The organism is Nocardioides albidus (assembly GCF_006335005.1).
Lineage (GTDB): Bacteria > Actinomycetota > Actinomycetes > Propionibacteriales > Nocardioidaceae > Nocardioides > Nocardioides albidus.
The window spans coordinates 85,957-140,824 of the sequence record NZ_VDMP01000022.1 but is presented as its reverse complement, the minus strand read 5'-3'; the positions used below and the strand labels follow the sequence as shown (position 1 = coordinate 140,824).

General features: G+C 71.7%; 50 protein-coding genes and 1 tRNA gene. 10 read left to right on the top strand and 41 right to left on the bottom strand.

All coding sequences use genetic code 11. The annotated features are described in order from the left end of the window. The 9 genes from FHP29_RS09370 to leuS all read right to left on the bottom strand — a co-directional run. The coding region (locus FHP29_RS09370; protein WP_139622683.1) for a thiamine pyrophosphate-binding protein at positions 1-1,420 on the bottom strand (1,420 nt) is incomplete at its 3' end. A gap of 5 nt (positions 1,421-1,425) precedes the next feature. After that, a complete protein-coding gene (locus tag FHP29_RS09365) occupies positions 1,426-2,226 on the bottom strand; it encodes an SDR family oxidoreductase (RefSeq protein ID WP_139622594.1) in 801 nt (266 codons plus the stop codon). Next, a complete protein-coding gene (locus FHP29_RS09360) occupies positions 2,223-4,304 on the bottom strand; it encodes an acetate--CoA ligase family protein (RefSeq protein ID WP_139622593.1) in 2,082 nt (693 codons plus the stop codon). The genes FHP29_RS09365 and FHP29_RS09360 overlap by 4 nt, the downstream gene beginning before the upstream one ends. Then, a complete protein-coding gene (locus FHP29_RS09355; protein ID WP_139622592.1) occupies positions 4,301-5,467 on the bottom strand; it encodes an acyl-CoA dehydrogenase family protein in 1,167 nt (388 codons plus the stop codon). Before FHP29_RS09355 ends, FHP29_RS09360 begins: the two co-directional genes overlap by 4 nt. Before the next feature lie 93 nt (positions 5,468-5,560). Continuing rightward, positions 5,561-6,304: an amino acid ABC transporter ATP-binding protein gene (locus FHP29_RS09350; RefSeq protein WP_139622591.1), complete on the bottom strand. Its 744-nt coding sequence runs from the start codon at positions 6,302-6,304 to the stop codon at positions 5,561-5,563. 1 nt (position 6,305) lies between these two features. Next, complete coding sequence (locus FHP29_RS09345; protein ID WP_240044420.1) at positions 6,306-7,406, bottom strand: amino acid ABC transporter permease; 1,101 nt, start codon at positions 7,404-7,406, stop codon at positions 6,306-6,308. 2 nt (positions 7,407-7,408) lie between these two features. After that, on the bottom strand, positions 7,409-8,275 hold the full coding sequence (locus tag FHP29_RS09340) for an ABC transporter substrate-binding protein (RefSeq protein ID WP_139622590.1): 867 nt from the start codon (positions 8,273-8,275) through the stop codon (positions 7,409-7,411). Between the two features lie 171 nt (positions 8,276-8,446). Further along, positions 8,447-9,052: a TetR/AcrR family transcriptional regulator gene (locus FHP29_RS09335; protein ID WP_139622589.1), complete on the bottom strand. Its 606-nt coding sequence runs from the start codon at positions 9,050-9,052 to the stop codon at positions 8,447-8,449. A gap of 81 nt (positions 9,053-9,133) precedes the next feature. Continuing rightward, positions 9,134-11,566 carry a leucine--tRNA ligase gene (gene leuS, locus FHP29_RS09330; RefSeq protein WP_139622588.1) on the bottom strand — a complete coding sequence of 811 codons (2,433 nt, stop codon included), beginning with the start codon at positions 11,564-11,566 and terminating at the stop codon, positions 9,134-9,136. Between the two features lie 192 nt (positions 11,567-11,758). Here leuS and FHP29_RS09325 point away from each other — a divergent pair, with 192 nt between their 5' ends. Next, a complete protein-coding gene (locus tag FHP29_RS09325) occupies positions 11,759-12,520 on the top strand; it encodes an SDR family NAD(P)-dependent oxidoreductase (RefSeq protein ID WP_139622587.1) in 762 nt (253 codons plus the stop codon). Between the two features lie 151 nt (positions 12,521-12,671). Here the strand turns inward: FHP29_RS09325 and FHP29_RS09320 are convergent, their stop codons facing one another. The 5 genes from FHP29_RS09320 to FHP29_RS09300 form a co-directional block, all read right to left on the bottom strand. Beyond that, positions 12,672-14,762: a PhoX family protein gene (locus FHP29_RS09320; protein ID WP_139622586.1), complete on the bottom strand. Its 2,091-nt coding sequence runs from the start codon at positions 14,760-14,762 to the stop codon at positions 12,672-12,674. A 72-nt stretch (positions 14,763-14,834) separates the two neighbouring features. Further along, positions 14,835-15,299, bottom strand: a complete 465-nt coding sequence (locus FHP29_RS09315; protein WP_139622585.1) for a carboxymuconolactone decarboxylase family protein — start codon at positions 15,297-15,299, stop codon at positions 14,835-14,837. Continuing rightward, entirely contained in the window at positions 15,296-15,607 is a 312-nt protein-coding gene (locus tag FHP29_RS09310; protein ID WP_139622584.1) for a GNAT family N-acetyltransferase, read from the bottom strand. The genes FHP29_RS09315 and FHP29_RS09310 overlap by 4 nt, the downstream gene beginning before the upstream one ends. Before the next feature lie 86 nt (positions 15,608-15,693). Beyond that, positions 15,694-17,901, bottom strand: a complete 2,208-nt coding sequence (katG, locus tag FHP29_RS09305; RefSeq protein WP_139622583.1) for a catalase/peroxidase HPI — start codon at positions 17,899-17,901, stop codon at positions 15,694-15,696. Positions 17,902-17,926: 25 nt separating this feature from the next. After that, positions 17,927-18,340, bottom strand: a complete 414-nt coding sequence (locus tag FHP29_RS09300) for a Fur family transcriptional regulator (RefSeq protein WP_139622582.1) — start codon at positions 18,338-18,340, stop codon at positions 17,927-17,929. A gap of 104 nt (positions 18,341-18,444) precedes the next feature. Here FHP29_RS09300 and FHP29_RS09295 point away from each other — a divergent pair, with 104 nt between their 5' ends. Further along, positions 18,445-18,711 (top strand): hypothetical protein, encoded by a 267-nt coding sequence (locus FHP29_RS09295; RefSeq protein ID WP_139622581.1) that lies wholly within the window; start codon positions 18,445-18,447, stop codon positions 18,709-18,711. An 81-nt stretch (positions 18,712-18,792) separates the two neighbouring features. On the opposite strand, the gene FHP29_RS09290 is transcribed toward FHP29_RS09295, so the two are convergent. The 8 genes from FHP29_RS09290 to FHP29_RS09255 form a co-directional block, all read right to left on the bottom strand. Continuing rightward, a complete protein-coding gene (locus FHP29_RS09290; RefSeq protein WP_139622580.1) occupies positions 18,793-19,116 on the bottom strand; it encodes a DUF202 domain-containing protein in 324 nt (107 codons plus the stop codon). A gap of 2 nt (positions 19,117-19,118) precedes the next feature. Next, positions 19,119-19,487, bottom strand: a complete 369-nt coding sequence (locus tag FHP29_RS09285) for a YidH family protein (RefSeq protein WP_139622579.1) — start codon at positions 19,485-19,487, stop codon at positions 19,119-19,121. After that, positions 19,484-20,455, bottom strand: coding sequence for a formylglycine-generating enzyme family protein (locus FHP29_RS09280; protein ID WP_139622578.1), 972 nt, complete (start codon positions 20,453-20,455; stop codon positions 19,484-19,486). The genes FHP29_RS09285 and FHP29_RS09280 overlap by 4 nt, the downstream gene beginning before the upstream one ends. After that, a complete protein-coding gene (locus FHP29_RS09275; RefSeq protein ID WP_139622577.1) occupies positions 20,452-22,800 on the bottom strand; it encodes an arylsulfatase in 2,349 nt (782 codons plus the stop codon). Before FHP29_RS09275 ends, FHP29_RS09280 begins: the two co-directional genes overlap by 4 nt. Beyond that, a complete protein-coding gene (locus FHP29_RS09270) occupies positions 22,797-25,205 on the bottom strand; it encodes an arylsulfatase (protein ID WP_139622576.1) in 2,409 nt (802 codons plus the stop codon). The genes FHP29_RS09275 and FHP29_RS09270 overlap by 4 nt, the downstream gene beginning before the upstream one ends. A 25-nt stretch (positions 25,206-25,230) precedes the next feature. Beyond that, positions 25,231-26,214 (bottom strand): ABC transporter substrate-binding protein, encoded by a 984-nt coding sequence (locus FHP29_RS09265; protein WP_139622575.1) that lies wholly within the window; start codon positions 26,212-26,214, stop codon positions 25,231-25,233. Positions 26,215-26,322: 108 nt separating this feature from the next. Next, the gene (locus FHP29_RS09260) at positions 26,323-27,111 is read right to left on the bottom strand and encodes an ABC transporter ATP-binding protein (protein WP_139622574.1); all 789 of its coding nucleotides are present in this window, start codon (positions 27,109-27,111) and stop codon (positions 26,323-26,325) included. A gap of 43 nt (positions 27,112-27,154) precedes the next feature. Continuing rightward, on the bottom strand, positions 27,155-28,027 hold the full coding sequence (locus tag FHP29_RS09255) for an ABC transporter permease (RefSeq protein WP_139622573.1): 873 nt from the start codon (positions 28,025-28,027) through the stop codon (positions 27,155-27,157). Positions 28,028-28,139: 112 nt separating this feature from the next. Between FHP29_RS09255 and FHP29_RS09250 the strand changes: the two genes are divergently transcribed. Then, entirely contained in the window at positions 28,140-29,390 is a 1,251-nt protein-coding gene (locus tag FHP29_RS09250) for a PucR family transcriptional regulator (RefSeq protein ID WP_139622572.1), read from the top strand. Here FHP29_RS09250 and FHP29_RS09245 read toward each other — a convergent pair. Then, positions 29,377-30,762, bottom strand: a complete 1,386-nt coding sequence (locus FHP29_RS09245; protein WP_139622571.1) for an NAD(P)/FAD-dependent oxidoreductase — start codon at positions 30,760-30,762, stop codon at positions 29,377-29,379. The genes FHP29_RS09250 and FHP29_RS09245 overlap by 14 nt on opposite strands. Before the next feature lie 12 nt (positions 30,763-30,774). After that, positions 30,775-31,797, bottom strand: a complete 1,023-nt coding sequence (locus FHP29_RS09240) for a LacI family DNA-binding transcriptional regulator (RefSeq protein WP_139622570.1) — start codon at positions 31,795-31,797, stop codon at positions 30,775-30,777. Positions 31,798-31,924: 127 nt separating this feature from the next. Here FHP29_RS09240 and FHP29_RS09235 point away from each other — a divergent pair, with 127 nt between their 5' ends. The 5 genes from FHP29_RS09235 to FHP29_RS09215 are packed head-to-tail and all read left to right on the top strand — an operon-like array spanning position 31,925 to position 37,046. Further along, positions 31,925-33,223, top strand: a complete 1,299-nt coding sequence (locus FHP29_RS09235) for an extracellular solute-binding protein (protein WP_139622569.1) — start codon at positions 31,925-31,927, stop codon at positions 33,221-33,223. Then, positions 33,220-34,227: a carbohydrate ABC transporter permease gene (locus FHP29_RS09230; RefSeq protein WP_205013985.1), complete on the top strand. Its 1,008-nt coding sequence runs from the start codon at positions 33,220-33,222 to the stop codon at positions 34,225-34,227. The genes FHP29_RS09235 and FHP29_RS09230 overlap by 4 nt, the downstream gene beginning before the upstream one ends. Continuing rightward, positions 34,224-35,075 (top strand): sugar ABC transporter permease, encoded by an 852-nt coding sequence (locus tag FHP29_RS09225; RefSeq protein WP_240044418.1) that lies wholly within the window; start codon positions 34,224-34,226, stop codon positions 35,073-35,075. Before FHP29_RS09230 ends, FHP29_RS09225 begins: the two co-directional genes overlap by 4 nt. An 8-nt stretch (positions 35,076-35,083) precedes the next feature. Then, entirely contained in the window at positions 35,084-36,181 is a 1,098-nt protein-coding gene (locus FHP29_RS09220; RefSeq protein ID WP_139622568.1) for an ABC transporter ATP-binding protein, read from the top strand. A 4-nt stretch (positions 36,182-36,185) separates the two neighbouring features. After that, on the top strand, positions 36,186-37,046 hold the full coding sequence (locus tag FHP29_RS09215; RefSeq protein WP_139622567.1) for a carbohydrate kinase family protein: 861 nt from the start codon (positions 36,186-36,188) through the stop codon (positions 37,044-37,046). 1 nt (position 37,047) lies between these two features. On the opposite strand, the gene FHP29_RS09210 is transcribed toward FHP29_RS09215, so the two are convergent. Together FHP29_RS09210 and FHP29_RS09205 are read right to left on the bottom strand one after the other, a co-directional pair. Continuing rightward, entirely contained in the window at positions 37,048-38,055 is a 1,008-nt protein-coding gene (locus FHP29_RS09210) for a LacI family DNA-binding transcriptional regulator (RefSeq protein ID WP_139622566.1), read from the bottom strand. Positions 38,056-38,060: 5 nt separating this feature from the next. Then, positions 38,061-39,737 carry a glycoside hydrolase family 13 protein gene (locus tag FHP29_RS09205; RefSeq protein ID WP_139622565.1) on the bottom strand — a complete coding sequence of 559 codons (1,677 nt, stop codon included), beginning with the start codon at positions 39,735-39,737 and terminating at the stop codon, positions 38,061-38,063. 81 nt (positions 39,738-39,818) lie between these two features. On the opposite strand from FHP29_RS09205, the gene ppgK reads away from it, so the two are divergent. Then, positions 39,819-40,607 carry a polyphosphate--glucose phosphotransferase gene (gene ppgK / locus FHP29_RS09200; RefSeq protein WP_139622564.1) on the top strand — a complete coding sequence of 263 codons (789 nt, stop codon included), beginning with the start codon at positions 39,819-39,821 and terminating at the stop codon, positions 40,605-40,607. Here ppgK and FHP29_RS09195 read toward each other — a convergent pair. The 15 genes from FHP29_RS09195 to FHP29_RS09130 all read right to left on the bottom strand — a co-directional run bounded on the left by FHP29_RS09195 (position 40,599) and on the right by FHP29_RS09130 (position 52,607). Further along, positions 40,599-41,594 (bottom strand): diacylglycerol/lipid kinase family protein, encoded by a 996-nt coding sequence (locus tag FHP29_RS09195; RefSeq protein WP_139622563.1) that lies wholly within the window; start codon positions 41,592-41,594, stop codon positions 40,599-40,601. The two genes, ppgK and FHP29_RS09195, sit on opposite strands and share 9 nt — an antisense overlap. A gap of 135 nt (positions 41,595-41,729) precedes the next feature. Continuing rightward, on the bottom strand, positions 41,730-43,184 hold the full coding sequence (locus tag FHP29_RS09190) for a protein adenylyltransferase SelO (RefSeq protein WP_139622562.1): 1,455 nt from the start codon (positions 43,182-43,184) through the stop codon (positions 41,730-41,732). A gap of 164 nt (positions 43,185-43,348) precedes the next feature. Continuing rightward, positions 43,349-43,421 (bottom strand) — tRNA-Ala (locus FHP29_RS09185). A 78-nt stretch (positions 43,422-43,499) separates the two neighbouring features. Next, positions 43,500-44,081, bottom strand: coding sequence for a histidine phosphatase family protein (locus FHP29_RS09180; protein ID WP_158296529.1), 582 nt, complete (start codon positions 44,079-44,081; stop codon positions 43,500-43,502). 14 nt (positions 44,082-44,095) lie between these two features. Then, positions 44,096-44,488, bottom strand: a complete 393-nt coding sequence (gene rsfS, locus FHP29_RS09175; RefSeq protein ID WP_139622561.1) for a ribosome silencing factor — start codon at positions 44,486-44,488, stop codon at positions 44,096-44,098. Continuing rightward, positions 44,485-45,168, bottom strand: coding sequence for a nicotinate-nucleotide adenylyltransferase (nadD, locus tag FHP29_RS09170; protein WP_275669438.1), 684 nt, complete (start codon positions 45,166-45,168; stop codon positions 44,485-44,487). The genes rsfS and nadD overlap by 4 nt, the downstream gene beginning before the upstream one ends. Before the next feature lie 19 nt (positions 45,169-45,187). Beyond that, on the bottom strand, positions 45,188-45,352 hold the full coding sequence (locus FHP29_RS22015; protein ID WP_192903993.1) for a hypothetical protein: 165 nt from the start codon (positions 45,350-45,352) through the stop codon (positions 45,188-45,190). A gap of 255 nt (positions 45,353-45,607) precedes the next feature. Continuing rightward, complete coding sequence (locus FHP29_RS09165) at positions 45,608-46,069, bottom strand: SNARE-associated domain-containing protein (RefSeq protein ID WP_139622559.1); 462 nt, start codon at positions 46,067-46,069, stop codon at positions 45,608-45,610. Next, a complete protein-coding gene (locus FHP29_RS09160; protein ID WP_139622558.1) occupies positions 46,066-46,722 on the bottom strand; it encodes a CDP-alcohol phosphatidyltransferase family protein in 657 nt (218 codons plus the stop codon). Before FHP29_RS09160 ends, FHP29_RS09165 begins: the two co-directional genes overlap by 4 nt. Before the next feature lie 79 nt (positions 46,723-46,801). Beyond that, positions 46,802-48,052 (bottom strand): glutamate-5-semialdehyde dehydrogenase, encoded by a 1,251-nt coding sequence (locus tag FHP29_RS09155; protein WP_139622557.1) that lies wholly within the window; start codon positions 48,050-48,052, stop codon positions 46,802-46,804. Between the two features lie 28 nt (positions 48,053-48,080). Then, complete coding sequence (locus FHP29_RS09150) at positions 48,081-49,304, bottom strand: phospholipase D-like domain-containing protein (protein ID WP_139622556.1); 1,224 nt, start codon at positions 49,302-49,304, stop codon at positions 48,081-48,083. A 190-nt stretch (positions 49,305-49,494) separates the two neighbouring features. Continuing rightward, on the bottom strand, positions 49,495-50,457 hold the full coding sequence (locus tag FHP29_RS09145) for an electron transfer flavoprotein subunit alpha/FixB family protein (RefSeq protein ID WP_139622555.1): 963 nt from the start codon (positions 50,455-50,457) through the stop codon (positions 49,495-49,497). 24 nt (positions 50,458-50,481) lie between these two features. Next, entirely contained in the window at positions 50,482-51,291 is an 810-nt protein-coding gene (locus FHP29_RS09140) for an electron transfer flavoprotein subunit beta/FixA family protein (protein WP_139622554.1), read from the bottom strand. 144 nt (positions 51,292-51,435) lie between these two features. Then, complete coding sequence (locus tag FHP29_RS09135; RefSeq protein ID WP_240044417.1) at positions 51,436-51,816, bottom strand: hypothetical protein; 381 nt, start codon at positions 51,814-51,816, stop codon at positions 51,436-51,438. A gap of 5 nt (positions 51,817-51,821) precedes the next feature. Then, a complete protein-coding gene (locus FHP29_RS09130) occupies positions 51,822-52,607 on the bottom strand; it encodes an enoyl-CoA hydratase/isomerase family protein (protein WP_139622553.1) in 786 nt (261 codons plus the stop codon). 152 nt (positions 52,608-52,759) lie between these two features. On the opposite strand from FHP29_RS09130, the gene glgX reads away from it, so the two are divergent. Continuing rightward, a complete protein-coding gene (gene glgX / locus FHP29_RS09125; RefSeq protein WP_139622552.1) occupies positions 52,760-54,865 on the top strand; it encodes a glycogen debranching protein GlgX in 2,106 nt (701 codons plus the stop codon). Positions 54,866-54,868 lie beyond the last annotated feature (3 nt).

The following is a 54,868-nucleotide window of genomic DNA, read 5'->3' as shown; positions in this document are numbered from 1 at the left end:
CGCCGCGCTCGGCCATCTCGTTGCGGATCTCGCCGTAGCCGGAGTTGTCGACGACCACCACGGGCAGGGCGATGCCGAGCTCCGCGGCGGTGGCCAGCTCGGCGACGGTGAACATGACACCACCGTCCCCCAGCATCGCGACGACGGGCCGGTCGGGGTCGCCGACCTTGGCGCCGATGCCGGCCGGCAGGCCGAACCCGAGGGTGCCGAAGCCGGTCGGGAAGAGGTACGACGCCGGGGTGTGCGTCGGGAGGCCGGCGAGCGTGCCGAGATAGCAGGCCATGGCGTTGTCGGTCGCCATCACGACGTCACGGGGTACGGCGGCCGCCAGGGCCGCGACGACGTCGAGCCACTCGGCGCCCTCGGCCTGGGCGTCCTTGGCCTTGCGCTCCCGCCAGCCGGCGGCGTCCGGACGGGCCGGCTCGCCCGGGCGGAGCCCCGACAGCGCAGCCAGCAGGGCGTCGATCGCGAGCGCGGCGTCGCCGAGGACGGCGACCGACGGGGTGGCGTTGGTGAGCATGGCGACGGGGTCGACGTCGATGCGGACCAGCTTGCCGTCGACCGGCAGGGGGCCGTACCAGAGGTCGGCGGGGGCGAGCTCGGTGCCGATCGCCACGACGACGTCGGCCTCCTCGACCAGCGCCTTCACGGCCGGCAGGTGGATGCCGGCGCCGAGCGCGAGCGGGTGGTCCTCGGGCAGAACGCCCTTGCCGTTGGTGGTGGAGACGACGAGCGCGCCGAGCCGCTCGGCGAGTGCCTGCACCTGCGGGGCCGCACCCCGGGCACCGCCGCCGACGAGCAGCACCGGCGCGGCGGCGTCCGCCAGCAGGGCTGCCGCGGCGGTCACGGAGCCGTCCGGCGCGCGGAGCGGTGCGGCCGCGACCGGCGCGACCGTCACGACCTCGGCGGTCTCCTCGAGCACGTCGAGAGGGACCTCGAGGTGCACCGGACGCGGCCGGCCCGAGGTCATGATCGAGAACGCCTGGGCGACCGTCGTGGGGATCTCGGCGACGCTGGTCGGGCGCAGGCTCGCTGCCGCGACCGCGGCCATCGCCGCCTGCTGGTCCCGGGTCTCGTGGAGCAGCCCGTTGCCGGTGGCGGGGTGCCGCAGCGGCAGGCCGGGCGAGACGACGAGGACCGGGATCGAGTCGGAGTAGGCCTGTCCCACCGCGGTCGCGGCGTTGAGCAGCGCCGGGCCGCTGGTGACGATCGCGACGCCGACCCGTCCGGTCGTGCGGGCGTAGCCGTCGGCGGCGTACCCGGCGCCCTGCTCGTGCCGCGTGCTCACGTGACGCACGCCGTGGCCGGGCAGGTGCTTGTAGATCTCGAGGTTGTGGGTGCCGGGGATGCCGAAGGCGACGTCGACACCGTGCGCGGCCAGCGCGGCGACGAGGGCCTCTCCCCCGGTCATGAGCGTCATGGCGGTCAGGATCCCTTCGACGAGTCGGCGTAGACGACCTTGCCGAGCCACTGCCCGCCGTCGACGCTCAACACGTCACCGGTGATGTAGCCCGCGCGCCGCGGGTCGAGCAGGAAGGCGGCCGACTCGGCGACCTCCTCCGGCGTGGTGAACCGCGCGGCGGGCACCGAGCCGAGCACCCGCGCGCGGTCCTGCTCGGTCGGCCAGAGCGCGGCGCCGGCGCCCTCGGTCTCGGTCGGGCCGGGCGAGATGCAGTTGACGCGCACGCCGCGCGCCCCCCACTCGGACGCGAGGGTGCGGGTCATGGCGAGGATGCCGCCCTTGGCCGCGGCGCTGTGGACCGTGCCGGGGTGCCCGTGCCAGGCGTAGGAGGCGATCACGTTGAGGATCGAGCCCCCGCCCTGCGCGAGCATGTGCTGCGCGGCCGCGCGGGTCGCGTAGAACGTGCCGTTGAGGACGATGTCGACCACGGCGCGCCAGCCGCCCGGCGAGAGGTCCTCGGCCGGGCAGACGAAGTTGCCGGCCGCGTTGTTGACGAGGGCGTCGATCCGGCCGAAGTCGGCGGCCACGCCGTCCACGGCCGCGGTGACCGCGTCGGCGTCGCGGACGTCGCAGCTCGCGAAGCCCGCGCGGACGCCGTGCTTCTCGGCGAGGCGGACGGTCTCCTCGAGCGGCTCGGTGCGACGACCGAGCACGACGACGTCGCCGCCGCCCTCGGCGTACCGCACGGCGATGGCGCGGCCGATGCCCGATCCGCCGCCTGTGACCAGCGCGACCTTGCCGGCGAACTCGGTGGACTCACTCATGACTCGTCTCCTGGGATGTCGGCGTCGGTGGGGTGGGCGGCCAGAACGAGAGCGTCGACGGCGACGGCTCCCTCCGGCCCGACCCGGAGCGGGTTGATCTCGCACTCGACGAGATCGGGATCCTCGGCGAGGAGCCGCGAGACGGCGGAGACCACGGCGGCGGCCGCGTCGACGTCGACCACGGGCCGACCGCGCCAGCCGTCGAGGAGCGGGTAGGCCCGCAGCGACTCGATCATGGTCCGCGCCTCGTCCTCGCCCACCGGGGCGAGCGCGATCCGCACGTCGCGGTAGAGCTCGGCCTGGACCCCGCCCAGGCCGACCAGCGCCACGGGGCCGAAGGACTCGTCGCGGCGAGCGCCGACGATCAGCTCCACCGTGTCGCGCTGACGGTCGAGCTCCTCGAGGACGTACTCACCCTCGCCGAGGCGCTCGCGCATCGTGACGAGGGCGGCCTCCGCGGCGGCCGCGTCGGGCAGGCCGACGGCGACGCCGCCGACCTCGGTCTTGTGCTCGATCCAGCCGGCCTTGAGGACGTACGGCGCGCGCAGGGTCGCCGTCGCGGCGCGCAGGTCCTCGACCGTCCGGACCGGGGCGGCCGGCGGGTAGGTGACGCCCGCGGCGCAGACCCGGTCCCGTCCGGCCAGGTAGTCGAGCGCCTTGCCGGAGTCGGCGCTCGCCGGCGCGACGGGCCCGGGCAGGGGGCGCGCGGCGTCCTCGGCCATGGTGGTCGCGAGCTCGAGGGAGCGCGCGACCGCATCGATGGTGTGGAGGGTCGGCACCGCCTGCTGCCGCATCGAGCGCACGGCGACGGAGTCGTGGCTCATGCTGTGCACGACGACCGGCCGGCCGTGGGCGCCGACGACCCCGGCGAGCGCGCCCACGACCTCGAGCTCGCGCTCGACCAGGGCGGGCGTGTCGGCGCCGTAGCAACCGAAGTAGCCGGAGAGGACGACCGACTCGACCTCCCCGCTGCGGGCGAGGACGTCGACCACGCGGGCGTAGGTCGACAGGTCCTGCTCGCCCGCCCCGGCCAGGTCGACCGGGTTGGCGACGGCCGCGGTCGCGGGCAGGAGGTCGGCCAGGGTCCGGCGGGTGGCCTCCGAGAGGCGCGGCACCTGCAGGGCGTGGCGCGCGAAGGTGTCGGCCGCGATGGCGCCCTGGCCGCCGCTGTCGCTGACGATCGCGACCCGGCGACCGGTCGGGAGCGGTCCACCGAGCAGCAGGTGCGCGAGCTCGACCGCCTGGGCCGGGGTGTCGACGAGCGCCGCCCCGGCCGCGCGGCACGCGGCCCGCACGACGTCGGTCGCCGCGGTCAGCGCGCCGGTGTGGGACTGTGCCGCCGCCCTGCTGGCCTCGCTCGCGCCCACCGTGAGCACGACGACCGGCTTCCCGGCCTCGCGCAGCCGGGCCATGGTCGCGACGAGGCCGCGAGCGTCGGTGAAGCTCTCGAGGTAGAGCACGACCGCGCGGGTCTGCTCGTGACCGACGAGGTCCTCGAGCAGCTCGGCCGCCATCACGTCGACCTGGTTGCCGACCGACACGAACCGGGAGATGCCGAGACCCTCGTGGGCCGCGAGCCCGGCCAGCTCGAGGCCGAGCTGTCCGGACTGGGAGATCACCGCGAGCTGGCCGGGCGCGAAGGTGCCCCACGCGAGGTCGAGATCGGTCGCGGCGTCGTACAGGCCCAGACAGTTGGGCCCGACGATCCGGGCGCCGGCGGCGCGGATCCGCTCCGCGAGCCGGCGCTCCAGGCCCGGCTCGCCGTGGGCGGCGTCGATGCCGGCGGTGATGCCGAGGAAGCCCTTCGTGCCCATCGCGAGGGCGCGGTCGATCACGTCGGGGACCGTCGCCGCGGGAGCGCTGAGCACCACCAGCTCGGGGGCCTCGGTGAGCTCGTCGAGCGAGCGGACCGAGGGGGCGCCGTCGATGGTCGCGCCCTTCGCGTTGACCAGGTGGACCCGGCGTCGGCCCGCGCCACGGAGGGCGCCGCGGGCCAGCCAGTAGCCCCACTTGGCGGGGTCGGCCGAGGCTCCGACGACCGCCACCGAGCGCGGGTCGGAGAAGGAGGAGAGGCTCATCGGGCTGCGACCGCCCGGGAGATGATCAGCCGCTGGATGTCGCTGGTGCCCTCTTCGAGCTCCTCGAGCTTCGCGTCGCGGACCCACTTCTCCAGGAGGAACTCCCGGCTGTAGCCCCAGCCGCCGTGGACCGACAGGGCGGCGTTGGTGACCCAGGTGGTGTTCTCCGAGGCGGTGAGCTTGGCGACGGCCGACTCCATGGCGGTCATCTCGCCCTGGTCGTAGAGCCGCGCGGCGCGCATCGTCACCAGGTGCGAGACGTCCGTCTTGGCGGCCATGTCGGCCAGGCGGAAGGCGACGGCCTGGTGCTCGATGATCGGCTTGCCGAACTGGGTGCGCTCCTTGGCGTACGCCGTGGCCTGGTCGAGCGCGGCCCGGGAGAGGCCGGTGGCGCCGGCGCCGATGAGGATGCGCGAGGCGTCGAAGGTGCGCATCAGGCCGTAGAAGCCCTGGCCCTCCTCGCCGAGGCGGGACTCGAGCGGGACCCGCACGTCCTCGAGGAACACCTCGGCGTTGCAGATGCCACGCTGGCCCATCTTCTTCATCGGCTGGCCGATGGTGACGCCGGGCAGGTCGCGGTCGACGACGAAGGCGGTGACACCGCGCGAGCGCAGCGAGGCGTCGACGGTGGCGAACACGATGATCCACTTCGCGTAGGGCGCGTTGGAGATCCACGTCTTCTGGCCGTTGAGGACGTACTCGTCGCCCTCGCGCACGGCGCGGGTCTGCAGCGCGGCCGAGTCCGAGCCGACGCCCGGCTCGGTGACGGCGAGCGCCGTGACCGGCGGGTTGTCGCCGGTCAGCGGGGTGAGCCAGCGCTTCTTCTGCTCCTCGTTGCCCAGCGCCTCGACCGGTCCGGCGAAGAAGGCGCTGGAGGTGAGGAAGTTGCCGATGCCCACGTCGCCGTAGCAGAGCTCCTGCTGGACCAGGCACTGCGTGACGAGGTCGGTGATCCCGCCGCCGCCGTACTCGGCCGGGAGCATGTACGACGCCAGCCCGATCTGCGCGGCCTTGGCCCACAGGTCCAGGGGCGACTCGGTGTCGGCCTCGTCGACCTCGCGGGCGCGGGGGCGGATCTCGCGCTCGGCGAAGTCGCGCGCCAGCGCGACGAACTCCCGCTGCTCCTCGGTCAGTGCGATGCCGTCGCGGATGGTGTGGCTCATCGGGTTCTCCTGCTCAGAATTCTTGATTGATGCATCAGTCAAATATGGGGACAGGGGTTCGCACCCGCTCGGAGCGGGCACGGCACCCGTGGATCAGAGGCGGCCGGAGGCCAGCACGCGGCCCAGGAACTGGCGCGTGCGCTCCTCCTGCGGGTCCTCGAAGATCTGCTCGGCGCTGCCCCGCTCCAGGATCGAGCCCTGGTGCAGGAAGCAGACCTGGGAGGCGACCTCACGCGCGAAGCCCATCTCGTGGGTGGCCAGCAGCATGGTCAGCCCGTCGGCGGCGAGCTCGCGCACGATGCCCAGCACGTCCCCGACCAGCTCGGGGTCGAGAGCCGCGGTGATCTCGTCGAGGAGCAGCACCTGCGGGCTGGTGGCGAGGGCGCGCACGATGGCGACCCGCTGCTGCTGCCCGCCGGACAGGGCGTCCGGGTAGCTGCCGGCCTTGTCGCGCATGCCGACGCGCTCAAGCAGCTCGAGAGCGCGCTCCTCGGCCTCGGCGCGTCCCACTCCCCCGACCTTGGTCGGCGCGAGCGTGACGTTCTGCAGCACGCTCATGTGCGGGAACAGGTTGTAGGACTGGAACACCATCCCCACGTTGCGGCGCAGCCGGTTGACGTCGACGCCGGGTCCGGTCACGACGTCGCCGTCGACCTTGATCCGGCCGGCGCTGATCGGCTCGAGGGCGTTGATCGTGCGCAGCAGCGTCGACTTGCCGGACCCGGACGCGCCGATCAGGCAGACGACCTCGTGCTTGTTGACCTCCAGGCTGACCCCGCGCAGCACCTGGAAGGAGCCGTAGGACTTGTGGACGTCGTCGATCTCCAGGAATGCCATGTCAGGCCCTTCCGCTCTTGCGCTGCTCGCGGGCGATCATCCGGTCGACGAAGCGCGCCTGCGGGATCGTGATGATCACGAAGAGCACGGCGACGACGATGACGGGGGTGAGGTTGAAGACGTCGGAGGACTCCAGCTGCGCGCGGGTGAACGCGTCGGCCACGCCCATCACGCCGATCAGCGCGGTGTCCTTCTGCAGGCCCACGAAGTCGTTGAGCAGCGGGGGCACGATCCGGCGCACCGCCTGCGGGACGATCACCGTGCGCAGGGTCATCCCGTAGGACAGGCCGAGCGAGCGGGCCGCGGCCCACTGACTGGGGTGCAGCGACTCGATGCCCGCGCGGTAGACCTCGGCGACGTACGCCGAGTAGGTCAGCGTCAGCGCCACGATCGCCAGCCACAGCGGGGTGAGATCCTTGATGACCGGCACCTCGGCGAGCGCCAGGCCGAAGCCGACGAGGTAGAGCACGATGATGCTGGGGATCGCGCGGAAGATGTCGACGTACGCCGTCGAGAGCCACCGCAGCGGTCGGCCGGCCGGACCTCCGACGAGGCGCATGATCGCCACGACGAGACCCAGGACCAGCACCAGCACCTCGGCGCCGACGGAGACCTGGATGTTGATCCAGAATCCCTCCGCCACCGGCCGCCAGGTGGACTGGATGAACTCCCACTTCAAGAAGGTGTGGGCCACCGCGCCGTCGTTGGCGGCGACGAAGCCCAGCAGGGCGGCCATGAGGAGGACGGCGAGCGCCCAGCCCAGCGCGATGCTCGCGCGCTCCCGGCCGGCTGCGGCCTCGCTGCGGGCGGCCACCAGGTCGCCCGCGGCCAGGTGGCGGCCGCGGCTGCGCGCGCGCAGAGCGGCGGCGACCACGGGGACGACCGGCACCAGGGCGACCAGGGTGACGACCCACTCGATCGCGACCAGGGGCGCCGTGCGGTCCTCGGCGAGGCCGACCACGGCCACGATCGCGCGGTGCGCGGCGAGCGCGGCGAGCAGGGCGGCCGCGCCCGCGACGACCATGAGGCCGGTGACCCGGCCGGGCGGCGTCGGCGGGGGGCCGACCCGCAGCTCGCTGGCCTCGGCGGTCTGCACGCCCATGCTCAGTTCTCGTCCCAGCGCGCCACGGCGTTGGGGTCGCCGCCGAGCTCCGGACCGAGCCAGGTGCCGGACAGCTTGTCCAGCGTGCCGTCCTCGCGCATGTCGGCCAGGGCGCTGTCGATGGCCGCGGCGTTCTTCGAGCCGTGCGGGTAGATCGCCGCGTAGTGCTCGCCGGAGGAGTACTGGCCCTTCACCTCGAGGTCGCCGTTCGAGCCGCCCGCGAAGGCCAGCACGATCGAGGTGTCCTGGATCGCGGCGTCGATGGCGCCACTGCGGACCGCGGTGATCATCGCGTTCTGGTCGCGGAAGGTCTTCACGTCGCCGGAGGGCTTGATGGTGTCCTTGACGTACGCGACGGCCGTCGTGCCGACCAGGACGCCGAGGGTCTTCGACTGGATGTTGTCGGCGCTGATGTCGGAGTCGGCCTTGGCGAGAACGCCGATGTCGGAGTCGAAGTAGGGCTCGGAGAACTGCACGACCTCCTGGCGCTCGGGCGTGACCGAGATCTGCGCCATCGCCATGTCGTAGTCCTTGGTCTGACCGGCGACGAGGGCGTCGAAGGAGACGTTCTCGACCCGGACCTTGTCGATGCCGGCACGGTGGGCGACGTTGACCGCGAGGCAGTACTCGAAGCCACCGGCGATGGACTCGGGCGTGGTGCCCTTCCACCAGCCCGGCGAGGGCAGGTTCGTCTGCACCGTGAGCTCGCCCTTCGCGGCCGGCGCGATGTCGATGGAGCCCTTCTCGCCGTAGACCTCGCAGTCCGAGGACTCGGCACCGCTGGCCTCGGGCGCGCCGCTGCTGCAGGCGCTGAGGGCGAGCAGCGCGGGCAGCGCCGCGGCCAGGGCCAGGGAACGGGTTGAGCGCATCGAGAACTCCTAAGTTGATTGGCGCGTCAGATAAGTCTGGGGATGAGTGTGATCGCGCTCACGCGCCATGTCAAGGCGCCGGGCGCGCCGTCCCCACCGGACGCGGCCGCAACGACGAAGCGCGCCCCCGTCGATGACGAGGGCGCGCCGGGACGCGGGAGGGAGGAGTGCTCAGCCGGCCGCGGCCGGCAGGGTCAGCAGGTCGACCACGCCGTCGCAGGTGGCCCGCATCCGGTCCAGGGTCATCGACCGGGACGACATCAGGACCTGGATCGCCAGCCCGTCCACCATGCTGATGAGGGCGTTGGTCAACAGCACCGGATCGCCGTCGACGAAGCGCCCGCGCAGCTGCCCGTCGCGGATGATCGCCGCCATGCCACGGCGCCACTCGCCGTACACCTTCTCGTTGAGTTCCTGCAGGTCAGGCTCATGAATGGCCTCCACCCACAGGGAGCACCAGAGGTGCCAGGACTCGATCAGGAGGTCGTCGGCCGGCAGATAGGACGCCAGCAGCATCCGCAGCCGTTCCGAGGGGTCGTCGATGTCCTCGAGGAGGGCTGCACGGCGCGCCTCGGAGTTCTCGAAGTTCCACTCGAAGGCGGCGTGCATGAGATCGCGCTTGGTGTCGAAGTAGTAGTGGATCGTGCCGCTGCTGATCCCACTGCGCGCGGCGACGTCCGCGACGCGCATCGCCTTGAACCCCTTCTCCGCCACCACCGACCGGGTGGCGGAGAGGATCTGCTCGCGACGCTCGGCCTCGACACTCGGTCTCGCCACCACTGCCTCCTGGTCAGATCTGACGCGTCAGTCAAACATGGTGGTCGGCGGCGCACAAGCCGACAGGCTCGGGCGAGCCGCTCAGACGACGATGTTGACGAGCTTCGGCGCGCGCACGATGACCTTGCGGACCGCGCGCCCGTCGATCGCCTTGACGACCGCGGGATCGGCCAGCGCGGCGGCCTCCAGGTCGGCCTCGCTGATGTCGGGCGAGACCTCCAGGCGGCCGCGGACCTTGCCCTGGATCTGGACCACGGCGGTGACCGAGTCCTCGACCAGCAGCTCCGGGTCCACCTGCGGCCATGAGGCCCGGGCGACCGACGGCTCGTGGCCCAGCCGCTCCCACATCTCCTCGGCGGTGTACGGCGCCACCAGGGACAGCAGGATCGCCACCGTCTCGGCGGCCTCGCGGACCGCGGGGTCCTCCGGGCCGCAGCCGCTGTCGATCGCCTTGCGGGTCGCGTTGACCAGCTCCATGGTGCGCGCCACGACCACGTTGAAGCGGTACGAGTCGAGCAGATGGGCCGCCTCGTCGATCGTCTTGTGGGTGACCTTGCGCAACGCGGTGTCGCCGGTGCTCGGGTCGGTGCCCGCGGCCGAGGTCACGTCGCCGGACAGCCGCCAGGCGCGCTGCAGGAACTTCGCCGAGCCGGCCGGCGAGACGTCGGCCCAGTCGATGTTGTCCTCGGGCGGGCTGGCGAAGACCAGGGTCAACCGGACGGCGTCGACGCCGAACTCGTCGAGCTGGGCACCGAGCGCGACGCCGTTGCCGAGCGACTTGCTCATCTTGTGGCCGTTGTTGATGACCGTGCCCTGCGACAGGTACGCCGAGAAGGGCTCGTCCCAGTCGATCAGGCCCATGTCGCGCATCGCCTTGGTGAAGAAGCGTGCGTAGAGCAGGTGGAGCACGGCATGCTCGGAGCCGCCGAGGTAGAAGTCGACCGGGCCCCAGGCCTTGGCCAGCGCGGGGTCGAACGCCTGCGTGCTGTCGTGGGGCGAGAGGTAGCGGAAGAAGTACCAGGACGAGTCGACGAAGGTGTCCATGGTGTCGGTGTCGCGGGTCGCGGGACCGCCGCAGGTCGGGCAGCTGACGTTGACCCACTCGGCCGCCGCGCCCAGCGGCGAGGTGCCCTTGGGCTTGAGGTCGGCGCCGCGCAGCTCCGGCAGCTCGACGGGCAGCTGGTCCTCGGGGACCGGCACTTCGCCGTCGACCGGGCAGTGGATGATCGGGATCGGGGCGCCCCAGTAGCGCTGGCGGGACAGCAGCCAGTCGCGCAGCCGGAAGTTGACGGTGCCCTCGCCGTGGCCGTTGGCCTCGACCGCGGCGATCGCCTTCGACACCTCGGCGGCCTTGTCGTAGGGCTGCGAGCCCTCCTCGTCGGACTCCGCGTACACGGGCACGATCGGGAGGCCGAACTTCTCGGCGAACTCACGGTCGCGGTCGTCGTGGGCCGGGACCGCCATGATCGCGCCGGTGCCGTAGTCGGCCAGCACGTAGTCGGCCGCCCAGACCGGGATCTCCTCGCCGGTCAGCGGGTTGGTCGCCGTCACGCCCAGGTCGACGCCGGTCTTGGGGCGGTCCGTCGCGAGCCGGTCGATGTCGGACGACTTGCGGACCTCGGCGAGGTAGTCCTCCAGCGCCTGCGCGCGCTCGGGCGCCACCAGCTCCTGGGCCAGCTTGGCGTCGGCCGCCACGACCATGAAGGTCGCGCCGACCAGCGTGTCGGGACGCGTGGTGAAGACCGTGATCGGGTCGTGGCCCTCGACGTCGAACGACACGTGGGCGCCCTCGGAGCGGCCGATCCAGTTGCGCTGCGCGTTGACGACCTTCGGGATCCAGCTGTCCTGCAGGTCATCGAGCGAGTCGTAGAGCTCCTGCGCGTACGCCGTGGTCCTGAAGTACCACTGCGTCAGCTCCTTCTTGGTGACCTCGGCCCCGCAGCGCTCGCAGGTGCCGTCGGCCAGCACCTGCTCGTTGGCCAGCACGGTCTGGTCGTTGGGGCACCAGTTGACCGGCGAGTTCTTGCGGTAGGCCAGCCCGTGCTCGCGCAGCTTGAGGAAGAGCCACTGGGTCCACTTGTAGTACTCGGGGTCCGAGGTGTGCAGGCGGCGCGACCAGTCGAAGCTCAGGCCGTACTTCTTGAACGAGGTGAACTGGGTCTCGATGTTGGCGTAGGTGTACGTCGCCGGGTGCTCGTCGTTCTTGATCGCCGCGTTCTCCGCCGGCAGGCCGAAGGAGTCCCAGCCCATCGGGTTGAGCACCTCGAACCCGCGGAACCTCTTGTAGCGGCACAGGACGTCGTGCAGCGCCATCACCTCGGCGTGGCCCATGTGCAGGTCACCGCTGGGGTAGGGGAACATCGTCAGGCCGTAGAACTTCGGCCTGTCCCCCGCCAGCACGGCCGCGTCGTCGGCCCGGAACGGGTCCAGCGACTCCCAGATCGGCAGCCACTTCTCCTCGACCGCATGGACGTCGTAGTGGCCCCCCTGAGGGACGTCGTTCTCGCTGCTCATCTCAACTCTCTCGTCTCTGCCCTGCTCACGATGCGCGCCCCCGACCTGGCCCGGACATGAAAAAGCCCCTCGACAGGGAGGGGCCGCCGCGTCGACCGGTCAGGTCGTCGACGCGGCTAGGTAAGAAGCAGGTTCGTCCGCACGCGGTCATCCTACTCCCCCGAGCGCTCCGATGACCGCTAGCGTGCGGGCATGACTGTCACCGATCTCTTCCGAATCGACGGCAAGGTCGCCGTCGTCACCGGCGCCAGCTCCGGACTCGGCGTCGACTTCGCCAAGGCTCTGGCCGAGGCGGGCGCGGACGTCGCGCTCGGCGCGCGGCGCGCCGACCGGCTCGCCGACACGGCCGCGCTCGTCGAGGCCGCGGGCCGCCGAGCGGTCAGCGTCGCCACCGATGTCGCCGACGCCGCGTCCTGCCAGGCGCTCGTCGACGCGGCGATGGCGGAGTTCGGGCGGGTCGACATCCTGATCAACAACGCGGGCGTCGGCACCGCCGTACCCGCGACGCGGGAGACGGTCGAGCAGTTCACCCAGGTCATCGACATCAACCTCAACGGCAGCTACTGGATGGCACAGGCCTGCGGCCGGGTGATGAAGCCCGGCTCGAGCATCGTCAACATCTCCTCGATGCTCGGCATCACCACGGCAGGGCTCCCCCAGGCCGCGTACGCCGCCTCCAAGGCCGGGATCATCGGCCTGACCCGCGACCTCGCCCAGCAGTGGACGGGCCGCAAGGGCATCCGCGTCAACGCCCTGGCGCCGGGCTTCTTCGCCTCGGAGATGACCGACAACTACCCCGAGGGCTACATCGAGCAGCAGATGGGTCGAGTCCCCGCCGGCCGCAAGGGCGACCCTCGCGAGCTCGCCGCGACCGCGGTCTTCCTCGCCTCCGACGCCGCGGGCTACATCACCGGCCAGACCCTCGCCGTCGACGGCGGGATGACCATCACCTGACCCCGTCGCCCCGACCCGGCCGGAACTGACCCGCGAAACGCGTCGACCCGGCCGAATCTGACCTTCTTCAGGTCAGGTTCGGCCGGGTCGATGCGATCTTCAGGTCAGGTTCAGCCGGGTCGATGCGATCTTCAGGTCAGTTCGGGCCGGGTCAGCGGGACTTGAAGGCGACCACGACCGACGGGCGCGGGAAGGCGTCGGTGTGCGGCCAGGTGCTGGCGGGCTGCTCGAAGCTGGCCCCGTCGATCTCGCCGGGGTGCTGGACGGCGACGAAGAGCGAGCGGTCGTCGTCGGTGACGAGCGGGCCGCAGGCCTCGGCCCCCTTGGGCACGGTGCAGAACTGCTGGACCTGGCCGCGGTTCGGACCGGCGACCGGAACCCGGAAGACGCCGTCGTTGCTGCCGAGGACGTTGCCGTCGGTGGAGATCCACAGGTTGCCGGCGCTGTCGAAGCTGACGTTGTCGGGGCAGCTGATCGGGCTGACCTTGGACTTGTCGAAGCCGCCGAACCAGGTCTCCGGGGCGGACGGGTCGCCACACACGAGGAACAGGTCCCAGGTGAACGTGGTCGCGGCGTGGTCGCCGCCGCCGGGGGTCATCTCGAGGACGTAGCCGTTGCGGTTGCCGCTCGCCTTGGTCAGCGGGGCCGCGATGCTGGCGCGGACCTGCGAGCTGGCCAGCGGGTTGGCCTCGTCGACCGGCATGGCCGCGTTGCCGCGGTTGGAGTTGTTGGTGAGCGCGGCGTACACCTTGCCGTTGACCGGGTTGGGCTCGACGTCCTCGGGCCGGTCCATCTTGGTCGGAGCGACCTTGTCGGCAGCGAGGCGGGTGAACAGCAGCACGTCCTGGACGGACATGCCGTCGACGAACGACTGGGTGTCGCTCGCCAGCGGCAGCCAGGTGCCGGTGCCGTCGAAGAGGCCGTCCTCGGTGCCGTCGCCGACCAGCTTGGCGACGTACAGCGTGCCCTTGGTGAGCAGGGTCAGGTTGTGGGCGCGTGCCGCCTTGGTGCCCGAGCCGTCGTACTTCGCGGCGGAGACGAACCTGTAGAGGTAGTCGCCGCGCTCGTCGTCGCCCATGTACGCCACGGCGTGCCCGTCGGTGGAGAGGGCGATGTTGGCGCCCTCGTGCTTGAAGCGGCCGAGCATCGTGTGCTTGCGCGGCGTCGACGTCGGGTCGTAGGGGTCGACCTCCACGATCCAGCCGAAGCGGTGCGGCTCGTGGGGCTCCTTCGACAGGTCGAAGCGCGGGTCGACGGTGCCCCAGCCGCGGCCGGAGCCGGTGATGCCGTAGCGCGCGTACTGGGCGGCGTACCGCGGATCGAGGCCGGCGCCCTTGTCGAAGTACTGGTTGAAGTTCTCCTCGCCGGACAGCACCGTGCCCCACGGGGTGGTGCCGCCGGCGCAGTTGTTGAGCGTGCCGAGGACGTTCCTGCCGGCGGGGTCGGCCGTCGTCCTCACGCGCGTGTCGCCGGCGACCGGACCGGTCAGCTCGAAGACGGTGGCGTCGTGGAGGCGGCGGTTGTGCGGGGAGCGCCCCGGTCCGGTGCGCTTCCAGGAGCCGGCCGGCTTGTGCCGGCGGACCGTGACCACGGACATCCCGTGGCTCGCGATCGAGATCCGCTTGACGTCGTCGGCGGAGTACGCGCCGGTCGGGAACATCAGGTTCTCGTCGGTGTACTCGTGGTTGACCACGAGCAGGGCCTCGTCGTCGTCGAGCGGCAGCAGGCCGACGTAGTCGCAGTTGTAGCCGAACTGCTGGCGCGCGGACTCGACCGTCTGGGCGTGGGCGTCGAACTCCGGCGCCCCCTGGACGACCGGGTCGCCCCAACGGACGACCACGTCGTGGTCGAAGCCCTGCGCGGTCACGAACGCGTCGCGCCGGTTGGGCTCGACCGGCGTGAAGGCCGCCTGGCCGAGGGAGCCGTGCCCGCTCGGGGCACCGGGACGGCGCGGCGCCTGGGTCGCGGCGGCCGCGAGGCCACCCGAGTGCACGACGCCGCCGACGATGAGGGCGCCGGCGGTGAGGGTGCCGCCGCGCAGGAAGCCACGACGGCCGACGGCCCTCGCGATCTCGTCCCGCACGTGCACGTGGTCGGTCGGGTTCGGCTCGGGCTGGTCGCAGGCGTTGCCGCACCGGAAGAAGCAGGTCATGTGGGAGCGCGAACCGTGCCGGTTGCCCTCGGCCCCGGAGGCGGGAGCGAGGGCGAGCAGCGGGCGGTTCTCGGGGCGCACGGAGGTCATGGGTGCACCTGACCAGTCGTCCGTGAACCGTTCCCGGCAGGAAGGTTGCGCGCGGGTGAAGCGCGAGCGGCGCTACCTGACCGGATGATGGCTGGTGATCGAGATCCGGTTGAAGGTGTTCATCGTGATCGCGACCCAGGCGACCGCGCTGTAGGCGGCGTCGCCCAGCACCGCGCGGGCCTCGTCCTCGGCGTACCTGCGCTCGTCGGGCTCGGGGAGCCGGGTGATCGACTCGGCGAGTTGCAGCGCGGCCTGCTCGCGCTCGGAGAACAGCGCGGTCTCGGCCCAGGCGTCGAGCACGGCGATACGGCGCTCGGACTCCCCCGCCTCCAGGGCGCGGCGGTGGTGCAGGTCGAGGCAGTAGGCGCAGCCGTTGATCTGGGAGACCCGCAGGTTGACGAGCTCGACGAGCCGGCGGTCCACCCCGGCGGCCTCGGCGGCGTTCCCGACCTCGAGGGCGAGGTCGGCCGCGGCCTGGTAGGTGACCGGCTGCGCCTTGTCGAGGAAGATCGAGCGGCGCGTGGCGGGCTGCGTCATGAGGCGGGGTCGGTGATGTCGGCGAACTCGTCGTGCTTGACGACCCACTTCGCGACGTACGGGCAGTGGGCGATGATCCGCTTGCCCTGTCCGCGGACGTCGGCCAGGGCCATCGCGACCAGCTCCCCGGCCAGGCCGCGACCGCCGTACGCGTCGTCGACCTCGGTGTGCAGGAAGTCGACGTGGACGTCGTCGGGCAGCCGGTACTGCGTGAACCCGACCAGGGTCTCCCCGTCGCGGATCTCGTAGCGGTGCTTCTCCGGGACGTGGACGTAGGTGATGTCGGCGTTGTCGGGTGCCTCGCTCATGGCGTCATCCTGCCGCATCCGGGAAACGCGAGGAGGCCGCCCGTTGCCGGACGGCCTCCTCGATCGATCGGTGGATCAGCGCAGGATCAGCGCAGGTCGAAGCGGTCCAGCTCCATGACCTTGACCCACGCGGCGACGAAGTCCGCGGCGAACTTCTCCTTGGCGTCGTCGCTGGCGTAGACCTCGGCGAGCGCCCGCAGCTGCGAGTTCGAGCCGAAGATCAGGTCGGCGGCGGTGGCGGTCCAGCGGACCTCGCCGCTCTGCGCGTCGCGGATCTCGTAGACGTTCTCCTCGGTCTCCGACGCCTTCACGACGCCGCCCGGAGCGAGCAGGTTGAGGAAGAAGTCGGTCGAGAGCACGCCGGGCCGCTCGGTGAGCACACCGTGGGCCGAACGGCCGACGTTGGCGCCGAGGGTGCGCAGGCCGCCGAGCAGGACCGTCATCTCCGGGGCGGAGAGGTCGAGCATGTACGCGCGGTCGAGCAGCAGCGTCTCGAGCGGCAGCTTCTCGCCCGGGCGGGCGTAGTTGCGGAACCCGTCGGCGCGCGGCTCGAGCACCTCGAACGACTCGGCGTCGGTCTGCTCCTGGCTGGCGTCGGTGCGACCCGGGCGGAACGGCACGGTGATGTCGAAGCCGCCGTCCTTCGCGGCCTTCTCGACCGCGGCCGAGCCAGCCAGGACGATGAGGTCGGCCAGCGAGATCCTCTTCTCGCCCTGGGCGTTGAACTCGGCCCGGATGTCCTCGAGCTTGGCCAGGACGCCGGCGAGCTGCTCGGGCTGGTTGACCTCCCAGTTGCGCTGCGGCTCGAGACGGATCCGCGCGCCGTTGGCGCCACCGCGCTTGTCGGTGGTGCGGAAGGTCGCGGCCGAGGCCCACGCCGTCGACACGAGCTGCGCGACGTCGAGGCCGCTGTCGAGCACCTTCGCCTTGAGCGCGGTCACGTCGGCCTCGTCGACCAGGGGGTGGTCGACGGCGGGGACCGGGTCCTGCCACAGCTGGGGCTCGGGCACCCAGGGGCCGAGGAAGCGCGAGACCGGACCCATGTCGCGGTGCAGCAGCTTGTACCAGGCCTTGGCGAACGCCCGGGCGAACTCGTCGGGGTTCTCCAGGAAGCGGCGCGAGATCTTCTCGTACGTCGGGTCGAAGCGCAGCGCGAGGTCGCTGGTGAGCATCGTGGGCTTGCGCTTGGGCGAGTCGGGCGACGGGCCGGGGATGATCGCCTCGGCGTCCTTGGCGACCCACTGCTTCGCGCCGGCGGGGCTCTCGGTGAGCTCCCACTCGTAGCCGAAGAGGATCTCGAAGAAGCGGTTGCTCCACTGGGTCGGCTTGTCGGTCCAGGTGACCTCGAGGCCGGAGGTGATGGCGTCGGCGCCCTTGCCGGTGCCGAAGGTGCTGCGCCAGCCGAGGCCCTGCTCCTCGATCGGGGCGCCCTCGGGCTCGGGGCCGACGTGGTCGGCCGGGCCGGCGCCGTGGGTCTTGCCGAAGGTGTGGCCACCGGCGATGAGGGCGACGGTCTCCTCGTCGTTCATCGCCATCCGGGCGAAGGTGTCGCGGATGTCGCGGGCCGAGGCCAGCGGGTCGGGGTTGCCGTTGGGGCCCTCGGGGTTGACGTAGATCAGGCCCATCTGGACCGCGCCCAGCGGGTCGGCGAGCTCGCGGTCACCGGAGTACCGCTCGTCGCCCAGCCAGGTGTCCTCGGAGCCCCAGTAGATCTCCTCGGGCTCCCACACGTCCTCACGGCCGAAGGCGAAGCCGAAGGTCTCGAAGCCCATCGATTCGAGCGCGACGTTGCCGGCGAGCACCAGCAGGTCGGCCCACGAGATCCTCTGGCCGTACTTCTGCTTGACCGGCCACAGCAGACGCCGGGCCTTGTCGAGGTTGCCGTTGTCGGGCCAGCTGTTGAGGGGGGCGAACCGCTGGCCGCCGTCACCCGCGCCGCCACGGCCGTCGTAGATGCGGTAGGTGCCGGCCGCGTGCCAGCTGAGCCGGATCATCAGGCCGCCGTAGTGACCGAAGTCGGCGGGCCACCAGTCCTGCGAGGTGGTCAGGACCTCGGTGATGTCGCGCTTGAGCGCCTCGACGTCGAGCTTGGCGAACTCCGCGGCGTAGTCGAAGTCGGCGCCCAGCGGGTTGCCGGCGGGCGCGTGCGCGTGGAGCACGGAGAGGTCGAGCTGGTTGGGCCACCAGTCCTTGTTCGACCGCGGCCGGTGCGACTTCGGCGTCGGAGCGTCCAGCGCCGGGTTCTCGCTCTCGCTCCCGCCGTGGGCGACGGGGCAGCCTGCGTTCTCGGTCATTCTCAACCTTTCGGGGGTGGGGCGATCAGGAGCAGTCGGGGCACACGCCCCAGTAGATGACCTCGGCCTCGTCGATCTCGAAGCCGTGGGAGTCGGAGGCGGTCAGGCACGGCACGTGGCCGACAGCGCAGTCCACGTCGGCGATGGACCCGCAGGTCCGGCACACGACGTGGTGGTGGTTGTCACCCGTGCGGGTCTCGTAGCGCGCCACCGAGCCGGCCGGCTTGATGCTGCGCACCAGCCCGGCGTCGGTGAGCGTGTGCAGCGAGTCGTACACGGCCTGGTGGGAGACCTCCGGCAGCAGCGCTCGGGCTGCGGTGATGATCGACTCCGTGTCGGCGTGGGGGTGCGCGTGCACCGCCTCGAGTACGGCGAGCCGGGGCCGGGTGACCCGCAGCTCGGCGTCCCGCAGCTGCTGCTGGAAGTCGGACGCCGTCATGACCACCAGCATGCCATCTTTCTTGAATCAGTCAAGACTGATCTCGGGGTGTCGGCGTCGGGGTGTCGGTGACTGAGCGACGGCCCGCCGGGTACCGCCTCGGCATGGACAACTCACCCGCCTGGCTGATCCTCGGCGCCGTCGTCGTCGCTTTCATCGCGCTGGGCCTGGTCTGGGCGTTCATCGCGGACCGGCGACGCAACCAGGAGGTCGCACACGACCCTGAGCGCTTCGACCACCCCGCCGAGCCTGCCGACCACACCGGCCACACCAGCCACACACCGGCTGATCCCGCCGAGCCCACCGAGCCCACCGAGCACGGTCGACTCCACGTCGACCCGCGCTACCGAGGCGGCTCGACCGACACCTGATCCACTGCCCGACAAGGACACGGCCGGCCCCCGCGATGCGGGGACCGGCCGTGTGCCGTGCGGACGGCGCCGAGGCGAAGTTCACTCGCCCTCCGGCGCGGCGAGCGCCGCCAGCTCGTGCAGCCCGAGCGCCAGCACCAGCGCGGTGCAGGCCAGCGGCGCGACGCCGTCGCGGGAGCGTCCCGGCGCCGCCTCGGCGCCACGGCCGCGCCGGCTCGACAGCATGCAGCTCGCCGCGACGAGCGCCACCGCGACGGTCGCCACCGCCCCCGGCCCCAGACGCGACCACGTCAACCGGGTCAGCACCGCGGCGGCGACGACGAGCGAGAGGGCGGCCCGGTGCCAGGCCAGCGCGGTCCGCTCGCGCTGGAGGCCGGGCGACTCCTCGTGTCTCGGGCCGGTCACGGCTACAGCGCGACGAGGAGGGTCAGCGCCGCGCCCACGACCACGCCGGACACCAGCAGGCTCAGCCCCGAGGACGGCAGGAAGTGGCCCACCCGCATCGCCCGCTCCGCCCGGGCCCACCGCACCCAGGAACCTGCCGCGCACACCATGCCGGTCAGCACCACCGCCACCGCCAGACCCCGGCGCACGGCCGGGTCGAGTCCGACGCCGGCGACGTCGAGGGCCACGCCGGCCGCCAGGAGGGCGAGCGCGGTCCGGACCCAGGCGAGGAAGGTGCGCTCGTTGGCGAAGGTGAACCGGTAGTCGGGCTCCTCCCCCGCGTCGTAGACCCACGACGGCCAGCGGCCGTCGCTGCCTCGCCCAGGGCTCATCCCCCCGCCGCCGTGGCGTCGTTGGCGCACCGGAAGCCCACGTTGGACGACGCGGAGTCCGGCGTGTTCGACGAACGCGCCGCCACCCGGTAGCGGTTGCAGTAGGAGTCGTGGCACAGGAACGAGCCGCCGCGCATCACCCGCTGCTCGCCCGCGTCGGGGCCGGTCGGGGACACCAGCGTCGAGCGCGCGTAGTAGGTCGGGTCGAACCAGTCGGCGCACCACTCCCACACGTTGCCCGCCGTCTGCCACAGGCCGTAGCCGTTGGGGCGGAAGGTCTGCACCGGCGCGGTGCCGAGGTGTCCGTCCTCCTCGGTGTTGTGGGTCGGGAACCGGCCCTGCCAGATGTTGCACTGCCAGCGGTTGCGCGCCATCAGCTCGTCGCCCCACGCGTAGCGCGCGCCGTCGAGCCCGCCCCGCGCGGCGTACTCCCACTCCGCCTCGCTCGGCAGCCGCTTGCCGGCCCACGTGCAGTAGGCCTGCGCGTCGTGCCAGGACACGTGCACGACCGGATGGTTCTGCCGCGCGGCGATCGTGGAGCCGGGCCCCTCGGGCCGGCGCCAGGACGCCCCGCGCACGGCGAGCCACCACGGCGCCTGCTCGACGCGGTTGACGACGTCGGCCGCGGAACCGTCGAAGAGCAGGTGGAACACCGCGGAGACGCCGAGCCGTTCGGAGTCGGTGACATAGCCGGTCGCCTTCACGAAGGTCGCGAACTGCGCATTGGTGACCGTCGTCGCATCCATGAGGTACGCCGGCAGCTCGACCCGGTGCACCGGCGTCTCGCCGTCGGCCGGATAGCCCTCGCCGAAGGCGTCGCCCATCGTGAACGAGCCGGCGGGGATGGGGACCTGGCCACGAGTGCTCCGCGCCCCCGGCACGACCGGGGCAGGACCGAGGGTCACGTCGGCCGGGGCGGCGCTCGGCGCGCAGCAGGGCCTGATCTCGTCGCTCACTGGATCGCTCATTGGGTGGCCATCTCGATGCGGTCCTCGACCTCCTCCGGCACATCGGAGGTGACGGCCGGCTCGATGCTCACGATCACCGAGTCGATGGTCCCGGTGAACGTCGCGCGCGGGGTCTCGTAGTCCGGAACGACCCCGCTGCCGTTGTCACACCCTACGTCGGCGCAGGTCGGCCCGTAGTGGAAGGGCACGGTGCGCGCGACCGTCCCGGTGCCGACCGAACGGCCGTCGCACCGCAGATCCACCTCGCCTCCGCCGCCGAAGCCGGCGCCGGCGTCGTACTCGAAGCCGAACGCGACGACGTGCTCGCCCGGGGCGAGCGGCTCCGTGGCCACGACCTCCTGCAGGTCGCGTCCCATCCAGTTGTGGCTGTAGACCAGCCGACCCCCGCGCACGTGGAAGGACCAGCCGCCGAACCGGGCGCCCTGCGCGACGATCGCCCCCGCACACCCCTCGTCGGGGACCGTGATCCGCGCGGTCACCTCGTGGGACTTGTTGCGGACGTTGGGGAAGGCAGCGTCCGGGAGTCGCGTCATGCCGGGGAAGAGCTCGACGCTGCGCCGTCCGCCCAGCACCGACGGCCGGCGGGCGATGTCGCTGGTGAACCGCTCCGCCTTGCGGTCGTCGAGGGGAAGCACGTGGTTGCGCTCGGCCTCGGCGAGGAAGAGTGCCTGGAGCTCGGCGAGCCGGGCGGGCTCCTGCTCGGCGAGGTCGTGGCGCTGGCTCCAGTCGTCGGGGCCGTAGAGCTCCCAGACGTCCTCGCCGAACGACGGCAGGTGGCTGGTGTCGTGGTCCCAGGGCGTGGAGTGCTTGGTGCAGGCCATCCAGCCCTCGTGGTAGATCCCGCGGTTGCCGAACATCTCGAAGTACTGCGTGGTCCGGTTCTCGGCGGCCGAGGCGTCGCGCACGGAGGCCAGGAAGCTCGTTCCGTCGACGCGCTGCTGCGGCACGCCGTTGACGTGGGTCGGGACCGGCAGGCCGGCGGCCTCCAGGATCGTGGGATAGACGTCGATGACGTGCTGCCACTGGTCGCGGCTCTCGCCGGTGCGCGGCGTGCCGTCCGGCCAGTGCAGCACCATGCCCACGCGGGTGCCGCCCCAGTGGGAGGCGACCTGCTTGGTCCACTGGTACGGCGTGTTCATGGCGTGCGCCCACCCTGCCGGATAGTGGTTGTAGGTGGACGGGCCGCCGATCTCGTCGAGCACGGCGAGGAGGTTGTCGGTGGAGTCGTGGATGCCGTTGAGGCTGGCGATCTCGTTCACCGCACCGGCGATGCCGCCCTCGGCGGAGGCTCCGTTGTCGCCGAGGATGTAGAGGAAGATGGTGTTGTCCAGCGCGTCCGCCTCGTCGAGGGCGTCGACGAGCCGGCCGACCTGGTGGTCGGTGTGCTCGGTGAAGCCGGCGTAGGCCTCCATCAGCCGCGCGGCCACGAGCCTCTCCGACGCGGAGAGGTCGTCCCAGGCGGGGATCTCCTCGTGTCGCGGGGTGAGCTCGCAGTCGGCGGGGACCACGCCGATCTCCTTCTGACGCGCGAGGGTCTCCTCGCGCACCCGGTCCCAGCCCTGGTCGAACCGGCCGCGGTACCTCTCGATCCACTCGCGCGGCGCGTGGTGCGGAGCGTGGGTGGCGCCATAGGAGAGGTAGAGGAGGAACGGCTTGTCCGCCGCGAGCGCCTGCTGCTGGCGCACCCAGTCGATCGCCTTCGTGGTCAGGTCCTCGCTGAGGTGGTAGTCGGGATCGGCCGGCGCCTCGACGGGTGTCGTGCCGTCGTACAGCAGGGGCGACCAGTGGTCCATCTCCCCGGACATGAAGCCGTAGAACCTCTCGAAGCCCTCGCCGGTGGGCCACCGGTCGAAGGGGCCCACCGGCGTGACCTCCCAGGCCGGGGTCTGGTGCATCTTGCCGAAGGCCCCGGTGTTGTAGCCGTTGAGGCGGAGCACCTCGGCCAGGGTGGCGGCGGTGTTCGGGCGCACCGAGGTGTAGCCGGGGACCGGGGTCGCCATGTTGGTGATCGTGCCCATGTTGACCGCGTGGTGGTTGCGTCCGGTCATCAGCGACTGCCGTGTCGGCGAGCACAGCGCCGTGGTGTGGAACCGGTTGAACCGCAGGCCGCCCGCGGCCAGGCGCTCGGCGGTCGGCGTCCGACAGGGACCGCCGAAGGCACTGGTCGCCCCGAAGCCCATGTCGTCGATCAGGATGACGACGACGTTCGGGGCGTCCTTCGGCGCGCCCGGCAGGGTCATCGGCGGCTGGTCGAGGTCGCGTACGTCGAGGGTCGGCGTCGTCGGAGCCTCGACGTCCGCGACGGGAAGGACGGATCTCGGGTCCGTGCCCGGGCAGGCGCTCACTGCCGGACCATCGCCGTGTCGGGTCCGCGCCGGGCGGCGGCGGAGCCGGGGTCGACGTCCATCTCCACCCGGTGGAGCCGGCCGCTGAAGGGGAACGGCGCCCGGTAGTCGGAGGAGACCGAGGAGATGCTGTCCCCACCGACCTGGAGACCCTGGGCGACGTTCCACAGGATCGGGTTGGAGCAGACCTCGGTGCGCTCGGCGACGACTCCTCCGTCCACCTCCAGGCTCAGGGTGCCGACGACCGGCGGCTGCGAGAGGCCCGCGGGCGCCGACCCGTCGGGATCGTCGGTCCGGGTGAACCGCAGCACGGCGCGGTGGCTGCCGGACGCAAGGGGCTCCGGTGCGGAGACAGGGAACTCCTCGCGCCCCAGGTAGGCGACGGTGGCGTGGAGCCGCTCGCCGAGGAGGTACAGCGAGAAGCCGCCCGAGGAGTTGCCGTAGCTGACGAGCGCACCGGTGTCGCCGGTCTGCGCCTCGAAGTCGACCGCGACCTCGAACGACCGGCCGACCACCGGCGGCGAGCTGCTCGCCCCGAGCATGACCGGCGCGGCGTAGACGACCTTCGATCGCGGCTCCATGGCGCGCGGGCGGGGATCGAGGAGCCGCGGGCTCCCTCGGTCGTCGAGCGGCAGCACCCCGTGGCTCTCGGCCTCGGCCCACCACAGGTCGACCAGCTCGTTCAGCAGCTCGGGCCGCTCGGCGCTCAGGTCGCGCATCTCGGCGAAGTCCTCGTCGAGGTGGTAGAGCTCCCACACGTCGGCGTCGAAGTCGCCGTCGTGCGTGAGCTCGGGCGGCCGGCCGACCCGGAAGGCGTGCGTGCGCGAGTTGTGGATGGCGCTCGCCTTCCAGCCCTCCCGCCACACCGCGCGGTGGCCGAAGCACTCGAAGTGCTGCACGCTGCGGCTCGTCGGCGCCTCGGGGGTCTTGAGGACCGGGGCCATGCTGGCACCGTCGAAGGGACGCTGCCGCACACCCGCGACCTCGGCCGGGGCCTCCACCCCGATCGCCTCGAGCAGGGTCGGCGCGACGTCGATCACGTGGGCGTACTGGCTGCGCACCGCGCCCGGGTCGGCGATGCCCGCCGGCCAGTGCACGATGAACGGGACGCGGGTGCCGCCCTCGTGACAGGTGGTCTTGTACCAGCGGTTCGGGGTGTTGCCCGCCTCCGCCCACCCCGTCGCGTAGTGCGGGTGGCTGGTCGGGCCGCCCCACTCGTCGAGGCGGTCGATCATCTGCTGGACGTCCTCGGGGCTGCGGTTGAAGTAGCTGAGCTCATGGAACAGGCCCGAGGCCCCGCCCTCGGCGCTGGCGCCGTTGTCGCTGAGCAGCATGATCACCGTGTTGTCGAGACGACCGGACTCACGCAGGAACTCGAGCAGGCGACCGATCTGGTGGTCGGTGTGCGAGAGGAAGCCGGCATAGGTCTCCATCTGGCGGCACAGCACGCGACGCTCGTCGTCCCCGATCTCCGACCACGCACGGACGCCCTCGTTGTGCGGGGCGAGCTCGGTGTCGCGCGGTACGACGCCCAGCTCCTTCTGCTTGGCCAGCGTGTCCGCACGCACGGCGTCCCAGCCGTCGTCGAAGGCGCCGGCGTACTTCTCGATCCACTCCGGCGGGGCATGGTGCGGGGCGTGCATCGCGCCGAGGGCGAGGTAGAGGTAGTACGGCCGGTTCGGCGTCACGGCCTTCTCCTCGTCGATCCAGGAGATCGCCCGTCCGAGCAGGTCGGCGCTGAGGTGGTAGCCGTCCTCGGGCCGGCCGGGCGCCTCGACCCGGTGGTTGTCCTCCCACAGCTCCGGCTCCCACTGCGAGGTCTCGCCCGGCATGAATCCGTAGTAGCGGTCGAACCCCTTGGCCAGCGGCCACCGGTCGAAAGGTCCCCACGGGCCGTTCTCTGCCTCCGGGGTGAGGTGCCACTTGCCGAGTGCCATGGTGGCGTAGCCGGATCCGCGCAGCACGGCGGGTGTCATGGCGGCGTCGGGCGGGATGACCGAGTCGTAGCCCGGGAAGCCCGTCGCGTACTCCATGATCATGCCGACCCCCACCGAGTGGGCGTTGCGGCCGGTCAGCAGCGCCGCCCGGGTCGGCGAGCACAGCGGTGTCGCGTGGAAGTTCCGGAACCGCAGGCCCTGCTGCGCCAGGGAGTCGATGTGGGGTGTGCTGATCCGCCCGCCCAGACCTCCGAAGCAGCCGAGCTGGGCGTAGCCGAGGTCGTCGAGGACGATCGTGATCACGTCGGGTGCCCCTGCGGGCGGGGTCGGCGGCCGCCGCCAGGCGGGAGTCGAGGACGCGACGGTCCGGCCGATCTCGCCGTCGAACCCGTCGGCCTCGTCATAGGTCCGCAGGCCGGGCTCGGTGCTCGGGTGCTGGCTGGGGTGCTGGCTCGGGTGCTGGCTCATGGTCTCGACTCCCGCTCTCTCGCGATCAGTTCTGGCCGCAGCCGGTCACGACGTGGTCGAAGCCCACGTCCGGGGCGCCCGCGTATCCGGCGTTGGCCTGCCAGCGCGACTCCTCGAGCTCGGTGAACCAGCCGTCGCGCTCGAGCTCGTAGACGCGCTCGGCGGCCTCCGGGGACAGACCGACCCACTCCGCGAGGTAGTCGACGACCGTGTCCTTGTTGGCCTCGTCGGCCATGAACTCCATCGTGTGCACCATCGCCCGGCAGAAGGAGTCGACGGTGTCGGCGTTCTTCTCGTAGTAGTCCGCGGTCGTGGCGTAGAAGGCGGACAGGCCCTGTTCCCCACGGTCCCCGGCGGTGTCGTCGTGCGGGCTCGCGAGCACCTCGATCTCGGTGCCCGTCTCCTCCAGCAGCTCCGCGCTCGAGGTCGTGCCGACAGCGGCGTCGGCCTTGCCGTTGGCCATCGCGGCCGCCAGGGTCGGCGGACCTCCGGCGGCTAGGAAGGTGATCTTGCTGGGGTCGAGGCCCTTCTCCTCCATGATCTGGACGACGTAGGTCTCCGCGTCGCCCCCGCGCGCGGGAACGGCCAGGGTCTTGCCCTCGAGGTCGGCGAGCTCGGTGATCCCCGACTTCTCGGTGGCGATGACGAGCTTCGTCTCGCCCTGGAACGGCGGCAGGATCTTGAGGTCCTGTCCCTCCTTCATGGCCGGGAACGCCGTACCGGTCGAGGCGCCCGCGATCTGGGTGGTGCCGCCGATCATCCCGGCGATGAGCTCGGGGCCGGTCTTCGCGTCGACGCGCTCGACCTCGAGCCCCTCCTCGCCGAAGAAGTCCTCGCCCATGGCGACCGCGGTCGGCAGCGAGAGAATGCTGTTGGGGAAGACGCCGAGGCTGATCTTGCGCGAGTCGCCATCGCCTCCGTCGCCGCTGCCGCCGCCACAGGCGGCGAGGACGGTGACGGCGAGGACACTGGCGGCAGCGCCCGTCAGGGCGCGCTTGAACGGATTCATGGTGATGCTCCTGTGCGTTGAGGGAGAGTGGGCGGCAGGTGCGAGCCGCCCCGGAGGGAAGGGATCTGGGGCGCGACGATGCGGCCGGCCGCGGACGGGCGCGGCGAACTAGATGGACGAGCGGAGCTGGTTGTAGATCTCCTGGTAGCGGGGCTCGCCGGCGACGGTCTGGAGGTCGCGGGGGCGCTCGAGGCCCACCTCGACGTCGTAGAGCACACGGCCCTCCCCCAGCAGCACGACCCGGTCGGCCAGCGCGATCGCCTCGCCGAGGTCGTGGGTGACGAAGATGACCGTCTTGTGCTGCTCGCTCTGCCACAGCCGCAGGAACTCCTCCTGTACGGCGACGCGGGTCGTGACGTCCAGGGCGGCGAACGGCTCGTCCATCAGCAGGACGTCGGGATCGAGCGCCCAGGTGCGGGCGAGGGCGACGCGCTGGCGCATGCCCTGGGAGAGCTGCCAGGGCCAGAGTCGCTCGGAGCCGCCGAGGTGGACCGCCTCGAGCCATCGGCGGGCCGTCTCACGGCGCTCCTGCTTGGGAACCCCCCGCAGCTCGAGGCCGTACTCGACGTTGCCCTGGGCGGTGCGCCACGGCAGGAGCGCGTCCCGGGCGAGCATGAAGCCGAGGTTGCGACGCGCGGCCTTCGGCGTCTCCCCGCCGACCGTGACGGTTCCGGTCGTGGGTCTCACCAGGGCCGCCACCATGTTGAGCAGGGTGGTCTTGCCGCAGCCGCTCTTGCCCACGAGGGCGATGAACTGGCCGGCGGGGACGGTCAGGTCGATGCCCTTGAGCACCTGCTTGGTTCCGCCGAGCGGATCGGCGAACTCGACGGTCACCCCGCTCATCTGGATCGCCGTGGGTGTGGTGGCGCGCGTCGCGCCGGTCGTCGTCTCGGTCATGGTGGTCGGCTCCTCGGGTGGGATGGTGATCAGGACGGCGTGGTCAGACGTCGGCGGGCGCCTGCCAACGCAGGAGCCATCGCTCGGCGGTGACCATGAGCTGGTTGAGCAGGACGGCGACGATCGCGAGGAGGATGAGGATCGCGTAGACCGCCTCCATCTGGAACAGCGACGAGTAGCTCGCGATGAGCTGGCCCAGTCCGTCCTTCGCCGAGATGAGCTCCGATCCGACGACCCCGAGCAGGGCGTAGATGAGACCGAGCCGGAGGCCGGCGAAGATCGCCGGCGTCGCGACCGGGAGCATGATCTTCCAGAACAGCTGCAGCTTCGTCGCACCGAGCACCGCCGAGAGGCGGAGCCACTCGGAGTCGGTGGAGCGCACGCCGGCCCGGGCGCCCGAGAGCACGATGAAGAAGACGAGGGTGCACGCGAGTGCCACCTTGGCGGTCATCCCGATCCCGAAGGCGACGATGAACATCGGCGCCAGGGCGATGCGCGGCATCGCGTTGGCCGCGTCGAGGAACGGGCTGATCACCCGCTCGACCGTCGGCAGGAGACCGAGCGCGATGCCGCACACCGCGCCCACCAGGCTCGCGAGCACCCAGGACACGACGACCGCGGCCATGGTGGCCTTGGTGTTGGTCCACAGCTCGCCGGACTCGATCGCCCCGACGAAGTAGTCCCAGGACTGCCCGGGGCTCTTGCCCAGCACCGGGTCGAGCCACTCCTGGTCCGCTGTGACCTGCCACAGTCCGATCCACGCGACCAGGAGCAGCGCCTGGAGCGCGCGCACCTTCGTCGTCTGCCTGCGGGCGAGCTTCCTTCGCGCGGTCTCCGCCGGGTCCCGCCTCGGCTCGCGCACCGGTGTCGCGTTGTCAGGAGCCGTGATCGTCATCTCTTCGAGTTCGCGGGTCATGGCGCCCCCTCCCTGTGATCCTGGTCGCATTGGCTGGTGGAACCAGTCTGGAAGGTGACGAAGGACACCGACATCGCGCCTTGGCCCAAGCCGGTCGCTATCGTCTTGTGACATGTCACAGCCCATCTCGCCCGAGTTGGCGGAGGCCGTCGGTCGCACCGCGGACCGCCTGTTCGCGGTCGCGGAGGCCGCGGTCGCGGCCTGGGCCGTGGAGAGTCCGCACTACGGGGCGCGGCTGGACACCCGCAACATCTATCCGGTCGTCTCGCACAACGTCCGGGTGGCCGGTCGCTACATGGTCACCGATCTCGGCGGGGACGAGCCGGCGGAGGGCGACCTGGCGGTCCGCTTCGACAGTGTCGTCCGCGGGGCTCAGCTGCGCGCCCAGGAGGGCATGCCGATCGCCGACATGGTCGACGCCCACCTCATGGTCTTCTCGATCATCGCCTCGGCGGTCCTCGACGAGATCGGCCCGCGCCCGCCGGCCGAGGTGGTCGCGGTGCTCCAGGCGCTGGTGCAGCGCCAGCGTCGGCTGACCCGGCTCGCCATCCAAGCCCATCAGGACGAGGCCGCGTCCATCGGCGCCGACACCCGGGCCGCGGAGCAGGAGCTGGTCGAGGGCCTCGTGGGCGGCAATCCTGACGCCGAGCTCGCCTCCCGCCTCGGGATCCGGCTGGCTCCGGCGTACCACGTGCTCTGGTTCGAGCTGGGCGAGACTCCCAACGAGCAGAGGTCGGACGAGGTGGGTCGCCGGGCCTCGGGGCGACGCAAGGTGCGGCGTGTCCACGACGAGCTGCGGCGCCGGTTCGGCACCGACCTGCTCGTTCGGCTCGAGCCGACGGGCGGCGTCGCGCTCCTCCCCGCGACCGACCGTACGCCGGAGCCGGCGAGGGTCCGCGAACTGCTCGTCCGCCTCTCCAGCGTCGCGCTCGCGTCGATCCATGCCGGCATGGTCGCGGACGCCCCGGCGCCCGAGCTGCCCGAGGCGGTGAGCCTGGCCCGGGAACTCGGCGAGCTGGTCCGCGGCCGTCCGCAGCCCGCCCTCGGCGTCCTGTCCGAGCTTCCGCTCGAGTTCCAGCTGTCCCGGGACACCCGGGCCCGCGGTGCCCTGGCCGAGCTGACCGCGAGGCTGGCACCGGACCTGCTCACCACCCTGCGGTCCTACTTCGCCCACGACTTCAATCGCAAGAAGGTGGCCCGCGAGCTGGGCGTGCACCCCAACACCATCGACAACCGGCTCGCTCGGATCGCGGAGCTGACCGGAGCCGATCCGCGCACCTCCCGCGGGCTGCTGCTCCTCGGGTCCGCCCTGACCGTCGACGACCTCCACCCGGACCGGGCGACCGAAGCTACCGACCGCTGATCCGGTTCGCCGCCGTCGCGATCCACGAGGTACGACGCCCGCCCCGGGCCTCGAGCCGGTCGGCCAGTCCGTAGGCCCGGTAGAGCCCGTGGATGCCCACCCAGCGCAATGGCTCCGGCTCCCAGTGCCGCGCCCGCTGGTCGACCCACGGCAGTGTCGTGCGTTCGGTGCGCTCCCCCGCGATCAGGTCGGCGAGGGTGCGTCCGGCCAGGTTGGTGGCGGTGACCCCGGTGCCGACGTACCCGCCGGCCCAGCCCAGGCCGGTGGCGGCGTCGTACCCGACCGTCGCGCGCCAGTTCCGCGGGACGCCGAGGACACCGCTCCACGCGTGGGCGATCCCCACGTCGCGCAGGGCCGGGAACCACGAGCACAGCACCTCACGCAGGTGGCGCACGGTGCGGTCGGGGATGTCGCCGTCGAGGTCGGTCCGCGAGCCGAAGCGGTAGGGATTCCCCCGGCCGCCGATCGCGATCCGGCCGTCCGTGGTCCGTTGCGCGTAGGAGTAGACGTGGGCGAAGTCCTCGAGCGTGTCGTAGTGCTCCCATCCGATCTCCGCCCACGCCGCCGCCGGGAGCGGGTCGGTGACGATCATCGAGGAGTTCATCGGCACCCACGTGCGGCGCTCGCCGGAGAGTCCGGCGGTGAAGCCCTCGGTCGCGCGGATGACGTGGCGTGCACGCACCGTGCCGCGATCGGTCTCCACACGGCCGGCGGCGATCGAGCGGACCGTCGTGTCCTCGTGGATCCGCACCCCGCGCTCGCGCACGACCCGGGCCAGGCCCTGGGCCAGCCGGGCCGGCTGGATCCGTGCGCAGTGCGGCTCCCACAGCGCGGCTCGCGTGCCGGCGACCCGGATCCGCGCGTCCCCCTCGTCCGCGCTCAGCAGCCGCGCGCCGGTCTCCGGCCAACGCGCCGCGGCCGCCGCGGCGGCACGGGCACGGCCCTCCTGGGCGGCGTTGCGGGCGACGAGCAGGGTCCCGCCGCGCCGTATTCCCGCGTCGATCGCGTGGCGCTCGGCCACCCGGACCACCTCCTCGACGGCGTCGTTCATGGCCGTCTGGAAGCGGGCGACGTCCGCGCGCGGGTGGGTGCGGGCGTACCCGTCGAGGCCACCGGTCACCGACGCGGAGAGCCAGCCGCCGTTGCGGCCGGACGCGCCGTAGCCGGCGTACCGCTGCTCGACCACCCGCACGTCGAGGTCGGGCCGCATCTCCGCGAGGTAGTAGGCGGTCCACAGGCCGGTGTAGCCGGCGCCGACGATCGCGACGTCGGCCTCGAGGTCACCTGGGAGCGGGTCCTGCGGCTCGGGCGGTCCGACCTCGGCCCACCAGTGCGACACTTCCCCGGTACGGCGCGCGGCTCGGTCGGACACCCCGCCACCCTCTCATCGGTCGGTTCCCGGCGCCGGGCCGGTCGAGCGACGTACCACGAGCTCGGGCTTGAACATGTACTCCTTCGCGGGGATCGGATCCCCGGCGATCGCGTCGGCGAGCGCAGCGACAGCGGCCGCACACATCGGCTGGACCGGCTGGCGCACGGTGGTCAGCGGCGGGTCGAGGAAGCCGATCAGGATCGAGTCGTCGAAGCCCACGACCGACACGTCCGCGGGGACCCACAGTCCGGCGTCACGAGCCCCCCGCACCGCGCCCATCGCCATCAGGTCGGAGGCGCACACGATGCCTGTCGCCCCCCGCTCGATCAGGCTGCGGGCCCCGGCGGCTCCGCCCTCGACACTGAACAGGCCCTCCTCGATCCACCCGGCGGCGTCCTTCGCGCTGATGCCGAGCAGGCGTTGCGTCGCGGCGATGAAGCCCGCGCGCTTGCGGCGCGACGGCACGAACCGCGACGGACCGGTCACCAGGCCGATCCTGCGGTGGCCGAGTTGGACGAGGTGGGCGACGGCGAACTCCATGGCGGCGGCATCGTCGGTGGACAGGAAGGGCGCGTCGATGTCCTCGGCGTAGCCGTTGATGAAGGCGACCGGCATCCCGCGATCCACCAGTGCCTGGTACCGCTGGTGGTCCGCGGAGGTGTCGGCATGGCGGCCCGAGACGAAGATGATGCCGGCGACCCCGTGGTCGAGGAGCGACTCGACGTACTCGTCCTCCGAGATGCCGCCCGGGGACTGCGTGCACAGCACCGGGGTGTAGCGGCGGCGGGCCAGCGCATCCTCGATGACCTGCGCGAAGGCGGGGAAGATCGGGTTGTCGAGCTCGGGCACGACGAGACCGACCAGACCGCCGCTGCGCCGGCGCAGCTTCGAGGGGCGCTCGAAGCCCAGCACGTCGAGCGCGGTCAGCACCGCCTGGCGCGCGGAGTCGCTGACGCCCGCCTTGTCGTTGAGGACCCGGCTGACCGTCGCCTCGCTGACGCCCGCCTGCCCGGCGATCTCCGAGAGTGTGCCCATGGCCCTATGAAACACCTCCTTGCAAGATCAGTGCAACCACTTCCAAATCCTGCAAGTTGTTGCTACGGTCCGTGACGGCCCTCACAAGGGCCGCCATCCCGATCGCTTGTCCTTCCAAGGAGTTCCTATGCGTCGCACGCTGCCCGGCACCGCCGGCATCGCTGCCCTCGCCCTCGTCCTCGCCGCCTGCGGCGGCGGAGACGGTGACGGCGGCGACAACAAGTCATCCGGCGAGGTCGACCCCTCGTCCCTCTCCGCAGAGCTGACCTGGTGGGACACCTCCGACCCCACCAACGAGGGCCCGGCGTTCAAGGAGCTCATCAAGAAGTTCAACGAGGAGTACCCGAAGGTCGAGATCAACTACCAGTCGGTCCCGTTCGACGACGCGCAGAACAAGTTCAAGACCGCGGCCGAGGCCGGCCAGGGTGCGCCCGACATCCTGCGCGCCGAGGTCGCCTGGGTGCCGGAGTTCGCCGCGGCGGGCCACCTCTACGCCCTCGACGGCACCCCGCTGCTGGAGGACGCCGACTTCCTCGAGACCCCGATGTCGTCCAACGTCTACGACGGCAAGACCTACGGCGTCCCGCAGGTCACCGACACCCTCGGCCTGATGTACAACAAGGCCCTGTTCGAGAAGGCCGGCATCGACGCCCCGCCGACCACCTGGAAGGAGGTCGAGGAGGACGCGAAGCTGCTCAAGCAGAAGGCCGGTGTCGACGGCATCTACGTCAACAGCGCCGGCTACTTCGTGCTGCCGTTCATGTACGGCGAGGGGGGCGACCTGGTCGACAGCGACGCCAAGAAGATCGTGGTGGGCTCCGACGAGAACAAGGCCGGCATCAAGATCGCCCAGGACCTCGTGAAGTCGGGCGCCGCTCCGAAGCCCGACGCCAACGACTCCTACGGAACGATGATGACCCTCTTCAAGGAGGGCAAGGTCGCGATGATCGTCAACGGTCCCTGGGAGGTCGCGAACATCACCAAGGCGCCCGAGTTCGGCGGCTTCGAGAACCTCGGCATCGCCCCCGTCCCCGGCGGGTCCGCCGGGGCCGGCGCGCCGGTCGGCGGTCACAACTACGTCGTCTACTCCGGCATGGACGACGCCAAGGCGGCAGCAGCCACCGCGTTCATCAAGTTCATGACCTCGGCCGAGTCCGAGGCCTACATCGCCGACGAGCTCGGCCTGCTCCCGACCAACGAGGCCGCCTACGACCTGGTCGAGGACAACGAGCGGATCACCGCGTGGAAGTCCGCGCTCGACGTCTCGGTCGCGCGCCCCTGGATCCCGGAGGGCGGCCTGTTCTTCGGGCCTCTCGACGACATGGCGACCCGCGTGCTCGTGCAGGGCGCCGACGTCTCGGCCACGCTCGACAAGACGGCCGAGCAGTACAAGTCCGACGTCGTCCCGGACTACGACCTGCCGTGACCACGGTGATCTCCGCGGGGCCCGGCCACGAGCCGGGCCCCGCCCGCCGGGGCCGGGTCCGGCGCCTGCTCGACCGGCACTGGTACGCGTGGGCGATGGTGCTCCCGACCGTGCTCGTGCTGGGCGTCCTGGTGCTGTATCCGCTCTTCCAGGGCATCTACCAGTCGTTCACCGACCTCAACGAGACCAACAACCGCGACCTGATCTGCACCCAGACCCTCGGGGGCGGCGAGGACTGCGTCCCCAACCCCGACCGTGCCCAGTTCGTGGGCCTGGACAACTACGTCGACCTGCTCACCGGCGAGCGTGGCCACTTCTGGCTGCTCCTGGTCAACACCGTGGTGTGGACGGGCGCGTGCGTGTTCTTCCACTACACGATCGGGCTGGGCCTCGCGGTCCTGCTCAACCGGACCTTCCGGGGGCGCAGCCTCTACCGGGTGCTGCTGATCGTGCCCTGGGCCGTGCCGGCCTTCGTGAGCGCCTTCGCTTGGAAGTTCCTCTTCAATCCCCGATTCGGGCTGATCAACTCCTTGCTGAGCAATGTCGGAATCGACCCGGTGGACTGGTTCAACCACCGCTGGACGTCGATGTTCGCCGCCATCGTGACCAACGTGTGGCTGGGCGTCCCCTTCATGATGGTCGCCATCCTCGGTGGTCTGCAGTCGATCCCGGCCGACCTCTACGAGGCGGCGGAGATGGACGGCGCCACGCCCTGGCAGCGCTTCCGGCACGTCACCCTGCCCGGCCTGCGCCCGGTGAGCTCGACCGTCATCCTGCTCGGCACGATCTGGACCTTCAACATGTTCCCGATCATCTTCTTCGTCACCGGCGGCGAGCCCGCCGGGGAGACCGAGATCCTGGTGACCGGCGCCTTCCGCGCCGCCTTCGAGGGGCTGCGCAACTACTCCCTCGCGGCGACGTACGGCGTCCTCATCCTGTCCATGCTGGTGGTGTACGCCGCGATGTACCGCCGGGTCCTGCGAAGCAAGGGAGAAGTCTGGTGAGCCGACGTCCCCGCGGTCGCGACGAGCGCAGCCTCGGCGCCTCCGTCGCCCTGCACGCCACCCTGCTCACGGCCACCGCGATCGCGCTGTTCCCGGTGCTGTGGGTGTTCCTGGCCTCGATCAAGCCGCAGAACGCGATCCAGTCGAGCAAGGTCACGCTCATCGACCACCCGACCCTGGAGAACTACCGGCACGTGCTGTTCGACACCAGCTTCCCCACGTGGTTCCTCAACTCGGTGGTGGTGGCGGTGTTCACGATGGTGATCGGCATGGCGATGTCGGCGACCGCCGGCTATGCGCTGAGCCGGTTCAACTTCCCCGGCAAGCGCGGCCTGATGTGGGTCTTCCTCATCACCCAGATGTTCCCCGTGGCCATCCTGATCGTGCCGATCTACTCGATCATGGCCTCGCTGAACCTGATCGACACGAAGGCCTCCCTCGTCATCGCCTACTGCACCGTCGCGGTGCCGTTCTGCACCTGGATGCTGCGCGGCTACTTCGACACCATCCCGCGCGATCTCGACGAGGCGGCGGCGCTCGACGGTCTCGGTCCGTTCAAGACCTTCTGGTACGTGATCCTGCCGCTCGCCCGGCCGGGGCTCGCCGTGACGGCGTTCTACACCTTCCTCACCGCGTGGGGCGAGGTGGCGTACGCGATCGCCTTCATCCTCAGCGACAAGAAGCTCACCCTCGGAGCCGGACTGCAGCAGTTCGTGCCCCAGTTCAACCCCCAGTGGGACCTGCTGACGGCGGGAGCGGTGCTCATCATGCTGCCCGCGTCGCTCGTCTTCTACTTCGCCCAGAGACACCTCGTCGCCGGCCTCACCGCCGGTGGCACCAAGGGATAGGAGTCCCGATGTCCACCCCTGTCGTCTTCGACGCCGCGACCCGGGTCTACCCCGGGTCCACCACCCCTGCCGTGGACAGCCTGGACCTCGAGGTCCGCGCCGGCGAGTTCCTCGTCCTGGTCGGCCCGTCGGGCTGCGGCAAGTCCACCAGTCTGCGGATGCTCGCCGGACTGGAGGACGTCACCTCCGGCGCCATCCGGATCGGCGAGCGCGATGTCACGCACCTGCGCCCCAAGGACCGCGACATCGCCATGGTCTTCCAGAGCTACGCCCTCTACCCCCACCTGACCGTCGGGGAGAACATGGGCTTCGCCCTCAAGATCGCCGGGCTGTCCAAGGCCGAGATCACCGCGCGGGTCACCGACGCCGCCAAGGTGCTCGACCTCGAGCCCTATCTGGACCGCAAGCCCAAGGCGCTCTCCGGCGGTCAGCGCCAACGCGTCGCCATGGGCCGCGCCATCGTGCGCGAGCCCCAGGTCTTCTTGATGGACGAGCCGCTGTCGAATCTCGACGCGAAGCTCCGCGTCTCGACGCGGACCCAGATCGCGGCCCTCCAGCGGCGGCTGGGGATCACGACCGTCTACGTCACCCACGACCAGGTCGAGGCGATGACGATGGGCGACCGCGTCGCCGTGCTCAAGGACGGCATCCTGCAGCAGGTGGCCGCTCCCCTCGAGCTCTACGACAAGCCGGCCAACGCGTTCGTCGCCGGGTTCATCGGCTCCCCCGCGATGAATCTCGGAACCTTCCGCGTCGAGGACGGCGCCGCCGTGATCGGCGAGGCGCGGGTGCCCCTGCCGCGTACGGCCACCGCCGCGCTGACCGAGTCGGAGGTCGTCCTCGGCTTCCGTCCGGAGGCCCTCGAGATGGTCGCCGGCTACGCACCCGACGCGTTCGCGGTGGAGGTGCTCGTCGCCGAGGAGCTCGGCTCGGAGGCCTTCCTCTACGGCACCCTCGAGGGCGCGAGCCTGCGCGACCCGCAGCTCGTGGCCAAGGTGGCTCCCCGCAGCGTGCCGCCGAAGGGCAGCCGGGTCCACTTCCGGATCCTCCCCGACCGGATGCACGTGTTCTCGCCCGCCACCGGCGAGGCGCTGCCGACCGCCTGACGACATGGCACACGACGTCCTCATCGCCGGGCCGGCGTCGTGGAACCGGATCGTGCTGCTCGACCGGCTCCCGGACCCCGTGCCGCACACCACCGTCGCGGCGGGGTCCTGGGAGACGGTCGGCGGCACGTCCGCCGGCAAGGCGATCGGTCTCACGGCGCTGGGCCGCGATGTCCTGCTGTCCGTCCAGCTGGGAGCCGACGCCGAGGGGGATCGGGTCCGCTCCCTGCTGGACGCGGTCGGCGTACGCCTGCTCGTCGCGTCGACGACGGCGACCGAGCAGCACCTCAACCTGATGACGTCGCGCGGCGAGCGGGTGTCGATCTACCTGGCCCATCCGTCCGAGCAGGCCGAGGATCCGCCGCGCGATCGCAGGATCGGCGAGCTGATGGCGGAGTCGTCGGTCGTCGTGCTCGACCTGTCGGCCGAGTCGCGTCGGCTGGCCCGGACCGCGGTGGCCGCGGGGTGCCCGATCTGGACCGATCTGCACGACTACGACGGTCGTGCCGAGTTCCACCGGCCGTTCCTCGAGGCGGCCGACGTCGTCTTCATGAACGCAGACGGCACCTCGGACCCCGTCGACCTGCTCGGACGGTGCCTGCGGCACGGGGCGTCCTTCGCCGTGTGCACCCTGGGCGCGGAGGGCGCGATCGCGCTCGACCGGTCCGGGCGTACGCACCGGGTGGCGGCCGTCCCGGTGCCGGTGGTCGACACCAACGGCGCCGGCGACGCCTTCCTGTCGGGCGTGCTCGACGCGCACCTGTCCGGGGCCGAGCTCCCCGAGGCGCTGGCCGCCGGCGCGGAGCACGCCGCCTCCGTGCTCGCCAGCCGGCACCTGCACCCGGCGCTCGACGCGCTGGTGTGAGTCAGCCGGTACGACGACCGGTCGAGCCGCGCAGCACGAGCTCGGGCTGGACCACGAACTCCGTGCGATAGGCCGTGTTGCCGTCGATCTCGTCGAGGAGCGCGTCGACGGCCGCAGCGCCCATCGCGTCGACCGGCTTGCGCAGCGTGGTCAGCGGCGGGTCGGCGAAGGCGGTCATCGGGCTGTCGTCGAAGCCGACGACCGACACGTCGCCGGGGACGTCGAGCCCGCGCGCCCGCACCGCCCGCACGGCCCCGAACGCCATGATGTCGCTGCCGCACACGATGGCGGTGCAGCCGCGGTCGAGCAGCACCCCGGCGGCGGCGTACCCGCCCTCGACGGTGAACAGCGAGTGCTCCACCAGGCCCTCGGCGTCCAGTCCGCGGCGCGCCATGGCGTCGCGGAAGCCCGCGACCTTGCGGACCACCGGGACGAAGCGCTCGGGTCCGAGAGCCAGGCCGATCCGCTCGTGCCCGAGCTCGACGAGGTGCTCGACCGCCATCCGGGTGGCCGCGGCGTCGTCGGCGGAGACGAAGGGGGCCGAGATCCGGTCGCTGTGCCCGTCCACGAGGACGAACGGCACGCCGCGGGCGGCGATCCGCGCGTAGCGCTCGTGGTCGGCGCTCAGGTCGGCGTGGATGCCGGAGACGAAGACGATGCCCGTGACGCCGCGCTCGACGAGCATGTCGACGAGCTCGTCCTCGGTCGAGCCGCCGGGAGTCTGGGTGCACAGCACCGGGATGTAGTCGTGGCGCACCAGGATCTGCTCGATCACCTGGGCCAGCGCGGGGAAGATCGGGTTGCTGAGCTCGGGCATGATCACGCCGATCAGGCCCGCGCTGGCCCGCTTCGGACGGGTCGCGCGCTCGTACCCGAGGACGTCGAGCGCGGCCAGCACGCTCTGCCGCGTGGCCGCGGAGACGCCCGGCTTGCCGTTGAGGACCCGGGAGACGGTCGCCTCGCTGACGCCCGCGTGGGCGGCGACGTCGAGCAGTCGGGGCTGGTCCATGTCGGCTACTGGGCCCACCATGCCGTGGTGTCGGGCGGGAGCACGGCCTCGTCGCCGTCGACGGCGACGTCGTCCGAGGCGAGCAGGAGACGACCGGGAAGGGACATGCGCACATGCTCTCCCGTCGTGTTCGCGGTGACGACGACGGGGTCGCCCGCGGGCGCCGTACGCCGGAACGCCAGGACGCCGGCCGGCGCCTCCAGCCAATCCACACCGTCTCCCCCGCCCAGCGCGGCCTCGGAGCGGCGGAACGCGATCGCGGAGCGGTAGAGCTCGAGCGTGGAGCCGACGACCCCGGTCTGCGCCTCGACGCTGAGCTCCGCCCAGCTCGCGGGCTGGGGCAGCCAGCTCGGAGCGCCGGCCGGGCCGAACCCGAAGGGCGCCTGCGTCCCGGACCACGGGAGAGGCACCCGGCAGCCGTCGCGGAAACCGTCCTGGCCGGCGGCGCGGTGGAAGGACGGGTCCGCCCGGACCTCGTCGGGGAGGTCGGTGACGTCGGGCAGGCCGAGCTCCTCGCCCTGGTAGACGTAGGCCGATCCCGGGAGGCCCAGCATGACCAGGGTCGCGGCACGCGCCCGGCGCAGGCCGAGCTCGCGATCGCCCGGCGTGATCATCTGGATCCCGAGCCCCGGCGGGTTCGCGAGGCGGGTCGCATGGCGGGTGACGTCGTGGTTGGAGAGCACCCACGTGGCCGGGGCCCCGACGGCGCCCATCGCCTCGAGGGACAGGTCGACGATGGAGCGCAGCGCGCCGGCGTCCCAGTCGGTGCACAGGTAGGCGAAGTTGAACGCCTGGTGCATCTCGTCGGCACGCACGTAGTCGGCCGCGCGCTCGACCGTGGGCGTCCACGCCTCCGCGACGAGGATCCGCTCGCCGTCGTACTCCGCGAGGACCCGGTGCCAGTCGCGGTAGATCTCGTGGACGCCGTCCTGGTCGAAGTACGGCGTGACGCCGTTGCCGAGCAGCTTGAGCTGGTCCGCGTCGCCGACGTCCGGCAGACCGGGCGCCTTCACGAGACCGTGGGCCACGTCCACCCGGAAGCCGTCGACGCCGAGGTCGAGCCAGAACCGCAGGATCGAGCGGAACTCGTCGTGCACCGCCGGGTGCTCCCAGTTGAAGTCTGGCTGCTGGGGGGAGAACAGATGGAGGTACCACTCGCCGTCGGGCACCCGCGTCCAGGCCGGACCACCGAAGACGGACTCCCAGTCGTTGGGCGGCAGCTCGCCGTCCTCGCCGCGGCCGGGCTGGAAGTGGAAGCGCTTGCGCACCGAGGACGCGGGCCCCTCCCGCAGCGCCCGCTGGAACCACTCGTGCTGGTCGGAGCAGTGGTTGGGCACGAGGTCGACGATCACCCGCAGGCCCAGTCCGTGGGCGTCCTGGATCAGCGCCGTGGCGTCGGCGAGGTCGCCGAACACCGGGTCGACACGGCGGTAGTCGCTCACGTCGTACCCCGCGTCGGCCTGCGGGGAGGCGTAGAACGGCGAGAGCCACACGGCGTCCACGCCCAGGTCGCGCAGGTAGGGCAGGCGGGCGCGGACGCCCGCCAGGTCGCCGACCCCGTCGCCGTCGGCGTCGGCGAAGCTGCGCGGGTAGACCTGGTAGATCACGGCGTGGCGCCACCAGTCGCCGCCGGGCAGGCGGTCCTCGGCCGGGCGCGGCGCGTTCGGAGTCGTCTCGCTCATCACGCCACGACGGTAACCGTCCTGCAAGACGACGCGCAAGATGACTGCAAGTTTCGGCGATTCTTGCGTAGTCTCTCCGCCATGCAGGTGAGACCGGGCCCGGCGGTGGGCATCGACGTGGGCGGTACGACGATCAAGGCGGCGCTCGTCGCCTCGGACCGCGGCACCCTCCTCTCGGAGCGGCAGGTCGCTCCGACGCCGCGTCCCGCCACGCCGGCCGACGTGGTCGAGGCGGTCGGCTCGCTCGTCGAGGCCCTCGCCCCGGAGCCCTCGACACCGGTCGGGGTCGCCCTTCCGGCCGTCGTCCGCGACGGCGTGACCTGCACCGCGGCCAACATCGACCCGTCCTGGATCGGCCTGGAGGCGGAGCGGGCACTCCGCGAGCACCTGGGCCGCGACGTCCGCGTGATCAACGATGCCGACGCCGCCGGGCTCGCCGAGGCGACCCACGGGGCCGCGAGGGGCCGATCCGGCGTGGTCCTGGTGACCACGCTCGGGACGGGCATCGGCTCGTGCCTGCTCGTCGACGGAGCACTCGTCCCCAACACCGAGCTCGGCCATCTCCAGATCGGCGGCCGGCCCGCGGAGCGGGACGCTGCCACCTCCGCGTTGCACCGCGACGGTCTCACCTACGCCCAGTGGGCCGAGCGGCTCACGGTCTACTACCGCGCCCTGGAGGACCTGCTCTCCCCCGACCTGTTCGTGGTCGGCGGCGCGGTCAGCGCGAGCGCGGCGGAGTTCCTCCCGCACATCGCGGTGCGCACCCCCCTCGTGGCCGCGACCCTCGGCAACGACGCGGGCATCATCGGCGCAGCGCGGGTGGCGGCCACGGCTCGCCCCCTCGAGCCGGCGGCGACCGGCCTAAGGTGACGCGGGCACGACCATCGCGTACGCCGCCGGCAGGACCCGCCAGGTCCGCTCGCTCACCGGACCGTCGAGCTCCCCGTCGCTGTTGCAGTCGAAGGGCGTGCCGCTGACCGTGACGCTGCGGCCGCGGACGATCCCCGCCCGGGCGTACGACTCGTGGCTGCCGGAGGTGAGGTGCACGAGGTACTCGATCTGGTCGAGCAGCGTCACCGGGGTCGCGACGAGGACGTCGAGCAGGCCGTCGTGCGGGTCGGCGTCCGGCGTCAGGGCCAGGCCGCCACCGACCGTGGCGCCGTTGCCGACCGCGACCATCAGCACCTCCTCGTCGGACTCGACGACCACCTCGCCGTCGACCTCGATCCGGAGCCGGAGCGTCGGCGGGTAGATCGCCGTCTGCAGGGCACCGATCGGGTAGCCGAGCCGGCCGAGATTCGCCGGCCCGATCCTCGCCGCCCCCAGCCCCAGGGGACCGAGGTTGACCGGCCCCAGCCCGACCGGGCCGATCCCGACGATGTCGCTGAGGCGGCGCAGTCGCGCCTTCCAGCGCGCCCCGCGCTCACCGGCCTCCGCTCCGGCACCGATGTGGACGTTGTTGACCGTGACCCGCTCCTCGTCGTCGACCACCAGGTCGGTGGCACGGGCGGCCCCGTCGAGGATGACGCGGGCCGCGCGACGGGCGCTGCGGGGGATGCCGAGGCTCCGCGCGAAGTCGTTGCCGGTGCCCAGCGGCAGCAGCCCGAGCGTGCGCCCGGTCAGCTCGCCGAGGCCGTGGAGGGTCTGGACGACGGCGTGCAGACTCCCGTCGCCGCCGGCCACGACGATCGTGCGCCCGCCGGTCTCGCGCAGCGCGTCGGCCAGCTCGTCGAGGTCGCCGGTGCCGCGCACCTCGACCCACGCCTCCTCCCGCAGCACGGTGAGGGCGTCGTTGACGGCCTGATTGTCGGCCGAGCCCGCCCGTGCGTTGGTGATGACGAGCAGCTGCTGGGGCATGCGGTCAGCGTAGGGCGCGGCGCGGCCCTCGCGCGTCACGACCGGACGACTCGATCACGGCGTCCGGGCATGCGCCGGTCAGCACCAGGCTGCTCGCCGGCCGAGGGCCTCCGGCTGATCCAAGCTGAGCTCGGATCACGTGCCACAGAACGTCCGGTAGCGCCCGAAGTCGGCAGGCGGCGCCTCGGCGTACCTCTCGAGCCCCACCACCCGCTGGTACGGCGACCGCACTGCCTCCAGCAGGTTCTCCAGCGGTGCGACGTCGCCCGACGTCGCTGCTCCGAGCGCCTCCTCGACGAGGTGGTTGCGAGGGATGTGCAGCGGGTTGACCCGGTCCATCGCGTCGGCGTCAGGCGCGAGCGCACGCCACCGCGCCAGCCAGGCATCGAACCCGGCGAGGTCGACGAACAGCCCACGCACCGGCTCGACGTCGCCGCGAGCCGCCGCCGCCAGCCTGCGCCAGAACGACGTGTAGTCGACGTGGCTCTCCCGGAGCAGGTCGAGCAGCGGTGCGAACAGCTCGTCGGAGGTCGAGGCGTCGCCGGCAAGACCCAGCTTCACGCGCATGCCCATGGCCCAGGCCGTGTCGTACTCGGCACGGAAGGCGCCGAGTGCTTCGGTGGCCAGCGCGATCGCCCGGTCCTGGTCCTCGTCGATCAGGGGGAGGAGCGCCTCGGCCAGGCGGGCGAGGTTCCACTCCCCCGCGGCGGGCTGGTTGGCGTACCCATAACGGCCGCCCTGGTCGATCGAGCTGAACACCGTCGCGGGGTCGAAGGCGTCGATGAAGGCGCACGGTCCGTAGTCGATGGTCTCGCCGGACAGGGTCATGTTGTCGGTGTTCATGACGCCGTGCACGAAGCCCACGAGCATCCACTGGGCGATGAGCCGGGCCTGCGCGGAGACGACCGAGCGGTAGAAGGCGAGGTACGGGTGGGCGTCGCGTGCCGCGTCCGGGTGGTGTCGCTCGATCGCATGATCGACCACGCGGCGCAGCAGGTCGGGGTCTCCGGCGGCGCGCGCCAGCTGCACCGTGCCGACCCTCAGATGGCTGCTGGCCACCCGCGCCAGCACCGCACCCGGCAGGGACTCCTCGCGGCGGACCGCGCGCCCGGTCGCGACCACGGCGAGCGAGCGCGTCGTCGGGATCCCCAGCGCGTGCATGGCCTCGCTGACGACGTACTCGCGCAGCATCGGCCCGAGCACAGCGAGACCATCGCCTCCGCGGGCGAACGGCGTACGCCCGGAGCCCTTGAGGTGCAGGTCGCGCAACCGTCCATCGAGGTCCACGAGCTCCCCCATCAACAGGGCGCGACCGTCGCCGAGCTGCGTGAATCCGCCGAACTGGTGCCCGGCATACGCCTGAGCGACCGGCATCGCACCCTCGGGCACGACCGTGCCCGTGAGAAGTCCAACGCCGTCGGGCGTGCGAAGCCGGTCCGGGGCCAGGCCGAGCTCGACGGCGAGGGGCTCGTTGAGGACCACGACCTGCGGGTCGGGCACGGCCGCCGCCACCGACGGAAGGGCCAACTCAGGCAGTGCCGTCGCGTACCGGTGCTGGAGCATCGCAACCTGCTGCGGGACGACGGTCATGTGTCGAGCCTACGGCCGCACGGGGCGAGGCCCGGTGGCAAGGCGCGCCACCCTGAGTACAGCTCGACGGTGAGGCGCGGCTGATACTCGACCGAAAAAGCTGGAGGGCCGTGTCCTTCTCCCTGTTCGGGATTGGGAACACGGCCCTGCCCAGTGCTTTCCGGTGGAGGTGAGGGGACTCGAACCCCTGACCCCCTGCATGCCATGCAGGTGCGCTACCAGCTGCGCCACACCCCCGGGGTCATCGCCTCACCCGAGGGCGAAGCAACGACGGAAATACTAGCCACACCACCCCAGCGAGGTGAAATCGGGGGGTCAGGTGTTGTACGTCGCGATCGCCCACTCCCCCGTGGACCGCTCCTCGAGCACGACCCGGGCGCAGTTGCCCAGGGCGCGCAGGTCGTGGGCCTGCTCCGGGCGCCAGCCGAGGAAGGCGACCAGGCCGGAGCGCGCCGCCGCGCCGTGGGAGACGGCGACGCCGGTCTCCCCCGGGCCGAGCGCCGCGACGAGGTCGCGGAGGACGGAGGTGAAGCGGGCGGCGACGTCCGCGGGCGCCTCGGCGCCGGGGATGCCGTCCCACTCGCCGCGCTGGAAGCGGCCGAAGGCGGCGGCGTCGCGCGCCTCGAGCTCGGCGTGGGTCACGCCCTGGTAGTCACCGAGGCGGAACTCGCGCAGCCGCTCGTCGTACGTCGGCTCGAGGCCGGCCTCCTTGGCGACGATCTCGGCGGTCAGCCGGGCGCGGGCCAGGTCGCTGGACCACACCAGCGCGGGCTCCATCGCCGCGATGAGGGGCGCGACCGCCTGCGCCTGCTCGACACCGGTGGCGTCGAGCTCGACGTCGAGCTGGCCCTGGATCCGGCGCTCGGCGTTCCAGGCGGTGCGGCCGTGCCGGAGCACGACGATGCGGCGCCTCACTCGGCGGCCGGCGGCGGGACCGGCCCGTGGACGTCGGCGGGCAGGTCGATGGTCGGGCAGTCGCGCCAGAGCCGCTCGAGGGCGTAGAACTCGCGCTCCTCGGAGTGCTGGACGTGGATGACGACGTCGCCGTAGTCGAGCAGGACCCAGCGGCCGTCGCGGTGACCCTCGCGGCGGATCGGCTTGGCGTCGAGCTCGCGCAGCTTGTCCTCGATCTCCTCGACGATCGCGCGGACCTGACGGTCGTTGGCGCCGGTGGCGAGCAGGAAGGCGTCGGTGATGGCGAGCTGCTCGCTGACGTCGAAGGCGAGCTGGTCGGTCGCGAGCTTGTCCGCGGCCGCGCGGGCGGCTGCGTGGACGAGCTGGACGGCGTGGTCGGTGGCGCTCATGGGGTTTCCGTTCCAGTGGTGGTGGCCGGGTCGCGAGACGGTTGCGGCGCAACTTCCTCGACGTCCGACGCGGCGGCCGGGTAGAGGCCGTGCTTGGTGATGTACTGCACGACGCCGTCGGGCACGAGGTACCAGACCGGCTGGCCGGCCCGCTGACGCTCACGGCAGTCGGTGGAGGAGATCGCCAGGGCGGGGATCTCGACCATGGTGACCCGGTCGTGCGGGATCCGGGCCAACGTGGCCGGGTCCATCTCCGACCCGGGCCGGGTGCAGCCGACGAAGTGCGCCAGCTCGAAGAGCTCGTCGGCGTCTCGCCAGCTGAAGATGTCGGTCAGGGCGTCGGCGCCGGTGATGAAGTAGAGGTCGGCGTCGGGACGCTGCGCGCGCAGGTCCCGCAGCGTGTCGGTGGTGTACGTCGGCCCGTCGCGGTCGATGTCGACGCGGCTGACCGTGAAGCGCGGGTTCGCCGCCGTGGCGACGACGGTCATCAGGTAGCGGTGCTCGGCGGACGCCACCTGACGGCCCGACTTCTGCCACGGCTGCCCGGTGGGCACGAAGATGACCTCGTCGAGGTCGAACCAGCCCTGGACCTCCGAGGCCGCGACGAGGTGGCCGTGGTGGATGGGGTCGAAGGTTCCGCCCATCACCCCGAGCCGGGGCCGGCGTGGCGCGTCCGTCACCGGCAGAGCACCGGCCGGCTCAGCTGTGCTCGCGGCCGCCGCCGAACCACACGAGGCCGACGAGGAGGAACATGAGGAAGGCCAGCACGCCGCCACCGATCAGCCACGGGTTCACGGCGGGCTCGCCGTGCTCCTCCGCGGCGCGGGCGACAACGAGAGCGGCCTGGCTGATCTGGCTGAGCATGGGGGCATCGTATCCAACCGCCGGCTCGCGACCGACTCCGGCCGGCAGCGTGGCGCCCCGCGCGCAGCGCGTCGGCGGGAAGGGCGGTCCGAGCGCAGCGAGCGACCGTCCGCACCCGCCGACCGGCGACACGCTCGGCCAGATGGTCGGCCGGCAGCGTGGCGCCCCGCGCGCAGCGCGTCGGCGGGAAGGGCGGTCCGAGCGCAGCGAGCGACCGTCCGCACCCGCCGACCGGCGACACGCTCGGGCAAATGATCAGTGGATGGCGAAGTCGACGCCGAGGAAGAGCAGCGTGAACCGGATCGTGCGACCCACGAACACCGTGGGCACGAAGACCCACAGCGGCATCTTGAGCAGTCCCCCGACCGCCGACATGGCGAGGAGGGGCGGGATCCCGGCCGAGGCGGCGACGAACATCACGCCGGCGGCGTACACCGGGCGGCCCTGCATCCGGGCCACCCACTTCTCGTAGGTGGCCTTGACCTTGGGCTTGGAGAGCTTCTTCTGCGCCCACGCCGACTCCGCGCCGCGCCGGGCGAGCTCGTACCAGACGATCTTGCCGATGGTCGCGCCGGCGCCCGCGGCGATGCCGAGGGAGATCGCGGCGGCCGTGCCGTGCTCGGTGGAGCCGGCGCCGACGATGTAGACCTCGATCGGCAGGAACGGGAGGAGGGCGGACGCGATGCTGAAGGCGAACGTCGTCAGCCACAGGATCATGCCGCCGGCACCCCTTCGGACCCGCGCGACGGGATCGGGATCCCCAGCTGCAGCAGCCAGCGCAGCGAGACGCACTTGAGCACCAGCAGGGCCACGGCGATGAGCGTGCCGAGCCAGACCCAGCCGCTCACCAGCAGGATGACGGCGAAGGCGCCGGAGTTGGCCGCCTTGCCGATGCGCGACCAGTTCCACAGGTAGATCCGGCGGTCGATCACGTGGAAGTAGTTGGGGCTGCGGATCGGCCAGGCCAGGAAGGCCAACGAGAGGTACATGTCGATGACCATGAACTCGAAGAGGTAGATCCCGATCGGGATCCCGATCCAGGTCATCGGCTCGTCGCTGATCCACCCGCCCGGCTGCAGCCAGATGAGTCCGACGTACAGGGCGCCGCAGCTGAGCCGGTCGCACATCATGTCGACGACCGCGCCCATCCGGGTCTCGCAGTCGCGCCAGCGCGCCCACTCGCCGTCGATGCTGTCACCGACCCAGTAGGTCACCAGGCCGATCACGATCCAGGTCAGGCTCGCGTCGTACGCCGCCCACACGGCGATCGCGAGGGTGATCGCCGTGCGCACGAAGGTGATGATCGTCGCGCCGGTGAAGAGACGTTCGACGGACGGATCCGCATAGATCCGGTCCGGAGAGCCTGCCATGGCGCGAACCTACCGCGAGGCCCCGCATCGGCCGCGCATCGGGAGGTGAACCTTGGCCCGAGGTCCGGCGGCCCGCGGGTTACCGGATGTGGCCGTCGCCGATGACGACGTACTTGGTCGAGGTCATCTCCGGCAGCCCCATCGGGCCGCGGGCGTGCAGCTTCTGGGTGCTGATGCCGATCTCGGCGCCGAAGCCGAACTCGCCGCCGTCGGTGAAGCGGGTCGAGGCGTTGACGAGTACGGCGGCGGAGTCGACCTCGGCGACGAACCGGCGAGACGCCGCCAGGTCCTCGGTCACGATCGCGTCGGAGTGACCGCTGGACCAGGCGCGGATGTGGTCGAGCGCGGTGTCGAGGTCGGGCACGACGCGGGCGGCGATGTCGAGGGAGAGGTACTCCTGGGCCCAGTCCTCGTCGGTCGCCGGTACGACGCCCGCGTGGGTGCCGAAGGTCTCGTCGCCGTGGATCGTGACGCCCTCGCCCTGCAGCGCCGCGACCACGCGCGGCAGGAAGGCGTCGGCCACCTCGGCGTGCACGAGCAGCGACTCGGCGGCGTTGCAGACGCTGGTGCGGTGGGTCTTGGCGTTGAGCACGATCGCGAGGGCCTTGTCGAGGTCGGCCGCGCGGTCGACGTAGACGTGGCAGTTGCCGACCCCGGTCTCGATCACGGGGACCGTGGACTCGTTGACGACCGACTGGATCAGCCCCGCTCCCCCGCGCGGGATGAGCACGTCGACGTGGCCGCGGGCCCGCATCAGCGCCTTGACACTGTCGTGGGTCTCGCCGGGGACGAGCTGGACGACGTCGGCCTCCAGACCGGACGCGGCGACGGCGTCGCGCAGCACGGCCACGATGGCGGCGTTGCTGGAGCGGGCCGACGAGCTGCCGCGCAGCAGGACGGCGTTGCCGGACTTCAGGCAGATGCCGGCGGCGTCGGCGGTCACGTTGGGGCGGGCCTCGTAGATCATGCCGACGACGCCGAACGGCACGCGCACCTGGCGCAGCTCGAGGCCGTTGGCCAGCACGCTGCCGCGCACGACCTCGCCGACCGGGTCGGCGAGCCCGGCGACCTCCCGCAGCCCCTGCGCCATGCCCTCGAGCCGCTCGGTCGTCAGTCGCAGCCGGTCGATGATGTTGGGCGGCGTGCCGTCGGCCTCGGCCCGGGCGACGTCCTCGGCATTGCCGGCGAGGATCTCGTCGGCGCGCGCCAGCAGCGCATCGGCCATCGCGTGGAGGGTGGCGTCCTTCTGGGCGCGGGTGGCGAGCGCCAGCGAGCGGCTGGCGACCCGGGCGCGCTGGGCGACCTCGCGGACCTCGACCTCGGCAGTCATGGCTCAAGGATAGGAGCGTGGCGCGCGATCAGGCGCAGGGGCGGCTGGTCGGCCGGATGCCGGGACGGTGCGTGATGCGACGGCTCTCGTACATCAGCCGCCACTGGGCGTCGTACGCCGCGACCACGGCGGGATCGCGGACCTCGAAGGTGACCTCGTCGCTGCTCAGCCCGGGCGGCGACCAGTTCTCCGAGCCGGTCCACACCACGCGCGTCGCGGCGCCGCGGAACGTGCCGTCGACCGTGACGTACTTGAGGTGCGAGTAGCAGCGGGCGCCGAAGACCATCTCGTCGCCGGCGGTCGACAGCTTCTCGCCCCAGTCCCAGTCGGCGATCCGGACCGGGATCCCGGCCCTCTGCAGGATCCGCACGACGGGTCCGCTCACCACGGAGCCGACGACGGCGACGTCGCAGCCCTCGGCGCGCATCGAGGCGAGCTCGCGGGCCAGCGCCTCGCCGCGCCCGGCGTACCAGGCGTACATGTTGACCCGCACGATCGAGTGCCCCTGCCCGTCGCCGAAGCCGGTCGGCGCCGCGCAGTCGACGCGACGCAGCCGCTGGAGCTGCGGGTCGCCGGACGTCGCGTAGCGCCGCTGGAAGGCGACGCCGACGCTCTCGCCGCCGTACTCCAGGTGGCGCGGCTTCGCGGTGCGGTCCCGCTTGAGCTGGCCGAAGACCGTGGTCCACGCAGCGAAGAGCGCGTCGTCGCCGCTGATGGTGAGGGCGTCGTTCCACTGGCCGGTCGCGGCGCCGTACCCGAGATTGCTGGAGCTGCTGATCACCACCGACCGCGCGGCGCCGGTCTGGCTGAACGAGTAGACCTTGAGGTGCAGGTTGCCGGCGCGCGAGCCGTTGCGGCAGGCGCTGGAGCAGATGTGCAGGAAGCTGTCGGCCCTGCGGTCGCGGCCCAGCCGGTCCCGCAGGCCGCGGATCGTCCTCCCGACGATGTTGTCGTTCACGATCACCTGGACGTGCACGCCGCGCTTGTGCGCCCGGACCAGCAGTCGGGCGGTGTCGGCGCGGTCGATGTTGTACGTCGCGATCCGGATCGTCGCACCCGGCGGGGTGTGTCGGATCGCGGCGTGCACCTGCCGGACCACGCGGGTGCGCGCCTTGAACCCGCCCATCGGGTTGTTGAAGGTGGCGCCGGTCGTCGGCTGCCAGGTGTCGTCGGCGGTCGCGGGCGGGGTGGGCGCGACGAGCCCGGCCAGGAGGGTGGCGAGCACCAGGAGCACGACGGCGACGGTCTTCACCCGAAGAACACTAAGACACTGGACTTAATGCATCTAATCGAGCCGTCATGTCCCGCTTGATGGGTGATCTGCTCACACGGGACGTGAGCAGATCACACACCAAGGTCCTGCGGGGTCCGGCAGGGGCGCGAAAAGCGGCGCGGGACGCCGTACCGGAGTACGACGTCCCGCGGCCGGGTGAGCGGGTGGCTCAGCCCTTGCGCTTCTCGATCTCCTCGGTGACCTTCGGGAGGACGGTGTGGAGGTCACCCACGACGCCGAAGTCGACGAGCTCGAAGATCGGGGCCTCCTCGTCCTTGTTGACGGCCACGATCGTCTTCGAGGTCTGCATGCCGGCGCGGTGCTGGATGGCACCGGAGATGCCGTTGGCGACGTAGAGCTGCGGCGAGACGACCTTGCCGGTCTGGCCGACCTGGAAGGTGTGCGGCTTCCAGCCCGAGTCGACGGCGGCGCGCGAGGCGCCGACGGCGGCACCGAGGGCGTCGGCGAGACCCTCGACCGCGGCGAAGTCGCCGCCGGTGCCACGACCACCGGAGACCACGATCGCGGCCTCGGTGAGCTCGGGACGGCCGGTGGCCTGACGCGGCTGGGCGGCGACGATCTGCGCGGTCTTGGCGGCGTCGGAGATGGTCGCGGCGAACTGCTCGACCGCACCGGCGCCGTCGCCCTGCTCGGGCGCGGCCGCGTTGGGCTTGACCGCGATGATCGGGGTGCCCTTGACGACCTTGGCGTCGACGGTGAAGTTGCCGGCGAATACCGACTGGGTGGTGACGATGTCCTCACCCTTCACCTGGACGTCGACGGCGTCGGTGATCAACCCGGAGGAGAGCTTGATCGCCAGACGGCCGGCGATCTCCTTGCCCTCGCCCGAGGCCGGGATCAGGATCGCGGCCGGGGAGGACTTCTCGGCGAGCTGCTGGAGCACCTCGGCCTTGGGCGCCACGAGGTAGCCCTTGATCTCGGCGTCGTCGACGACGTACACCTTGTCGGCGCCGTAGCCCTTGACGGCGGAGGCGACCGCGTCGGCCTTGTCGGCACCACCGATGAACACCGCGGACGGGGAGCCGATCCGCTTGGCGATCGCGAGCAGCTCGTAGGTGGGCTTGCGGACCGCGCCGTCGACGTGGTCGACCAGAACGAGAACTTCAGACATGACTTTTCGATCTCCTCTGGCTTCTCAGATGAACTTCTTGGACGCGAGGAACTCGACCAGCGCCGTGGCGCCCGAGCCGTCCTCGTCCTTGACGATCTCGCCGGCGGTGCGCGGCGGGCGGGCCGAGGTCTCCTCGACCTGGGTCCACGCGGCGTCGAGGCCGACCTCGGAGGCGTCCACGCCGATGTCGGCCAGGGACAGCGCGTCGAGCGGCTTCTTCTTCGCGGCCATGATGCCCTTGAAGGACGGGTAGCGGGCCTCGCCCGACTGGTCGGTGACCGACAGCACGAGGGGCAGGGTCCCGCCGATGACCTCGGTGGCGGTGTCGCCGTCGCGCTTGATGCGGACCTGGTCGCCCTGGGTCTCGACCACCGCGGCCAGGGTGACCTGGGGCAGGTTGAGCCGCTCGGCGAGCATCGCCGGGACGACGCTCATGCCGGCGTCGGTCGACGCGAGGCCACCGATGATCAGCTCGGGGACGCCGATCTTCTCGATCGCCTTGGCCAGCACGAGCGAGGTCGCCACGGCGTCCGAGCCGGCGATCGCGTCGTCCTGCACGTGGACCGCCTTGTCGGCGCCCATCTGCAGCGCCTTGCGCACGGCGGCCTCGGCCTCGGCCGGACCCACGGTGAGCGCGGTGACGGTGATCTCCTCGCCACCCTCACCCGAGCGCTTCTCCTTGATCTGCAGGGCCTGCTCGACGGCGTACTCGTCGAGCTCGGAGAGCAGCCCGTCGACGCCGACGCGGTCGACGGTGTTGTCCGCCTCGAACTTCCGGTCCCCCGTGGCGTCGGGGACGTACTTCACAAGAACGACAATGTTGGAGAGAGTCATGGTTGTGGCCGGACCGGCCCCTTCCTGTGCAACGTGAGCCCTGCCGCGTGTCCGGGCAGGGAACAGCTCTGGTCCGATGAGGACAGCGTCTCGCAGGCTACCGCCCGGTCACCAACGGCGGCACCCTGGTCCACGTGGCGTCGGTCACGGGCGGACGACGCGCTCGAGCACCCGTCCGATCACGAGGTAGACGACCGAGGCGAGGCCGTAGTTGAACAGCGCCGTCTTGACCTCGGCGTTCTTGCCCTCGAAGGCCTTCACCGGGTTGTCGAGGTCGAAGAAGCCGAGGTCGAAGGCGTCGGCGAGGTCGCGGGCCAGCTTGACCAGACCGTTGTTCTCGTTGGCCTCGAGGGCGTAGGTGAACGCGGCGATGGCGAGGATCAGCGCCAGCGCCATGCACACCAGCCACACCACGCGGGCGATGTTGTCGCGCACCCGAGCGACGGTCAGCGACCGGCTCGGCGCCGCGTGCCGTTCGTCGACCCGCTCGCTCGCGGCCGGATCGTTGTCGTCGCGGGAGCTCATCGGTGTCACCGCCCCTCGAAGGTGGCCTTGCCCGGCCCGTTCTCGATGAAGGACCGCATGCCGGTGCGGCTGTCCTCGGTGGCGAAGATCGCCGAGAAGCTGTGCCGCTCGATCTGCAGGCCACTCTCGAGGTCGAGCTCGAGACCGCGGTCCACACACTCCTTGATCGCCCGCAGGGCGTACGGCGCCGCCGTGGCGAACCTCGACGCCCAGGCGACCGCCTCGGCGTACACGTCGGCGGCGGGGAGGACGCGGTCGACCAGGCCGAGGGCGAGCGCCTCCTCGGCCTTCACGAACCGACCGGTGTAGAGCAGGTCCTTGGCCTTGCTGGGGCCGACCAGACGGGGCAGGCGCTGGGTGCCGCCGGCGCCCGGGATGATGCCGAGGAGGACCTCGGGCTGGCCGAGCACGGCGTTGTCGGCGGCGAAGCGGACGTCGGCCGCGAGCGCCAGCTCGCAGCCACCGCCGAGGGCATAGCCGTTGACGGCGGCCACCACCGGCTTCGGGATCCGAGCGACGGAGTTGACGGCGTCCTGCAGCCGCTGCACCCGGTCGACCATGTCCGTGTAGGACATGTCGGACATCTCCTTGACGTCGTTGCCGGCGGCGAAGACCTTCTCGCCGCCCCACACGACGACCGCACGGACGTCACTGCGGTCGGTCGCCTCGGCCGCGGCGAGCGTGAGCTCGTCCTGGACCTGGATGCTGATCGCGTTCATCGCCTTGGCCCGGTCGAGTCGGATGGTCCCGACCCCGTCGGCAACGTCCAGGCGCACGAACTCCGCAGTCATCTGCTCCCTCTCGTCACGGATCCGGCCCGGCCACCCGGGCCCCCGTCCCGCATTCTGCCGCGTCCGGACCGACCGGGTCACCCGAACCCGCCACCTGGGCGCAGCGGCGGGCGTGTCGCGACGCCGGGAGGGCACCCGGGCACAATGACCGCGTGACCCCCGGCCTCTGGCGCAACCTCGGAGAGCAGGCCCCGGTGTGGCCTGGACGCAACTGGCCCCTCGGGGCGACCTGGTCGCCCGAGTCGACCAACTTCGCGGTCTACTCCCCCGCGGCGTCGGCCGTGTGGCTGTGCCTGTTCGAGGACGAGCCCGGCTCGGGTGAGCGGCGGCTGCCGCTCACCGAGCAGTCACTGGGCATCTGGCACGGCGCACTGCCCGGCATCACGCCGGGCACCCGCTACGGGTTCCGGGTCGAGGGCCTCTGGAAGCCGGAGGAGGGACTGCGCTTCGACCCCGAGACGGTGCTGCTCGACCCCTACGGACTCGCCGTCGCCGGCACCGAGGGCGACGCGCAGAGCGTGGTCGTCGACCCGTCGTTCGACTGGGGCGAGGACGCCCCCATGCGGCGGCGTTGGCGCGACACGGTGGTCTACGAGCTGCACGTCAAGGGCTACACGAAGCTGCACGACCGCATCCCCGAGGAGCTGCGCGGCACCTACGCGGGTCTCGGGCACCCCGCGGTGACCGACTACCTGAAGGATCTCGGCGTCACCGCGGTCGAGCTGCTGCCCGTCCAGCAGTTCTTCTCCGAGCCGGCGCTGCTGGAGCGCGGCACCAAGAACTACTGGGGCTACAACCCGATCGGCTACTTCGCCCCGGACGCGTCGTACTCCTCCACCGGCGACCGCGGCGGCCAGGTCTCGGAGTTCAAGCAGATGGTGCGCTCGCTGCACGCCGCAGGGCTCGAGGTCATCCTCGACGTCGTCTACAACCACACCGCCGAGGCCGGGCCCGACGGCCCGACGTACTCCTTCCGCGGGCTGGACGACCGGGGGTTCTACCGCCGTGTGCCCTCGCCCGACGGGTACGACGACACCTACTGGGACGTCACCGGCTGCGGCAACACCGTCAACTCCGAGGATCCGCTGGCGCTGCGCCTCATCCTCGACTCGCTGCGCTACTGGGTCACCGAGATGCACGTCGACGGCTTCCGCTTCGACCTCATGTCCGCGATCGCACGCACCGCCGGGCCCGACGCGATCAAGGTCGACATGGCGTGCCGGCTGCTCATCGCCATCGGCCAGGACCCGGTGCTGCGACACGTGAAGCTGATCGCCGAGCCGTGGGACGTCTCGATGGACGGCTACCTCGTGGGCGGCATGCCGCCCCCGTGGGTGGAGTGGAACGACCAGTACCGCGACACGATCCGCGACTACTGGCGCGGCCACTCCGACGGCGTGCACGCGGTCGCCACCCGCCTCGCCGGGTCCTCGGACCTGTACGCCGACGACGGCCGCTCGGCGTACAACTCGGTCAACTTCATCACCGCCCACGACGGGTTCACGGTCCGCGACCTGGTGTCCTACGACGCCAAGCACAACGAGGCCAACGGCGAGGACAACCGCGACGGCACCGACAACAACCGGTCGTGGAACCACGGCGTCGAGGGCGAGACCGACGATCCGGAGATCGTGGCACTGCGACGGCGGCAGGCGGCGAACCTGATGGCCACCCTGTGCCTGTCCAACGGCGTCCCGATGCTCACCGCCGGCGACGAGCGCGGGCGCACGCAGGGCGGCAACAACAACGCCTACTGCCAGGACAACGAGATCTCGTGGGTCGACTGGCGCGCCGACGGGCAGCCGGGGGCCTGGCTCGACGTCTACGAGACCACCCGCACGGCGCTGCGCCTGCGCCGCGAGCACCCGGCCCTGCGCCAGCGGCACTGGTTCGAGGGACGTCCCGCCATCGTCGGCGGCCCCAAGGACCTCGCCTGGCTGCACCCGACGGGCCGCGAGATGACCGACGAGGACTGGTACGACGCGACGCTGCACACGATCGGGATGTTCGTCTCCGGCAGGCCGCTGCGCGAGCCCGGCCCCCGCGGCGAGCAGCAGATCGACGCGTCCTTCCTCATGTGGTTCCACGCCGGCGCGGAGCCCGTCGAGGTCCACCTGCCCGACAACGACTGGGTGCACGCCGGCTCGGTCGTCCTCTCCACCGACCCGGAGCTGCCCGAGGGCACGCAGGTCGGGGTGGGCGCGCTGCTGACCCTCTGTCCGCGCAGCGTGGTCGTGATGCGGGAGTCCGACGCATAGCCC

Excerpts from the sequence above, each read along its gene's own strand:
- FHP29_RS09365 (WP_139622594.1), bottom strand. The coding sequence starts at position 2,226 with ATGAGTGAGTCCACCGAGTTCGCCGGCAAGGTCGCGCTGGTCACAGGC.
- FHP29_RS09360 (WP_139622593.1), bottom strand. The coding sequence starts at position 4,304 with ATGAGCCTCTCCTCCTTCTCCGACCCGCGCTCGGTGGCGGTCGTCGGA.
- FHP29_RS09355 (WP_139622592.1), bottom strand. The coding sequence starts at position 5,467 with ATGAGCCACACCATCCGCGACGGCATCGCACTGACCGAGGAGCAGCGG.
- FHP29_RS09350 (WP_139622591.1), bottom strand. The coding sequence starts at position 6,304 with ATGGCATTCCTGGAGATCGACGACGTCCACAAGTCCTACGGCTCCTTC.
- FHP29_RS09345 (WP_240044420.1), bottom strand. The coding sequence starts at position 7,406 with ATGGGCGTGCAGACCGCCGAGGCCAGCGAGCTGCGGGTCGGCCCCCCG.
- FHP29_RS09340 (WP_139622590.1), bottom strand. The coding sequence starts at position 8,275 with ATGCGCTCAACCCGTTCCCTGGCCCTGGCCGCGGCGCTGCCCGCGCTG.
- leuS (WP_139622588.1), bottom strand. The coding sequence starts at position 11,566 with ATGAGCAGCGAGAACGACGTCCCTCAGGGGGGCCACTACGACGTCCAT.
- FHP29_RS09325 (WP_139622587.1), top strand. The coding sequence starts at position 11,759 with ATGACTGTCACCGATCTCTTCCGAATCGACGGCAAGGTCGCCGTCGTC.
- FHP29_RS09320 (WP_139622586.1), bottom strand. The coding sequence starts at position 14,762 with ATGACCTCCGTGCGCCCCGAGAACCGCCCGCTGCTCGCCCTCGCTCCC.
- FHP29_RS09315 (WP_139622585.1), bottom strand. The coding sequence starts at position 15,299 with ATGACGCAGCCCGCCACGCGCCGCTCGATCTTCCTCGACAAGGCGCAG.
- FHP29_RS09310 (WP_139622584.1), bottom strand. The coding sequence starts at position 15,607 with ATGAGCGAGGCACCCGACAACGCCGACATCACCTACGTCCACGTCCCG.
- katG (WP_139622583.1), bottom strand. The coding sequence starts at position 17,901 with ATGACCGAGAACGCAGGCTGCCCCGTCGCCCACGGCGGGAGCGAGAGC.
- FHP29_RS09300 (WP_139622582.1), bottom strand. The coding sequence starts at position 18,340 with ATGACGGCGTCCGACTTCCAGCAGCAGCTGCGGGACGCCGAGCTGCGG.
- FHP29_RS09295 (WP_139622581.1), top strand. The coding sequence starts at position 18,445 with ATGGACAACTCACCCGCCTGGCTGATCCTCGGCGCCGTCGTCGTCGCT.
- FHP29_RS09285 (WP_139622579.1), bottom strand. The coding sequence starts at position 19,487 with ATGAGCCCTGGGCGAGGCAGCGACGGCCGCTGGCCGTCGTGGGTCTAC.
- FHP29_RS09280 (WP_139622578.1), bottom strand. The coding sequence starts at position 20,455 with ATGAGCGATCCAGTGAGCGACGAGATCAGGCCCTGCTGCGCGCCGAGC.
- FHP29_RS09270 (WP_139622576.1), bottom strand. The coding sequence starts at position 25,205 with ATGAGCCAGCACCCGAGCCAGCACCCCAGCCAGCACCCGAGCACCGAG.
- FHP29_RS09265 (WP_139622575.1), bottom strand. The coding sequence starts at position 26,214 with ATGAATCCGTTCAAGCGCGCCCTGACGGGCGCTGCCGCCAGTGTCCTC.
- FHP29_RS09260 (WP_139622574.1), bottom strand. The coding sequence starts at position 27,111 with ATGACCGAGACGACGACCGGCGCGACGCGCGCCACCACACCCACGGCG.
- FHP29_RS09255 (WP_139622573.1), bottom strand. The coding sequence starts at position 28,027 with ATGACCCGCGAACTCGAAGAGATGACGATCACGGCTCCTGACAACGCG.
- FHP29_RS09250 (WP_139622572.1), top strand. The coding sequence starts at position 28,140 with ATGTCACAGCCCATCTCGCCCGAGTTGGCGGAGGCCGTCGGTCGCACC.
- FHP29_RS09240 (WP_139622570.1), bottom strand. The coding sequence starts at position 31,797 with ATGGGCACACTCTCGGAGATCGCCGGGCAGGCGGGCGTCAGCGAGGCG.
- FHP29_RS09235 (WP_139622569.1), top strand. The coding sequence starts at position 31,925 with ATGCGTCGCACGCTGCCCGGCACCGCCGGCATCGCTGCCCTCGCCCTC.
- FHP29_RS09220 (WP_139622568.1), top strand. The coding sequence starts at position 35,084 with ATGTCCACCCCTGTCGTCTTCGACGCCGCGACCCGGGTCTACCCCGGG.
- FHP29_RS09215 (WP_139622567.1), top strand. The coding sequence starts at position 36,186 with ATGGCACACGACGTCCTCATCGCCGGGCCGGCGTCGTGGAACCGGATC.
- FHP29_RS09210 (WP_139622566.1), bottom strand. The coding sequence starts at position 38,055 with ATGGACCAGCCCCGACTGCTCGACGTCGCCGCCCACGCGGGCGTCAGC.
- FHP29_RS09205 (WP_139622565.1), bottom strand. The coding sequence starts at position 39,737 with ATGAGCGAGACGACTCCGAACGCGCCGCGCCCGGCCGAGGACCGCCTG.
- ppgK (WP_139622564.1), top strand. The coding sequence starts at position 39,819 with ATGCAGGTGAGACCGGGCCCGGCGGTGGGCATCGACGTGGGCGGTACG.
- FHP29_RS09195 (WP_139622563.1), bottom strand. The coding sequence starts at position 41,594 with ATGCCCCAGCAGCTGCTCGTCATCACCAACGCACGGGCGGGCTCGGCC.
- FHP29_RS09190 (WP_139622562.1), bottom strand. The coding sequence starts at position 43,184 with ATGACCGTCGTCCCGCAGCAGGTTGCGATGCTCCAGCACCGGTACGCG.
- rsfS (WP_139622561.1), bottom strand. The coding sequence starts at position 44,488 with ATGAGCGCCACCGACCACGCCGTCCAGCTCGTCCACGCAGCCGCCCGC.
- FHP29_RS22015 (WP_192903993.1), bottom strand. The coding sequence starts at position 45,352 with ATGCTCAGCCAGATCAGCCAGGCCGCTCTCGTTGTCGCCCGCGCCGCG.
- FHP29_RS09165 (WP_139622559.1), bottom strand. The coding sequence starts at position 46,069 with ATGATCCTGTGGCTGACGACGTTCGCCTTCAGCATCGCGTCCGCCCTC.
- FHP29_RS09160 (WP_139622558.1), bottom strand. The coding sequence starts at position 46,722 with ATGGCAGGCTCTCCGGACCGGATCTATGCGGATCCGTCCGTCGAACGT.
- FHP29_RS09155 (WP_139622557.1), bottom strand. The coding sequence starts at position 48,052 with ATGACTGCCGAGGTCGAGGTCCGCGAGGTCGCCCAGCGCGCCCGGGTC.
- FHP29_RS09145 (WP_139622555.1), bottom strand. The coding sequence starts at position 50,457 with ATGTCTGAAGTTCTCGTTCTGGTCGACCACGTCGACGGCGCGGTCCGC.
- FHP29_RS09140 (WP_139622554.1), bottom strand. The coding sequence starts at position 51,291 with ATGACTCTCTCCAACATTGTCGTTCTTGTGAAGTACGTCCCCGACGCC.
- FHP29_RS09135 (WP_240044417.1), bottom strand. The coding sequence starts at position 51,816 with ATGAGCTCCCGCGACGACAACGATCCGGCCGCGAGCGAGCGGGTCGAC.
- FHP29_RS09130 (WP_139622553.1), bottom strand. The coding sequence starts at position 52,607 with ATGACTGCGGAGTTCGTGCGCCTGGACGTTGCCGACGGGGTCGGGACC.